Raw genomic sequence first — 49,458 nt, forward strand, 5'->3', positions numbered from 1 at the left:
AAGATAGATCAGCCCTTCGGTCAGGTTGTTGAACTCGATGAGATCGCGATGAACCTTGCCCCAGGCTTCAGCGCTGAGCGGGTTTGGCAGGGCAATTCCGCCCAATGTGCGGTCTAGACGCGACATATGGCCCTCGAAATCGACCAGACGGCCGCCATAAACGGCCGTTAACTCATAGGCGGCATGGGCAAAAAGGAACCCCCGGTCAAAGGGCGAAACCATAGCGTCTGCTGCAGAACAGAAGGCGCCGTTGAGGTAGGCAGTCTGGCATATTGTCATTTTTGTCACGCTGTTGGGATTGCGATATTGTGCGGCGCAACAAAATCCTTGCATCCTTGCTGGCCAAAAGCCAAGGTGCCGCGACCCGGGGGCTTTGTGAAGACACGCAATAATCGTGCGCACGCTGCTCCCTGACGTGATTCTGGAGGATTGGTATTTCAATTATGGGCAGACAACAGAAAGACATTTACGAACTGGGCGAGATTCCGCCCGAGTTCCACGTGCCGAAACTCATGCATGCATGGGCCATCCGGCGTGAGCGCCATGGGCGCCCGTCATCCGCGATGCAGCTTGAGCAGGTTCCGGTACCGGAAATCGATTCCGACGAAGTGCTCGTCCTCGTGATGGCTGCCGGCGTGAACTATAACGGCATCTGGGCCGGTCTCGGCGAACCGATTTCGCCCTTCGACATCCACAAGCAGCCCTACCACATTGCCGGCTCCGATGCCGCAGGCATCGTCTGGGCCGTGGGCCGCAAGGTGACCCGTGTGAAGCCCGGCGACGAAGTCGTCATCCACTGCAACCAGGATGATGGTGATGACGAAGAGTGCAATGGCGGCGACCCGATGTTCTCGCCCAGCCAGCGCATCTGGGGCTATGAAACGCCAGATGGCTCGTTCGCGCAGTTCTGCCGCGTTCAGGCGCGCCAGTGCATGCCGCGTCCGAAACACCTGACCTGGGAAGAGAGCGCCTGCTATATGCTGACGCTCGCCACGGCCTATCGCATGCTGTTCGGCCACCGCCCGCACATCGTGAAGCCGGCTGACAACGTGCTCGTCTGGGGCGCCTCGGGCGGCCTCGGCAGCTTCGGCGTACAGCTTTGTGCCGTCACCGGCGCGAACGCCATCGGCGTCGTTTCCAGCGACGACAAGAAAGAGCACGTGCTCAGCCTCGGCGCCAAGGGCGTATTGAACCGCAAGGACTTCAATTGCTGGGGCCAGCTGCCGACCGTCAACGGCCCGGAATTTGCCGACTATATGAAAGAGTCGCGCAAGTTCGGTAAAGCGATCTGGCAGTTTACGGACAAGAAGGATGTCGACATCGTGTTCGAACATCCGGGCGAGAGCACCTTCCCTGTCTCCGTCTTCTGCGTGAAACGCGGCGGCATGGTGGTCATCTGTGCCGGCACGACCGGCTTCAACCTGACCATGGATGCCCGATTCCTCTGGATGCGCCAGAAGCGCGTCCAAGGCAGCCACTTTGCCCACCTGAAGCAGGCGAGCGCGGCAAATGACCTGGTCATCAACCGGCGCATTGATCCCGGCATGTCGGAAGTCTTCTCCTGGGCCGACATTCCGGCCGCCCACGACAAGATGCTCGACAACAAGCACCTGCCCGGCAACATGGCCGTCCTCGTGACATCGCCAAAGCCGGGCCTGCGCACAGTCGAAGACGTGCTGGAAGTCTCAGGACAGATTTAGCGTGGCAATCGCCCCCTTGGCTCTGACCAAGGGGGCTTATCACTCTCTACCCAGCGCCGCCTTGCTGCGCAGACCCTGTTCCTTTCACTTTGTATGTGCGCTTTCCTTTGACTTCCTGTTTCCGCGCGGTTTCGGTACGCAAGTAATCGAGACAGGGGCAAGGCAATGGACATGACAAGACGGCTGGCCATGAAGGGCGCGCTTACAGCGGCATCCGCCCTTCCCCTATCTGCCTGCGCGACAGCCACGCCTCCGCCTGCCGCGTCTGGCGGCATCGCCCCGGATGACGAGGCCTATTGGTCGCGCATCGCAGCGCATTATGATGTCACCGATGAAGTCACCAATCTCGAGAATGCCTATTGGGGCCTGATGTCCCGCCCCGTGCTCGACGCCTACATCCGCAACACCGAGCGCGTGAACCGCGAGAACTCCTTCTATGCCCGTCGCAAGTACAATGCTGACATGGTGCCCATCCATGCCCGTGTCGCAGGCCTACTTGGCACCAGCACCGACGAGATCGTCCTCACGCGGGGCGCGACGGAGGCACTACAGGGCCTGATCGGGGGCTATCGCGGGCTGAAGCCGGGAGATGCGGTCATGTATGCCGATCTCGACTATGATTCCATGTTGACCGCGATGGATACGCTGGCTGAGCGCAATGGCTGTTCCGTCGTGCGCCTCGCCATTCCGGAACCCGTCTCGCACGACGAACTTCTCACCTTCTATGCCGATGCGCTCAAAGCCAATCCGAAGGTGCGCCTGCTCCTGCTGACCCATGTCAGTCACCGCACGGGCCTCGTCATGCCCATACGCGAGATTGTCGCCATGGCCCGCGAACGGGGCGTCGATTGTATCGTTGATGCCGCCCATTCCTGGGGCCAGCTGGACTTTACGGTAGACGATCTCGGCGCGGATTTCGTCGGCTTCAATATGCACAAATGGATCGGCGCGCCGCTCGGCGTCGGCATCATGTGCATTCGCAAGGACCGTCTTGAATCGATCGCCCCCAACATATCCGAACGGCCCGACGGCACTGGCACGATCTATAACCGCGTCCATACGGGAACGACCAATTTCGCCGCTTCCCTCTCCGTTCCAGACGCGCTCGACTTCCACGAAATGGTCGGCCCCGCCAACAAGGCCGCGCGCTTTGCCTATTTGCGCAATCTCTGGGTATCCGAGATGCGCAGCGACCCTCGCCTTGAAATCCTCACGCCCGACGATCCGCGCCTGCATGCCGGCATCACCTCGATCCGCATCAAGGGCCGTACCAGCCTTGAGGATAATCTCGCGCTCGTCAAAACCCTGCTCGACGAGCATGGCATCTTCACCGTGCATCGCACTGGCGTGGCGAAGGGCTGCTGCGTGCGCATCACGCCCAGCCTCTACAACACACCGCAGGACAGCCTTAAGCTTGTTGCCGCCCTCAAGACGCTGCTGCAGACCGCCTGACGCGTCACCGGGCGGAACTCTCCTCATGACAATTCGTTGATTGGCGAAGAGGAGATAATTCATGACCCGCAAGACACTCGACGCCGAAGCGCGCCCACGCACGTCGCCTGAAGAAGCAGAACAGATCGAAACCGCGGCACGTCACCGCCGCATCCAAATGCTGCCGGGCGAAGGCCCGCACGCGCCGGAGCGCGACGAGCCAACAGATCACTTCAGAGGCAAGGATGATATTATTCTGGGAGGAGAGCCCATTGTGGCCTCCTACACCGATCCGACGTCTGATGCAGAAGGCATCGACCCTGACGAGACGGATGATGACAGCGAGAACTAAGCGGCCCTTTCGATCAGGCCGCTTCTGTTTCCGCAGCAATGCTGACGAAATCCTCAACCGCCTCTCTCAGTTCGGCAGGCTCGGAGCTTCCTTCCAGAATGGCCTTTGCCGTTGTCTCCAGCCGGAACGCAGCATCTGAAACCTGGCTGAAGCCGAGACTGCCCGATGTGCCAGCAACCGAATGCGCCAGAGCCGCGACGGCTTTCGCCCGCTCGACAGGAGAGGTAATTTTCAGAAGCGCGCCCAGTTGACCTGGCAGCTCCAGAATGTCTTTCCGGCATTCGTCTTTCAGCTTGGCGATCTTCATTTCCGCATCCGCAGCCTGACAGGCGGCTTCCTGCCGCTTCTTACGCAACAGGCGCTCAATCAGGCCGTTCAGGCGCACCATATCGACAGGTTTCGGGAAGTGCGCGTCCATGCCGGCTGCGCGGCACTCTTCAGCCTGCCCCGCCATTACGTTGGCCGTCAGCGCCACAATCGGCGTACGGCTTACAGGGCCGGGCAGTTCGCGAATGCGACGTGTCGCTGTCAGACCATCCATGTCGGGCATTTGCACATCCATGAGGATGATGTCGAACATGCGGCCCTCCATCAGCGCAAGTATGGCATCCGGCGCCGAAGCAAACGTCATGACCTCATGGCCGGACTGCTGGAGACCAATTTCGAGCAGGGCCCGGTTCATCTCCACATCGTCGACCACCATGATACGCGAGGCCTGAGGCGCGCGCCTGTCTTCTTTCACCGCGCCGGCTTCGGTGCGACCAGTCCGGCGGTCCGGAATATAGGGCAAGGTCAGTATGGCATTCGTGCCCTCACCAACCGTGCTCGTCAGATGAAGGTTGCCGTCCATCAATTGCGCCAGCGAGCGGCTGATCGAAAGGCCGAGCCCGCTACCGCCGAAACGGCGGCTGATCGAGGAATCGGCTTGTGAGAATCCCGTGAAAACGTGGTCCAGCTTGTCGGCCGGAATGCCTGCCCCGGTATCGGCCACGATCATGCAGATCTTGCCCCCCTTCAGACGCACATCCACCATCACATGGCCAGCCTCCGTGAACTTGGCGGCGTTGCCGACAAGATTCGTGAGAATCTGACGTGTACGTGTCTCATCGCCGACCACGTTAGCCGCAATATCGGGCGCGATCTGGTGGGTGATTGTTACATTCGGGTTTGGCCGCGCTGCAGAGATCAGGTTGACGACGTCGTTTACCACCGTGCGCAGATCATAGGGACGCTTTTCAACATCCAGGCGGCCTGCATCAATCTTGGAAAAGTCGAGAATGTCATTCACAATCTCAAGCAAAGTCCGCCCGGCCGACGAGATGCGCTGGACATGCGAGAGCTGCTCATCGCTTAGCGGAGTCGACTTGAGGATATCCGTAAAGCCGAGCACACCATTCAGAGGTGTACGGATTTCATGGCTCATGTTCGACAGGAATTCGGTGCGCGCGATGGTTGCGGTTTCAGCTTCCCGCCTCGCTTCGGCGAGCATTTTTTCGCGCTCGTGCCGCTCGGTCACATCGCGGTAGGTTGATACGATCGCCACCGGGATTCCGTCCTTGTCACGGATCAGCTGGGGGCTGCCTTCCAGCCAAACAATACTGCCATCGGCGAGCGGCGCCCTGTGCTCGCGCACGACAGAACGGTCTGGTTCGCCGTCGGTGAGAAGCGCTCGCGTGGCGTTACGCACAAATTCCTGGTCTTCCGGTACGATGAAGTCCATCGCCGACCTGCCAACCGCCTCGTCTGGAGGCACGATTTTGGCGGCGGACGGAGAGGCATAACTGATGATACCATCGAGGCCGAATTTCAGGACGATGTCGGTCGAGTGCTCGGCGAGCAGCCTGTATTGCTCTTCCTGCTGCGCGATCTGTTCATAGAGTTCGTATTCGCGCGTAATGTCCTTGAATACGCCGAAGATGCTTTCAACGTTTCCATCCGGGCCTTTATGACACTTGGCGATGGATCTGACGCGACGGATTGCGCCATCGGAACGGCGTTCAAGCGACGCTTCGAAATCCCAGTCTTCGCCAGAGGCCATGTGACGCGCCAGCATCTCCGATACGCGCGCCTCGTCTTCGCCATGATAGAAGCCCATGGCTGCATCCAGCATCGGATCGAAGGTTTCAGGATCGACGCCATGAATGCGGTAGACCTCTGGTGACCAGTAGATCTCGCCCGTCGACGGCGTCAGCGTCCAGTGACCGACCTGCGAAATCTGCTCCGCCAGTTCCGCCTTCGCCAGCAGCACTTTCTCCTGACCGGAGCGCTGCATGATCCGCCGCTTGGAGTTGCGTAATTGTTCGTTCAGCCGCCGCCGTTCAGCCACGGCTGCACCGAGTGCGAGGGCCATGAAGGAATTTGCTGCCATGAAAGACTGAAGGATCAACATATGGATGACGATATCGCCCTGCGTCAGCGTCGTCGGTCCGCTCCCCATATAGGTGAACGGTATCGCGATCAGCGAAACGACGATAAGCGCAACCGCCGCCCCGCGCACACCGTGGCGCAATGTGATCGGGACAAGAATCGGTGGCACAAAGAACAGGAACGGATAGTTCGACTGCGCGAACACCCCAAACGTGACGGCTATGACGAGACCCATCTGGAAGAATGACTTCCAGTCGATTTGCTCTCCCTTTGAGGTTTGCCGGGAAGCAAGCGCAGACACCAGCGGCGCGAAAAGAAGCAAGCCAAGAAAATCGGCGAAAAACCACAAGGCGCCGTCGAGAAGCAGCGCCGGCGTGCCCAGTGTGCTCCAACCCGCCATCATGATGGCCGTTGACGCAAGGCACCCCAATAGACCGCCCACAAACAGCCTTGTAACGCGTGCAGTGGAGATCAGTCCGGATGCGGGATGGCGCCCGACAATGAGCGCCGCAATGAGAACTTCAATACTGTGCCCAAGCAGCACGAGAAGCGCTTCGGCGCCCATGTGCCCAAACAGGAGATGCGCCGAGAATTCGCCGAGACCGAACCACAGGAAAAGGGATGGCCAATGCGCGCGCCGGGACTTGAGCAGCGTGATCAACAGCACCGCATTCACGGGCCAGACCGCCGCGATGTCTCCTGCGCCGCGGGTAAAGATGATCGCTCCGGCTGTCAGCATAAAAGCCAATGCGGCCAGTGCGGGATGAAGCACAAAAAGCTTCGACATAAGATCGGGCAAATGCCGCGAGCCCCGGTCAGGTTCGGTATCAAGGCTGGCGGCCAGGGCCGGCATGGTGTGCAGTTGTTGGCGTGTCATGATAAGGATAACATATTCCGTATATAATTTAGAATATCTTACGTCACTTCGAGCACTTTCAGATCATATTCCCCTGCCCCGAAACAAAAAACCGGCCCTGAAAGGACCGGTTTTTCGCATTTTCGAAGGCCGATATCCCTTATGAGGTCAGGCTGTCAGCGAACGCTTCGCCCGAACGGGCACTTGAATAGGCCTCCTGGAGCAGGTCCCGCGAGGGAGACTGCAGCTCAGGTTTGTCCAGACGGTCCTTGATCGCGTTTGCGAGGTGCTCTTCACCATCGTCAATTGCCTCAAGGGCTGCCTTCTTGTCGTCCTTGAACACCGATGCGAACTGCGTGAACCCGCGATGGAGTGCGCCAAGCGCGCCGCCATCGGTCTGTGGTTCGCCGCCGAATGTGCGCACCTGGGCCTGGAAACGGCTGATCAGCATCTCCCGGTCCTTTGCACGTTGCTGGAATTGCGAGCGAAGGCCGAAGCTCTCATCGGCGATCTCTGCGCATTTCTCATAGCCTTTACGGCTATCGATCAGCACTTTCGTGATGTCGTTCAGGGCATCAATATCGGTCTTGTTGGTTGTATCTGTCATATCGGAAGTCCTCTGCTTGAATATGAAGATCAACCGCTCAAGCTTCGTAGCTGTTCCGACAGGACTTCCTAAAATGATGGACAGGAATCAGGCCGACGCGTCCTCGTCCTTGAGCATGGCGTAGATTTCATCCTTCAGGACAAGCCGCCGTTTGCGCAATTCGGTCTCATGCGTATCGCTGGCTGGCTGCACTCCGCTTTCGTGCCGGTGAATATGGCGGTTAACCTCGTGATATTCCTCGGCAAGGCGCGCGAAATGCGGGTTGGACATTTTCAGTGCGTGGATCTTCTCCCCGGCGTCAGGGAATTCTTCGGCGAGCTCGTGGGGTGTGTGGGACATGGTGATCTCCTTCGCATGACGGGGCTTTGATTGGCCTCATACATTCAGATGGGAAGACCCGCGTCACTCAGGGAGTCTGCGTATGCCGCTCTATCGCAGCTGATAATAGGTCGTGTAGGTGGCAGCGGCCTCGGTCTCGGCGAAGACGCGCTTGAGACTGTCATAGCTGGGAAGGGCACACTCAGCGTCCAGCCCGAGCGCATTCATGGTATCGATGGGAAGGTCATCGCAATCGGGGAATTTCACGAAGAGGCGATCTCCGACCAGCTTGCCCAGCGCGTAATTGTAGACATATCCACCCTCAACGCTGTCTTCAGGAGTCGCTATCTGCATCAGGTATTCCCCTGCCCTGCCGTCCATCTGACCGAAGACAAGCCAGACGTCTTCGTCCAGCCAATAGCCATAGCCTTCCTGCCGAATGTCATATTCCTCGGGAACGCCATTCTCTGCCGACGGGTCCCAGCGTGACGGATCATCATCACTCTGGACATAGGCGCGGACGACCGTGGCCGTGCCCAGCGGCATGACCACATCTTCTGGAGGGATAAGCGGCGTGTAGGAGCCAAAGGCGCAGGCCGCTGCGACAGCGCACAGCACACCTGCCAGAAGGACTCTCAATCGCATCATTCAACTCGTCCCCGAACATGCTCCACAACCGAAGCTACCCCCCGTCCGGGCGCCAAGGCAATACGGGACAATTTCAGGATCAACCCTCGAACGGATCTCGCATCAGGATGACGTCTTCACGCTCGGGCGATGTCGAAACGAGCGCGCAAGGCTTGCCGACAAGCTCCTCAAGACGGCGAACATATTTCACCGCTTCTGCCGGCAGGTCCGCCCAGGAGCGCGCCCCTGCGGTCGAACCTTTCCAACCTTCCATCGTCTCATAGACAGGCTCAACGGCGGCCTGATCGGTGAGACCCGCTGGATAATGGTCGATTTCCTGGCCGTTGAGCTTATAGGCGACGCAGACCTTGATCTCGTCAAAGCCGTCCAGCACGTCGAGCTTTGTCAGGGCGAGGCCCGTCACGCCGCTTGTTGCACAGGCCTGACGCACCATGACGCTGTCAAACCAGCCGCAACGCCGCGCCCGGCCCGTGTTCACGCCGACTTCCTTGCCAATACGTCCGAGGCGCTCGCCAATCTCATCATTCAGTTCCGTCGGGAACGGGCCAGAGCCGACCCGCGTCGTGTAAGCCTTGGCCAGGCCGAGCACATAGGAAATCGCGCCCGGACCCACGCCAGAACCCGCCGAAGCATTACCGGCAACCACATTGGACGAGGTCACAAAAGGGTATGTCCCGTGATCGACATCAAGCATCACGCCCTGCGCACCTTCGAACAGGATGCGGCGGCCGCGCCGAACCTGCTCGTCCAGCACTTTCCAGACGGGCTGCGCATAAGCGAGGATTTGCGGCGCAATCGCCAGCAGATCCGCTTTAAGCTGCGCGCCATCAGGCTCTGGAAGGTCGAGACCAATGCGCAGTGGGCGATGGTGCGCCAGAAGGCGCTCAATCTTCATGTCGAGGGCAGCCGGATCAGCGAGGTCTGCGACGCGGATGGCACGGCGGCCAACGCGGTCTTCATAGGCCGGGCCAATGCCGCGCTTGGTGGTGCCGATCTGGGCGGCGCCAAGGGCCCCTTCCCGCGCCGCGTCGATATCCTTGTGCCAGGGCAGGATCAGCGAGGCATTGTCAGCGAGGATCAGGTTCTCAGGCGTCACTTCAACGCCCTGCGCGCGAATGCCGTCGATCTCGTTAAGCATGTGCCACGGATCAACCACGACGCCATTGCCGATGACCGACAGCTTTCCGCCGCGCACAAGGCCCGAGGGCAGAAGCGCCAGCTTGAAGACCTTGCCGTCAATAACGAGCGTATGACCGGCATTGTGCCCGCCCTGAAACCGCACGACCACATCGGCCCGGCTCGATAGCCAGTCGACGATCTTGCCTTTGCCTTCATCGCCCCATTGGGCGCCTACGACGACGACACCTGACATATACTGCTCCCGTGTTCAGCCGCCGCGACAAGGGCAGGAATCTGCCCCGAAAAGCAAGGGGGCAGATGCCGCTTTCGGGCCATTTGCCGCTACTTCACGAGTTCATAGTCCTTCAGGTCCACTTCCGCGACGGCATCGGCATAAGCGCGGGTATGGTCGGCCCAGTTCTGGGTGATGCGGCCGTCATCGGTCTTGTACCAGCTGTTGCAGGCCGGATCGGCCCAGACTGTGGTGCCAAGACGCGCCTGAATGTCCTTGTTGAACCGGTCCTGCGCGGCGCGTTTCGGCGCCATGGCGGTCGCGCCGCTCTCGTCCATCTTGGCCAGGGCCTTGATCGTGTACTCGACCTGACGTTCCAGCATGAACGTAATCGAATTATGCCCCAGGTTTGTGTTCGGGCCATAGAGCACGAAGAAATTGGGGAAATCGGCCACGGTGATACCGAGATACGCTTCCGGGCCGTCCTCCCAGGCCTCTTCGATCGTGATGCCGTCCTGCCCGACCACATCGACCGACCAGTGCCAGCCCGTCGTCTCGAAGCCTGTCGCGAAGACCAGAATGTCGTATTCGTGCAGCGTGCCGTCCTTGGTGCGTATGCCTTCCGGTACAATCTCGGCAATCCCGTCGGTGATAAGGTCGACATTATCGCGCATCAGGGCCGGGTAGAAATCGTCGGCGATCAGGATGCGGCGGCAACCCACCGGATAATCCGGCGTCAGCTTCTTGCGCAGCGCTTCATCAGGAACCTGCGCATTCAGATGGTCCGTCGCCTGGCGCGTGAAGAAGGCGCGGCCCTCGGGCGTCCACTGGAAAGCCTGCCAGAAGAAATAGTCGGCATTCTCGTAGATGATCTTGCGGTTGATCTCGGCAAATTCCATCGCCTTTTCGGGCACGGTGAACATCAGCGCCAGTTCTTCCGGCGGGATTTCGCGGTCATTGCGCGGCACGACCCAGTTGGCCGAGCGCTGGAACACGCCGACATTGGCTGCTTCCATTGCGACCTGCGGGATAAGCTGCACAGCGCTCGCCGCCGACCCGATCACGCCGACGCGCTTGCCCTTGAAATCCACCGAATGATCCCAGCCCGCCGAGTGCATCTTCGCCCCGGCAAATGTGTCTAAGCCCGGAATGTCAGGCCAGAACGGCCGGTTCAGCTGGCCCAGCGCACCGATCACGGCATCCGCCTCGATCGTGCGGCCCTTGACCGTCGTCACCGTCCATTTTTTCGTGTCGCTGTTCCACACCGCCGATTTGGCGCCCTCGTTGAGGTGCAGGTGCGGGCGCAGCTGGAACCGGTCGGTCACTTCCTCGGCATAGGCCTGGATCTCGGCCTGCTGCGGGTAGAGGCGCGTCCAGTGCATCGATTGCGCAAAAGAGAGCTGGTAGAGTGCGACCTGCACATCGCAGGCGCAGCCCGGATAGGTGTTCGCCGCCCAGGTGCCGCCCACACGGTCCCCCTGCTCCAGCAGCGTGAAACCATAACCCGCTTCCTGCAGCTTGATGGCCGCCGTCAGGCCACCGAGCCCGGCACCTATCACCACAACATGCTTGTCCGGCATCACTTCCTCCTGATTGTATTTTCAGGAGAGAGTGGCAGGAACAGGTTTGAGCGCAAGGGGTATCGCTACGCCAAGCGGCGCGCGAACCTAGTTCCCCAACGCGTAACTCACGCGGACGCCCACATTGTCGAGGCCCTGGTTACGTCCATTTCCGAGGATCTGGCCGTGACTGAGATGTTCGTACAGAACTTCCACGCCCCAAGTCTCGTCCACTTTATATTTCAGGCCGAACGTGGTGCGGAAAAGGTCACGCGATCCAAGCAGGACATGATCCTCGGTAAAGGCGTCGCCGCGCGGGTCACCCTGCGGGAACGGGCTTTCCAGTTCGCCATCGTGGATGACATAGCCGACGCTCGGCTCGAACGCCCAGCGCTCGGAGAACGGGAAAGACCAGTGCAGGCCGAAGCCGCCGAAACTCGTGTCGCCGTTCAGGTTGAGGCTACCCATCACATAGGGCCTTGGGCTCCAGATGAGATCAAGCACATCAGGTGACGTGAACAGAAGCTCGCCGGTCAGGCTCTGGCCCGGTTCCTTGTTGGCATTGTCGCAGTCGAGCACACAGATGTTCTCCTGCATGACGCCGAAACGAACCTCATCCAGAACATCGGCGGACGCCGTGCCTGCAAACGCAAGCACGGCTGTTAGGCTGAGAACAGCGCGGTGCATTAATGATAACCCCATTACAGTTTTATGACCTGACCAAGAGCCTAAACACCGCCCCGTCAAGACGGTTCCCTCAGGCTTTGCCGCGCACCCAGCGAAGTGTGGTTTCTGCGACGCGCTGACCGAACTGCTCAGCTGTTTCGAGGTCGAAACGGTCTGGCGTCTCTTCGGCCGATTTGTCCGTCAGGGACTGCGTGCCGAGGCCTATCGTAAAGCTGACGCGGTTGTGCACGGCGTTGATATCCTTGGTGGAAGCATTGTAGCCGGGCATCATGCCGGTGCCGACCCAGATCATTCCGTGCTGCGCTGCCAGTGTCGCCATTTGCAGCAGCGTGGTGCTCTTGTCGCCGTATAGCGAGCCGGAATTGGTAAAACCGGCAGCAATCTTGTCTTTCCAGGCATGGCTGAACCACGGCTTGGACGTCGCATCCTGAAATTGCTTAAACACAGCCGAGGCTGAGCCCATATAAGTCGGCGCGCCGAAGATAATGGCGTCGGCAGCGGCCAGCTCTTCCCATGGGCCAGCCTCAGGGCTTGTCAGGGCATCGGCCTTGTAGAAGGTCACTTCGGCCCCTTCTGCACGGGCGGCGCCGATACGGACATGTTCAGCGACCTTGGCCGTGTGGCCATAGCCGGAATGATAAACGATAGCGATTTTTGCCATGAGAGGCTCCTGTCTTGTCTGGAGCCGGATACGTAAGGGCGGGCCACCTCATCAGCAGCCCGCCCTGTTTGCATAAGAATTATTCAGGCCGTGACGCCCTAGAAGGTCAGCACTTTCGCATAGCGGACCTGCGGCAGCTTCTCCAGCTTGTCCATCAGGGCATCGGCGGGAACCGAGTCGATCCCGATCAGGGCAATCGCCTCCCCGCCCGCTTCGGTCCGGCCGAGGTGGAAGGTCGCGATATTCACCTTCGCTTCGCCCAGCATCTGGCCAAGCGCGCCGATAAAGCCCGGCTTGTCGAGATTGTTCACATAGAGTGTGACCGGCGAGAAATCGCCTTCGAGCGCCATGCCCTTGATCTCGACGATGCGCGGCTGGCCAGCGATGACCGTGCCAGCCAGCGTGCGCCAGCCGCCTTCAGTCGCGTTCTTGGTCGCCTTGGTCTTCACCTTGACGCGGATCAGGCTGTCATAGACCGGGCTTGCCTCGGTCTTGGTCTCGGTCAGCTTGACGCCGCTATCGGCGAGGATGGCCGGGGCAGACACCATGTTCACATCACCACGCGAAGCCCGCAGCAGGCCGGCCAGCAACGCCGCTGTCAGCGGCTTGCGGTTAAGGTCAGCGACCTCGCCTTCATACTCGATGACAACTTCATCATAGCCGAAGTCCGAGATCTGGCCGGCAAACGAGCCGAGCTTCTCGGCAAGGCCTGCGAACGGTTTGATGCGCGGGGCTTCTTCCGCCGTGATCGACGGCATGTTCAGCGCGTTGGTCACAGCACCGGAGAGCAGGTAGTCCGACATCTGTTCAGCAACCTGAAGCGCCACATTCTCCTGCGCTTCGTTCGTCGCAGCGCCAAGGTGCGGCGTTGCGATGAAGTTCTTCTTGCCGAAGAGCACGTTCTCCTTGGCAGGCTCGACCGCAAACACGTCGAATGCCGCGCCAGCCAGATGGCCGCTTTCCAGCATGTCGGCAACGGCCTCCTCGTCGACCAGGCCGCCACGGGCACAGTTGACGATGATGAGGCCTTTCTTGGTCTTGGCGAGGTTCTCGCGCGACAGCACATTGCGGGTCTGGTCCGTCAGCGGAACGTGCAGCGTGATCACGTCAGCGCGCTTCAGCAGTTCTTCCAGTTCCACCTTCTCGACGCCGAGTTCAATGGCGCGCTCGTCCGTCAGGAACGGGTCATAGGCGACCACTTTCATCTTCAGGCCGATGGCGCGTTCAGCGACACGGCTACCAATATTGCCGCAACCGATCAGGCCGAGCGTCTTGTAGCTGACCTCGATGCCCATATAGCCGGACTTCGGCCATTTGCCTTCTTGCGTCTCGGCATTGGCGGCCGGGATTTGGCGCGCTGCCGCAAACATCATGGCGATGGCATGTTCGGCCGTCGTGATGGCGTTGCCGAACGGCGTGTTCATGACCACGACGCCCTTGGCGGTCGCCGCCTTGATATCGATATTGTCGACGCCGATACCGGCCCGGCCAATGACTTTCAGGTTCGTTGCGGCAGCCATGACATCCGCGTTCGGCTTGCAGGCCGAGCGGACGACGAGGCCATCATATTCAGGGATTTCAGCGATCAGCTGTTCCGTATTCAGGCCGGTCTTGGTGACCGTTTCGATGCCGCGCGCATGAAAGATTTCAACGGCGGCGGGGGAGAGCGTATCTCCGATAAGGACTTTTGGCATCTTGGTTCTCTTTGCGAATTCGGGGCGCGTGGCCCGGCTCTCCTTGGACGTTTCTGAGGATGAGCCTGCTTGTGGGGAGTTTCCGCGCGCCCTCATCCTCAGCGAAACCGAAGGACGAGGGCGCGGGAGAAAGCGGCTAAAGGCTCGCGGCTTCTTCCGCGAAGGCCCAATCGAGCCAGGGCGTCAGCGCAGCCACATTCGACGGCTCAACAGAGCCACCGCACCAGATGCGCAGTCCCGGAGGGGCCTTTGCGTAACCGGCAGCGTCGAAGCAGGCGTTTTCCTTTTCGAGGCGCTTCATCATGCGCTTCACGAAATCGCGCTGGCCGTCCTCGTCGAGGCCCGCAACGCGCGGATCGACGATCTTGAATGTCACCCCGGTGTTCGAACGCACGGACGCATCCGGGCAAAGGAAGTCGACCCAGTCGGTCTTCGCAACCCAATCCGTGAGGTAGCCAAGGCTCTCGTTCGAGCGCGCTTCAAGGGCCTTCCAGCCACCAAGGCTTTCACACCAGTCGAGCGCCTGCAGGAAGTCTTCAACGCACAGCATCGAAGGCGTGTTGATCGTCGCGCCTTCAAACAGCGCTTCGTCCAGCTTGCCACCCTTGGTCATGCGGAAGAGTTTCGGCAGCGCGCGGTCAGGCGTGTAGCTTTCAAGGCGGGCAACAGCGCGCGGGCTCAGCACCAGCATGCCATGCGCGGCTTCGCCGCCGAGGCATTTCTGCCAGCTATAGGTAACGACATCGAGCTTGGCCCATTCAATGTCCTGCGCGAAGGCAGCCGAGGTCGCATCGCAGATCACGACGCGGTCAGGGTTCGGCTTGATCCAGTCAGCGTTTGGCACGCGCACACCGGAGGTCGTGCCGTTCCATGTGAAGATGATGTCGGCATCGTCGCGCGCCTGTGTGAAGTCAGGCAGCGCGCCATAGTCTGCGCCATATGTCTTGCAGTCAGGCAGCTTCAGCTGCTTGGTCGCATCCGTCACCCAGTCCTGGCCAAAGCTTTCCCAGGCAAACACGTCAACAGGCTTGGCGCCGAGCATCGACCACATGCACATCTCGACAGCGCCCGTATCGGACGCTGGCACGATGGCCACGCGGTAATCATCAGGAATGCCAAGCAGCGCCTTGGAACGGTCGATAGCGGCCTTCAGCTTCTTCTTCGCATCACCGGAGCGGTGCGAGCGGCCAAGGACGGCAGTTTCGAGTTTTTCGAGGGAAAATCCGGGACGCTTGGCGGTCGGGCCGGAAGAAAAATGCGGGCATGCTGGAAGCACGCCGGGTTTGGCGGTCGTCGTCATCTGTTTTACTCCTATCCTCACAGATAGGCTGCATGCCGTTGGGGGCATGTGGCCCGCCGCGTCAGTCGCATATTTGATGGAGGCTTGCAAATGACATTCTTGCATACGTCCCGTGACGGTGGTTCATTTCCCGCATGACCCTCACGATCCAGCCTCTCACCGGCACACTCGGCGCAGTCATCCACGGCGCAGATCTGACATCTGACCTGTCAAACGCAGAATTCGACGCCATCCATCAGGCCTTTCTTGACCATAAGGTCATCGTCCTGCGCGGCCAGAACGGCCTGACGCCGGACCGCCAAAAGGCCTTTGCCCGCCGGTTCGGCACGCTGAACATCCACCCCTATGTGAAGGGCATGGACGGCCATCCGGAACTGCTGGAGATCATCAAGGAGCCGGACGAGAAGACCAATTTCGGCGGCGGCTGGCATTCCGACATGAGCTTTCTGGAAGAACCCGCCCTCGGCTCCATCCTCCATGCAATCGAAGTCCCGCCCTATGGCGGCGACACATTGTTCGCTGACCAGCAGGCGGCCTATGACCGTCTCTCCCCCGGCCTGCAGAAGACGCTTGGCACCATGACGGCCATCCATACTGCCAGCAAGGAATACGGCGCCGATGGCTATTCCGCTGCCGTACGCCAGTCGATGGACGCCAAAGCGGCCCCGGAAGCCCCCGAATACGAACACCCCGTCATCCGCACCCACCCCGAAACCGGCCGCAAGGGCCTCTTCGTCAACCCGGCCTTCACGCTGCGCTTTGCCGGATGGAGCCGCAAGGAAAGCCGTCCCCTGCTGAACTACCTGTTCGACGTGTCAAAGGAAGAGCGCAACACCTGCCGCGTCCAATGGCAGGCAGGCGACGTCACGATGTGGGACAATCGCTGCGTCTGGCACTATGCCCTCAACGACTATCACGGCCACCGCCGCCACATGCGCCGCGCCACGGTCGATGGCGACAGGCCCCGCTAGGCCAGCGCCGCCAGCAGGCCCCAGCCAATCAGCGCCTGCCCACCGAAATAGAGAATCCAGACGGCGAGGGACGAAACGGTGCCCGCTGGCACATCGGCCGGTTTCTTGAACAGCTGCAGCGACAGGATCACATCCGACGCAATGAACATCAGCGCGCCCAGCGTCACCGGCCATAGCACCGGCGGCAGGTTCAGCGCCGCCGCGCCCATCATCAGGATCACAGCCGTATAGGCAAAGACGGGAATGCGCATCTCGCCCAGCCAAGGCGCCAGCCAGCGCAGGAACACCGCCCCGCCAAACACGAGCACAATCTGCGCAACCAGCACGAGCAATGTCCGGTCATCCGCCCCAAGTCCCCAGAACAGGACCACATAGGCCACATGGGCCAGGAAGAAGGCCGCCATGCCGGACTTTAGCCAGGCCTCGCCCTTCAGCGCGAGAAACAGGTCGCCCAGCGAACTCAAGGCCAGCGCAGCCACCAGCAGCAATGGCCCGCCCGCAAGACAGGCCCACAGCGCCAGCAGCGCCGTAGAGCCTGTCTTGATCACAAGCCCGGCAACGCTCTTCTCACGATAGCAGAAGCCCGCACCATACAGCGCGCCGAGCGCCAAGGCGCCATAAAGTGAAATGTCGCCCCCTGTCATACGGGCTTAGTCGGCGTGCTTGATCGGCTCCGGCAGGCGCAGCACGCGTCGGGCCGCCTTCCGGTGGCTTTCCGTCACATACATGCCCACCACGCTCAGCGCTGTCGCTAGCACGGTCGCATCATCGGTAAAGCCAAGGCCCACGATCACATCGGGCAGCGCGTCGGCGGGCATAACGAAATAGGCCACAGCCGCAAAGAGGATAGCTTTCGCTTTCATCGGTGTGAGTGGGTCGCGCGCGGCATAATAGGCCGCTACGAGGTCGTCAGCGAATGGCACACGGCTGATAACGCGCATGACCTTGGGCAGGACGCCGCGCGCGAGGCGCTCATTCCGCTCTATGGTCTTCGGCAGATAAGTGCCGTTACGGCCCCTTACGGTATTTATAATTTCCGCTGCGTCAGTCATTGCGTACTCCTCAGACCATTATAGACACATCCGCGTCCGACGAAAACCAGGGAGGGCAGTGCCCCATGAAACTCGACTCATCCATTTCCGCCGTCATTACCGGCGGTGCCTCCGGCCTCGGTGCCGCAACCGCTACGAAACTCGCCTCCTATGGCGTCAAGGTCGCCCTGTTCGACCTGAACGCTGAAAAAGGCGAAGCCCTTGCAAAAGAGCTTGGCGGTGTCTTCTGCAATGTCAACGTCACCGACGATGCTTCGGTTGATGCCGGCTTCGAAAAATCGCGCGCCGCCATCGGCCAGGAACGCATCCTCATCAACTGCGCCGGCACCGGCAACGCCATCAAGACAGCCAGCCGCGACAAGAACACGGGCGAAGTCAGCCACTTCCCGCTCGACAAGTTCAACATGATTATCCAGATCAACCTGGTCGGCACGTTCCGCTGCATCGCGAAATCCGCCGCTGGCATGATGACGCTCGACCCGATCGACGGCGAGCGCGGCGCGATCGTCAACACCGCTTCGGTTGCAGCTGAAGATGGCCAGATCGGCCAGGCTGCCTATTCCGCTTCCAAGGGCGGCGTTGTCGGCATGACCCTGCCAATCGCCCGCGACCTCAGCCGTGAATTCATTCGCGTCAACACGATCCTGCCGGGCATCTTCAACACGCCGCTTCTGGCCGCTGCGCCAGAGCCTGTGAAACAAGCCCTCGGCGCACAGGTTCCGCACCCTGCCCGTCTCGGCAATCCGGAAGAATATGCATCGCTGGCCACCGAAATGTGCCGCAACGCCTATTTCAACGGCGAAGACGTCCGCCTCGACGGCGCCATCCGCATGGCCCCGCGCTGAGCCACTCGGCACGGCAATGAACAAGGCCCGTCCGGAGCGATCCGGGCGGGCTTTTCTTTTACACCAATATCAAAAAGCCCGCTCGGGCATGAGCGGGCTTTCCTCATCAGGGCAGCTGAACGGGAAGCTATAACCGCCCCGAACCTTTCGCTTACTGGCCCTTGCGCTGTTTTACGCCTTCTTCGTCGGCGGCGGCGCGGTCAGCGTCGTCAAATGTGATCTCGGCTTCTTCGCCCTTGCCATAGGCGCGGGACTTCTTGGCCAGCGCAGACATCGAGTCCTGCATGCGGCCCTGGCCGACAGCCATGGTCTTGGAGGCGCTCATGCCCACGGCATCCGCGTCGCCAAAGCTCGCAAACTCCGCACCGAGGAAGACGACTTCCCAGCCATTGGCCTTGGCCCGGTCAAGCGCCGCCTTGGCACCGTCGCGGGTGATTTCCTTCGATGAGTTCTCATAGCCATCAGTCATGATCACGATCACGGCCTTTTCCGGCTTGTCGGCTTCGGCCAGCGAGACGACGCGGCCGATGGCATCGAACAGCGGGGTCATGCCGCGCGGATTGGCTTCGTCATTGGTGACGTTCGTCCATTTCTCGGCGGGCACTTGCTTGCGCAGCACGTCGAACTGGAGCGATTCCTGATAGTCGAACACGGCGAGCGTAACAGCGGTCTTGATATCCTTGCCCTCGATCTCGCCTTCATCGGCCTCGCCGACGCTCTTGGCATAGGCGTTCACCGAGCCAAGCGCTTCGTCCCAGATACCGCTCATCGAGCCCGTCCGGTCAAGGAGGATATAGGAGTGAACCGACTCGCCCGAGGTGGCGGGTTTCGGTGCCGGCGCCTTGGCGGCGGCGGGCAGGACCATGGCGAGGCTGATACCGGTCATGGCAAGTGTAATGAGCGTGGATTTCATAGGGGCGTCCCTTCCCTGTTGCATCGGCTCCCCAGCCTTGTTGAGAGACAACATTAACAAAGATTAGGGCGCGCCTGTGGCCAAGCTGCGTTCATGCCAAGAAAAAGCCCGCCTTTTAAGGGGCGGGCTTGTTCATCTGCCGTTCACGGAAGGGCTCAGGCGAATTGCGGCGCGATCTTCAGGTTCTTGACCCAGCCGATCTTCTCGAAGGCCAGCAGAATCGTTCCATTATAATCGACAATCCGGTTCCACACGCCTTTGCGGGGGCGGTGCAGCGCGCTGATTGGGGCATCATGGTGATGGTCGTGGAAGGCTTCGCCGCCCGTCAGCAGCGCCATCAAATGGTCTGCCCAGATCGGCGTTTTGAGGTGGCCCAGCACGTTGATGCCATAGACCGTGGCATGGAACTGGATGGCGCGGCCGATCACGACGCTGGCGTGGATCAGCGCGGTCAGCACCAGCGATCCGCCCGTCGCCCAGACGATCAGGTAGATCGCCGCCGGAATGAACAGGTGCACTACAAGGCTGATCTCATTGTAGAAACGGTCCATCCACACGATGACCGGCTGGCCTTTCAGCCACATGGCAATCGGACGGTCGGTGTCTTTCTTGTCGCGCCACAGGATCCAGCCAACCCAGGCCCAGCGCTTGGACTCAAACGGGTTGTGCGGGTCGCCCGGGCCATCGGCAAAGCGGTGGTGCTGCGAGTGATAATTCACCCAGTCCTTCACATTGCCCTGCATGGCGATGATCAGGTTCAGCATGGTCAGGAACTGCGCGGGTGCCTTCAGCTCGCCTGCGCGGTGCTGGAGAATGCGGTGCAACGGGCCAATGCCCGCATTGCATACGAACACAGAGAACGCGATCACACCAAAGGCCAGCGGCAGGTACCACCAGTGAAAAGTCAGCTCGCTTACTGCAAAGCCAAGCACCACCATCGTGATGAACAGGCCAAGGCCGAGGGCCGGATAACCGAAAGCCGAGAAGAAACTTGGAATATCGAACGTCTTCCAACTCTTCGGAATGGCCAGCGAGCGAGGTATCATGGGCGTGGTCTCCAATCGGCCAGCAGGCCGTATTTGCTTTCTGCAAGCCATTCTCAGGCAGGTCCAATTAACACATACTTAAGACCCCGCGCCAGCGTCTACAGGCTTAAATTGTCAGCCCTGACGGACCTGTGATCAAAGGGGTGACGCCGCGCGCCGGATTCGGATAAATGCATGGCAGCGGGAACGTGCGGGGAAGTGAGCGACATGCAGGAAGAACGCCGCCTGAAGGCGATCGAGCGCCTCGTCTCGCTCGGCATCGACCCGGAAGCGAGTCAGGACGAGACCACGCTTGCAATCCCTTGCTCCTTGTCAGGCGATTGCAAGGATGCCGGCGACCCGACACTCCGCATCAATTTCCAGGAAGGTTCGTTCAAGTGCACGAGCTGCCTTGAGCACGGGGACCTCGACGATCTGGTCATCGCCTTCGAGTCCAGCGGCGTGCCGTCAACGGCCGTCGTCCGCAACGCCGAATTCCATGAAGTGACCAGGGCCGAGCCGCACGCAACGAAGACCGCCCTCACACCGCGCCTCAAACCGCTCCCGGAACCACCCTTGAAGCCCCAGCGAACGGTCACGGAAGTCCCTCCCCGGCCCCACCGGAACCTCGGCGAACGCATCATCATCACCCTGCTCGCCCTTGTCTTCCTCGGCGCAGGCCTCAGCGCAGCGGCGCTCTCGGGCTTTGCCAATTACCAGGCCTTTTCCAGTTCGGTGACAGATCCTCTACAAGCCGGAATCTGGGGCTGGACGGGCGTTATCGCCGCCGTGATCTCATTCGGCGGGTTCACCTTCTTTTACTGGCACACGGCCAATAAGCGCATGAAGGAAGGCGTCCGCGCGCTCCTCTTCGCCATTGCCGGCGCCGGCACCAGCATCCTCGGCACGCAAATGTACATCGCGGCCAACAATCAGGCCTCTGAGGCCGAGGTGACCACCGCAGGATCGAACCGCGCCCTTCTGGAACAGCAGCTTGCCGACTGGCGGGTACAACTCTCAGGCATTCCCCCGGAAACACGCTCAGTCGAAGGCCTCGAAGCCTATATTTCGGAAGTCGAACGCGTCGGCCGCACCGAGCAGAAACCTTATCGCGACGCCCAGAACGAACTCGGCCTTGCCCGCCGCCGGGACGACCTCCAGTCAAAGATCGAAGCGGCCAATGCAGAACTGCTCGGCCAGGGCAGCGGCGATATCCTGATCGAGACACAGGCCCGCGCGTCCATACCGAGCTGGTTCTTCGCGGCAATGCTGGAACTCTTCTCAAGCCAGGGTACAAGTATCGGCCTGGTTGCCCTGCTCATACTCTATACGCGCCGCCATGATGCGCCTGCAGTCGACTAGGCCAGAAACGCCATACCCACAACGCCGAACGCTGCGAGGCTGAGGCCCAACGCTACCAGCATCAGCAATCCATCGCGGGCAAAGATGGCGAGGCCGATCATTGTGATCGCCAGTCCGGGCACAGCAACCGCAAACGGCACCATTTCCAGCGGGATCAATGTCAGGCCCAGCATCATCACCACGCCTGCAGCAATCTGGCGCGCCGGCTGGCTGATGGCCCATGACAGCCGGTGAGTTACCCAGGAATCGATTTCCTGCAAAACACCCTTCGCCTTCTCGTCAGCCTTGCGGACCTTCTTCTTGGAAACTGACAGCTTCTCGACCGTCTCAGGCACCCAGACATGCGTGCTGCCGACCATCATCTGGAAGGCAAACAGCACGAGAACCATGCCGATGACCAAGGGCAGGCCCGGTATCGCGCCAAGAGGGGGCAGAACGATCAGGAGGCCGAGAATCGTGAAGATCGGCCCGAACGTGCGATCTTCCCAGAGGTCGAGGAGGTCTCCGAAAGAGACTTTGTCACCCGGGGCTTCGTCGGCGGCTGTCTTCAGGACATTTTGGAGCGGATGATTATTGGCCATGCTCCTCCTACGCCTTCATGACACAGACCGTTCCTTTTTTATTTCTCGCCTTTAGAGAGAATTTCTCTATCGCACCCAGCATACTTAATTTGCCGATTGCAACTGGCCAAGCCGGTCCTCGCGCAGGGCCTTTCGGCGCACCTTTCCGGCATCATCGCGCAGTGGCTCGCGCACCCATTCGACCGAGCGCGGAATCTTGTAGCGCACAAGGCGATCCGCCAGATGCGCCATCAGCGCGGCCTCGTCCGGTTCACCTTCCGGAAAATCGACAATTGCATGCAGCAGCGCGCCAAGGTCTTCGTCCGGCAGGCCGATCACGGCAGACGAGCGAACACCCGGAAAGGCGTCCAGCGCGGCTTCCACTTCAGCGGGGTAAATATTGGCCCCGCCCGAGAGGACCATGTCCGACAGGCGATCCGACAGGTAGAGAAAGCCGTCAGCATCCATCCAGCCGAGATCACCAAGGCTTTCCCAGCCGCCTTCGATGATCTTGGCTTCCGCGCCGAGATATTCATAGGTCGTTCCCGGCCCGGCCAGTGGCCGCATATAGACCTCGCCCACCTCACCGGCGGGCAGCGTCTCTCCGTCTTCGCCGACAATCTTCATTTCGCACGTCTCTACCGGCCGGCCAACCGAACCGCGATGGTTCAGCCAGTCCGTGCCCTGTATCGTGGTGGACCCCTGCCCTTCCGTGCCGCCATAGAGTTCCCAGATCACTTCGGCGCCCAGCCACTCGATAAAAGCTTCCTTCAGCCAGGCCGGGCATGGCGCCGCGAGGTGCCAGATCGTTTTCAGGCTGGAAAGGTCATAACTGTTGCGCACCTCCTCCGGCAGCGCCCAGATGCGGCGCATCATGGTCGGCACGAAATAGGCGATGTCGACGCCCGTCGTCTGGATGCGCTCCAGCACCTGTTCGGCGTCAAAACGGGTGGTGATGACCACGGTGCAGCCCTTGAACAGGGCAATGAACGCCCAGAGGAAGGGCCCATTGTGATAGAGCGGTCCCGGGATCAGCATCGTGCCCTGTTGCTGGATTTCGAGATAGTCCATCTCCGGGTCCCAGGCCGCCGGCAGCTTGGACACGATCAGCTTGGGCCGCCCTGTCGAGCCACCGGACGTCATCGCCTTGATCGAACTCGCCGTCCGCTCTGGCAGCGGCGCGTCCGACAGGGACGCATCCGGCTCAAAGCCCTTGGTGAGGCATGGCACGGGCGCATATTCGCCCGCCTCAACGCCGACTACCAGCGTCGGCTGGCCCAGCTCGATGATCTGGTCGCGCTCGAATTTCGGCAGCTTGGCCGAGATCGGCTGCGGCGTGGCGCCCGCCTTCCAGACGGCAAGACAGGCTTCCATGAACTCGCAGCCATTGGGCAGTGCAATCGTCACGAAATCATCCGGTTTGACACCCATCGCCTCATAGGCCCGCGCGAGCCGGTTGGTGCGGGCGTCAAGCTCGGCCCATGTGCGCGTATCGCCGAGGTGATCGAGCGCAACCCGGTCCGGCTGGATAGCGGCCCAGTGCGCCACGATGCGTGAAAGGGAGATGATTGCCATGGGTTTCCTGCCTTGAAGTCTGTTGTTCACGGGGGCGCATACAGTGTGCGCCGCCTCGCTTCGGCCATACGTGCCACATCTGTTCCGGGCCGTCATCAGGAACATCTGACGCCACAGGATTCCCGGCAAAAGCAACAGCGCCCACTATCCAAGGCGCGCGCATTTGCTATCAGGCGGCATGATCACCCAAGACGCCGACTTCACCGCCGCCCTGCAGCACGCCATCGACAGCAAGACCAAACCGGTCGGTTCGCTCGGCCGCATGGAAGCACTCGCCGCCCGGATTGCCCGCATTCAGGGAACGCTGAAACCCTCCGCCGAAACCTGCCAGCTGACCATTTTTGCCGCCGATCATGGCATGGCGACGGCCGGCGTCTCTTCCTATCCGCAGGATGTGACGCGCCAGATGGTGGCGAACTTCCTGAGTGGCGGCGCGGCAGCGAACGTGTTCGCCCGCAGCCTTGGCGCCGACATCCGCATCGTTGACAGCGGCGTGGCAGGCGAAGCGATTACCCACCCGAATCTGGTCTCACGCCGCATCGCTACCGGCACAGCCAATGCGCTGGATGGCCCCGCCATGACCGAAGCAGAGATGGGCGCAGCGATCGCCACAGGCCGCGCGCTCGGCTCGGAAAAAACACATGACGTCGCCTGTTTCGGCGAGATGGGCATCGGCAACACGTCCGCCTCCAGCCTTGTCGCCGCCAAACTGCTTAGCCTGCCGGTTGAAGAGATCACCGGGCGCGGCACAGGCCTTGATGATGCAGGCCTTGCCCGCAAGCGACAGCTGCTCAGCGCCGCAGCGGCCCGCACCGAAGCACGCCTCTCCGCCCGCACAGCGCTGATGGAATATGGCGGCTTCGAGATCGCCATGATGGCCGGCGCCATGATGGGCGCCGCACAGGCCGGGACAATCGTCATCGTCGACGGCTTCATCGCCAGCGTCGCCGCTCTCTGCGCCCGCGACCTGATGCCTGAGGCAGCGGGCGCCTTCGTCTATGCGCACCGCTCTGCCGAGGCCGGCCATGCCCGCGTCCTCGACGCGCTGGACGCCGAGCCACTGCTCGACCTTGGCATGCGCCTTGGCGAAGGCACCGGCGCCCTGCTCGCCTGGCCTCTGGTGAAAGCCGCCGCCGCCATGCTGCGCGAGATGGCGAGCTTTGACAGCGCAGGCGTCAGCGGCCCTGCATGAAGAACCAGATCGCGTCATTCCTGCTGGCGATCCAGTTCCTGACGCGCCTGCCCGTGCCGGGCTGGTTCACCTATAGCGAGGCGCGCATGTCCGCGTCTGCCGCCTATTACCCGCTCGTCGGTGTGATGGTCGGCGCCCTCTGCAGCGCCGTGTTCTGGAGCGTCTCCCTGCTCTTCCCGCCGCTTGTCAGCGTGATCATCGCCATCGCCGCTGGCCTGCTCGTCACTGGTGCCTTCCATGAGGATGGCCTCGCCGACACGTTCGATGGCATCGGCGGTGGGCACACATGCGACGCCGCGCTGGAGATCATGCGCGACAGCCGCCTCGGCACCTATGGCACGGCGGCCCTTGTCGCCGCCCTCGCGCTGAAGACTGCGACCCTTACCGCCCTGCCCGCGCACATGCTGCTCTTTGCCTTCCCCGCAGCGCATGGCCTGTCACGCCTCTCCAGCGTCATCACGCTTGCCACCAGCCGCTATGTGCGCGCTGAGGGCACAGGCAAGCCCGTCGCCAAGGGCCTCTCCCTGCCAAGCCTGCTGATCGCTTCTGTCACCGGCGCAGCCATCTGCCTCGCATGGATCTATCTGCTGCCCGAAGCGCCCTTGCTGTTTGGCCTCATCGGCCTCGCCATCGGCCATGTCGCCATGCGCGCCTTCTTCGAATTCAAGCTGAAAGGCTATACCGGCGACACGCTGGGCGCGGTGCAGCAGGCAAGCGAGATCGGCTTCTATCTCGGACTGCTCGCATGGCTCTGACCCTTCTGCGCCACACCACGCCCGCCATCGCGTCCGGCATCTGCTACGGCATGACCGACCTCGATGTGGCGGAGACGTTTGCGGCGGAAGCGCGCGACGTGGTGGCCGCACTCCCACCACCGGACCGTATCGCCACAAGCCCGCTGACACGCTGCCGCCTGCTGGCCAAGCATATTGGCGAGGCGATGAACCTGCCGGTCACCATAGACGAACGCCTGCGTGAAATGGATTTCGGCACATGGGAAGGCCTCCCTTGGTCCGACATCCCGCGCGCCGAACTCGACCAATGGGCGGCCGACTTCCTGCATGCCCGCCCCCATGGTGGCGAGAGCGTCGCCACGCTGACCGCGCGCGTTCAGGCAGCACTGGCCGAATGGGACGATAACCAAAGCCATGGCTTGATTGTCACCCATGCGGGCGTCATCAAGGCCGCGCTGGCCAGTGAGGCAACCGCCCAAGGCTACAATACAAGCATCGGCTTTGGCCGGTTCATCACCCTTCGCGAGGACTTCCTGCATGACCACTGACCCGACGCACACGGAAAAGATGAAGGCCCTGCAGACCGAGCAGAAGAAGAAAACATCCGAAGCCCGCGATCCGGGCCGCGGCCTCATCCTCGTCCACACCGGCAATGGCAAGGGCAAGTCCAGCTCGGCCTTCGGCGTCATCATCCGGGCCCTTGGCTGGGGCCAGAAAGTGGGCGTCGTCCAGTTCATCAAGGGCAAGTGGATCACCGGCGAGCGCCAGTTCTTCGCGAAGTTCGCGGATCAGGTGACCTGGCACACAATGGGCGAAGGCTTCACCTGGGATACGCAGGACAAGGACCGCGACATTGCCGCCGCCGAAGCCGCCTTTTCCCGCGCTTGCGAGATGATGAGCAGCGGTGACTATGACCTGATCGTCCTCGACGAGATCAATATCGCGCTGCGCTATGATTATCTCGACGTGCAGGCCGTGATTGATGGCCTCAAGGCCCGATCCGACCGCACCAGCGTCATCCTGACGGGCCGCGATGCCAAGCCGGAACTCATGGATTACGCCGATCTGGTCAGCGAAATGACCGAAGTGAAGCACCCGTTCAAGGCGGGCATCAAGGCCCAGCGCGGCCTGGATTTCTGATCCGGCCTGCGCGTCCTGCAGCGCGCATTTCTGTTGACAGCGTTTCGCGCTTGCAGCAACAGACGCAACAGATGGTGCTCCCCTAACCGGGGGCTAAGAGGGAAGCCGGTTTAAATCCGGCGCTGTACCCGCAACTGTCAGCCAGGAGCTGATGGCCAAACTTGCCACTGGGGCTTTTGCCCTGGGAAGGCCGGCCTGAAGTGATGATCGGTGAGCCAGGAGACCTGCCATCGCGTCGTTCGTCCGAGAACCGGGGAAAGTTCTCAGTGGGCGGGAAGGCTAAACGCCAGTCCTTTGTGACGACAATCGTAAAATTTGGTCTGGCCGCCCGGCTGCGTTTCGCAGTGGGCCAGCATGTCGTTGTGAAATGTACCCTCCTCGCGGGCGGCAAGGGTGCAGAGGAATGCTAATATGTCTTTCAAGACTGCCCTTCTGGGCATGACCATCCTTGCTATGGCTGCGCCAGCCCTGGCCCAGACAATTGATACCGAAGAAACCAAGCTCGACACCGTGATCGTCTCTGGCTCACGTCTCGACCAGACGGCGACGGAAGTCGGCTCCAGCGTGTCGATCATCAGCGCCGAGACCATCGATAAGCTCGGCTTTGATTTTGCCCTTGATGCCATTGCCTCCGCGCCCGGCGTCACCATCAACCAGAGCGGCAGCTTTGGCGGCAACGCAACTGTCCGCATCCGCGGCGCTTCCAGCGACCAGACGCTTGTCCTGATGGACGGCGTGCCGATCAATGATCCATCCGGTACAGGCGGCGGCTACAATTTCGCCTATCTCGACACAGAGAACATCGAACGCATTGAAGTACTCAAGGGCCCGCAATCCACGCTCTGGGGCAGCGACGCGATTGGCGGCGTGGTCGCCATTACCACCAAGCGTCCGGAAGACGGCCTCGGCGGCAGCGCGTTCGGCGAATACGGCTCGTTCAATACATTCCGCGGCGGCGCATCCATTGGCGGTGCCAATGACACCGGCGACTTCCGCATCGCCGCCACCGGCATCACTACGGACGGCATCTCCAAGGCCGACGAAGCCAATGGCAATACCGAGGATGACGGCTACGACTCCACCACACTGTCGGCGCGCGGCGGCCTGAACCTGCCCAGCAAGATGCGCCTCGATGGCACGCTGCTCTACAGCGAGGCCACCAGCGAGTATGACAGCTATTCCGGCGGCGCGCAGGGCAGCACAGCCGATGGCGACGAGTCGACGGAGTCAGATTCGCTCTCAGGCAATTTCTCCCTGAAAGTGCCGCTATTCGATGACAGGCTCGAAAACCTGTTCGTGGTCGGCTATTCCGACATCACCCGCAAGAACTTCACCGACGGCGCACAAAGCTATTTGGCCGAAGGCGACCGGGCGGTCTATCGCTACCAGGGAACGTTCACCGTCAACCCGGCCAACAAGCTGGCCTTTGGCGCTGAACGCGAAGAAACGACGGCCAATGATTCCGATTCGACGATTGATGGCCTGTTTGCCCTCTATGAGTACAAACCGGTTGAAAAGCTGACCCTCACGGGCGGCGTGCGCGTCGATGATACCGACACGTTCGGATCCAAAACCACAGGCCGGGTCGCTGCGGCCTACAGCGCAACCGACCAGGTCCTGCTGCGCGCAAGCTGGGGACAGGGCTTCAAGGCGCCCTCAATCTTCCAGTCGACCTATGTCTGCTCGTTCTGCGGCCTGACAGAACCCAATGCCAACCTGAAACCGGAAACCTCCGAAGCCTATGATCTGGGCGTCGAATGGAATTCTCTGGATGGCCGCGCACAGGCCGGCGCCACCGTCTTCCATCAGGAGACGGAGAACATGATCGACTTCTCCTACACCGCCGGATACGACAATATCGCCTTCGTCACATCCGAAGGCATCGAACTGACCGGCGGCTACCAGTTCACCAACTGGCTCGGCGTCTCGGCCAATTATGCCTATATCGACGCCGAGGATGGCAACGGTAACCCGCTTGTCCGCATGCCGGAACATAGCGGTGACGTCACGGTCTCGCTCGACCCTGAAGGCCCGCTCTCCGGCGCCGTCCTCGTCCGCTACAATGGCGAAGAGCCCAACTCCTCCGGCGGCATGCTGGACAGCTGGACCCGCGTTGACCTGACAGGCCGCTATGACCTGACAGACAGTATCGAGCTCTTCGCACGCATCGAGAACCTTTTCGACGAGCAGTATCAGGAAGTCCTCGGCTACGGCACACCCGGCCTTTCCGGTAGTGTCGGCCTGAGACTGCGTTACTAGAGGAAGCAGCGTGTCGAGACTGACGATCCTTTTCCTGGCCGGGCTGCTGGCCGCCTGCGGTGGTCCTCCCACACCGCCTGCGGCCGATACGGCACGCCCGGTCCGGATCGTCAGTCTCGACTATTGCGCCGACCAGTACGTCCTTGAATTCGCAGACCGCGACCGCATCCTCGCCATCTCGCCCAATGCGGACAAAGACTTTTCCTACATGCGCGATGCCGCCCAAGGCATTCGCACCGTCCGTCCGATTGCAGAAGACGTGATCCTGCTGAAGCCGGATCTCGTCGTACGCTCGTATGGCGGCGGACCTGACGCGACCCAATTCTTCGAGCGCGCCGGCATCCCGGTGCTTGACGTCGGCTGGGCCGGCGACCTGCCGGGCGTCCTCGCCAATGTCCAGCGCATCGCCGACGGCCTCGGCGAACATGATCGCGGCGCCGCCCTGGTCACCGAAACGCAGGCCCGGCTTGATCACCTCGCCCAGCGCAGCAGCGGCAAGTCCGCGCTCTACATGACGCCCGCCGGCGTCACCAGCGGCCCCGGCTCGCTCGTGCATGAAATGATCCTTGCCGCAGGCCTCGAGAATTTCCAGCAACAGCCCGGCTGGCGCTCCCTCCCCCTCGAGCGCCTCGCCTATGAAGCGCCGGACGTGATCGCCGCCGCCTTCTTCGGCGCCCGCACCAATCATCCCGATGCCTGGAGCCCGATGAACCATCCCGTTGCCCGTGCCCAGCTGGCCGACCACCCAGTCGTTTCGCTTGAAGGTGCGTGGACCTCCTGCAATGGCTGGTTCCTGATTGATGCCATCGAAGCACTGGCCGAAGGGAGCGAGAAATGAAACAGAATGTCTGGCTCCTCCCCGCGCTGGTCGCCGCATCCGCGCTGGCCCTCTTTGCCGCCTGCCTGCTCGGTTCAACACCCATGTCGCCCGAGCGCGTGCTGGCCGCTTTCTTCGGCGGCGGCGACGCAGGCGACCGGCTCGTGATCTGGCAGATCCGCCTGCCCCGTGCCCTTGCCGCCTATATGGTCGGCGCCTCGCTCGGCATCAGCGGCGCCGCGCTGCAGGGCCTGCTTCGTAACCCGCTGGCCGAGCCCGGCGTGCTCGGTGTCTCCGCCTCGGCCTCCCTCGCCGCCACCTTCTCCCTCTATTACGGCCTCGTCGCGCTCTCGCCGTGGATCCTGCCGCTCTCGGCCATCCTCGGCGCCCTCGCCGCCACGGGCCTGATCACGCTCGCCGCCATCCGTACACGCTCGGTCGTCACGCTCATCCTCATCGGCGTCGGCCTCTCCAGCTTTGCCGGCGCGGCCATGAGCCTCCTGATGAACCTTGCGCCCAATCCCTTCTCCCTTGCCGACATGATCAACTGGATGCTCGGCTCGGTCGCCAATCGCAGCTTCCGCGAAATCGGCCTCGCCGCGCCCTTCATCCTTGTCGGCGCAGTCATCCTGCTCGCCTCCCGGCGCGGCCTCTCGGCCCTCACGCTCGGCGAGGAAGCCGCCAGCGGCGTTGGCCTGAACCTGCGCGCCCAGCGCATCCTCACCGTGCTCGGCGCCGGGCTGGCGACCGGCGGCTCGGTGGCGCTCGCAGGTGCCATCGGCTTTGTCGGCATTGTCGCGCCGCACGTGATCCGTCCCTTCGTGGGTCATGATCCGGCACGCTCCCTCGTGCCCTCCGCCATGTTCGCCGGCCTCATCCTCGTGCTGGCCGACATTGGCGTACGCATCATCCCGACCTCCAACGAGCTCAAGCTCGGCGTCGTCGCCGCCCTCATCGGCGCGCCCGCCTTCGTCTGGATCGCCATACGGAGACGCAGCAGCAATGACTGACCTCACTGTACAGAACCTCACCGTTAAGGCCGGCCGCACCACGCTCGTGGAGGGCGCCGGTTTCGCGCTGGTCCCCGGCGAGTTGATCTGCCTGCTCGGTCCCAATGGCGCTGGCAAGACCAGCCTGCTGCGCGCCTCCCTCGGCCTTGAGAAACGTGCATCCGGCATGGCCTCCCTCAATGGCGACGATTGCGCCAGCCTCTCGCCGATGGAACGCGCCCGCCGCGTCGCCTACCTGCCCCAGCAGCGCCCCCTCGCCTGGCCTAATGCCGTGCGCGATGTCGTCGCCCTCGGCCGCTATGCCTATGGCGCCGCGCCCGGTCGCCTCAGCCAGCCGGACGCCGACGCCGTTGATCGCGCGATGGAGACCTGCGACCTGGCCGCCCTCGCGCACCGTTCCGCCGACACATTGTCCGGCGGCGAGCTTGCCCGCGTCCACTGCGCCCGCGCCTTCGCGGCAGAAGCGCCGCTGCTTGTCGCAGACGAGCCTGTCGCTGCGCTCGACCCCCGCCACCAGTTCCGCATCATGGACATTATCCAGTCCTATGTCGCGCGCGGCGGCGGCGCCCTTGTCGTGCTGCATGACATATCGCTTGCCGCCCGCTATGCCAGCCGCCTCATCTGGATGAAGGACGGCCGCATCGTCGCCGACGGCCCGCCCGCCGAAACCCTCACCGCAGAACGCCTCGCCGAAATCTATGGCGTCCGCGCCCGCGTCCATGGCACGCTGGTCCATATCGAGGGCGCCGCATGACGGCACGCGCGCTCATGCTGCAGGGCACGGGATCGGATGTCGGCAAGTCCGTGCTCACCGCCGCGCTTTGCCGCATCGCCCGGCGACGCGGCCTCAGCGTTGCGCCCTTCAAGCCGCAGAACATGTCCAACAATGCCGCCGCCTGCCCCGGCGGTGGCGAGATCGGCCGAGCGCAGGCCCTGCAGGCCCTCGCCGCAGGCATTGCACCGCATACGGATTTCAACCCAGTCCTGCTGAAGCCGGAAACAGACCGCAAGTCGCAGATCGTGGTCCATGGCAAGGCCGTGCAGACCGTCGACGCGGCCTATTACATGTCCAATCGCGACCGATTGATGGGCGCAGTGATGGAAAGCTTCGACCGGCTCACCAACCAGTATGACCTCGTTCTCGTCGAAGGCGCGGGCAGCCCCGCCGAGATCAATCTGCGCGAGCGCGACATTGCCAATATGGGCTTCGCCCGCCGCGCCGGTGTGCCCGTCTGCCTGATCGGAGATATCGAACGTGGCGGCGTCATCGCCAGCCTTGTCGGCACGAAGACCGTCATCGATCCGGCCGATGCAGACATGATCCGGGGCTTCCTCGTCAACAAATTTCGCGGTGACATCCGCCTTTTCGATGACGGCGTCACCGGCATCGAGCAGCGCACCGGCTGGCCCTGTTTCGGCGTCATTCCCTGGCTGACGGCCATCACGCAATTGCCCGCAGAAGATGCCGTCATCCTCGACGAACTCGTGCCCCGCTCCGGCAAGGGCCTGCGCATTGCCGCGCCCATGCTGTCGCGCATCGCCAATTTCGATGATGCCGACCCGCTGCGCATCGAACCGGATGTCGATTTCCACTGGGTCACGCCCGGCCGCCCCATTCCCCGCGACACCGACGTGGTCATCCTGTTCGGCACCAAGTCCACGCTCGGCGACCTTGCCTTCCTGCGTGCGCAGGGCTGGGATCATGACATTCACGCCCACGTCCGCAATGGCGGCCGCCTGCTCGGCATTTGCGGCGGCTACCAGATGCTCGGCAAACGGATCATTGATCCGCAAGGCGTCGACGGTCTGCCCGGCGAAGCCGAAGGCCTCGGCCTGCTTGATGTCGAGACACACATGATTGCCGACAAACAGGTCAATGAGGCGCGCGGCCAGTGCGCCCTGAGCGGCGCGCCCGTCGCCGGTTACGAAATCCATGCAGGCATCACGCAAGGCCCGGCCACAGACCGGCCCATGTTCACCCTCGACAACAAGCCCGAAGGCGCCCGCAGCCCGAACGGGCGCATCGAAGGCACCTATCTTCACGGCGCCTTCGCGCAGGACAATTTCCGTCGCAGCTGGATCACCCGCTCCGGCGGACGGGGCGATTTCGCGCTAAATTATGATGGCGAAGTGGATCGCGCGCTGGACGCGCTGGCAGACGGCGTCGAAGCCGCCGTGGACGTGGACAGCCTGTTCGCCGAGGCGCGCGCACCCGGCTGGCATCCCGGCACGGCATGAGCCCGGCGGCCCTGATGCTGGCGGCCTGGGCCATCGAGGCCGTCTTCGGCTGGCCCACCTGGCTCTATCGCCTGATCCACCATCCCGTCGTCTGGCTCGGCACCGGCATCAGCTGGCTCGAACGCGCCTTCAATCAGCCTTCATGGCCCCACCCCGCACGCTATGTGGCGGGCGCCCTGGCATCCCTGCTCGTCATCGCCGCCGCAACCACCCTCGCCGTTGCCATCTCGCGCGCCCTCCCCGACACGCTCCCCGGCTGGACAATCGAGGCCCTCATCGCTTCCAGCCTGATCGCCTCGCGCAGCCTCTACACACATGTCGCCGCCGTCGCCCGCCCACTCTCCGCGGATGACATCGCAGGCGCCCGCACGGCCGTCTCGCAAATCGTCGGCCGCGACCCCGCCCAGCTGGACGAGCCCGGTGTCGCCCGCGCCGCCCTCGAAAGCCTCGCCGAGAACGCATCGGACGGCGTCACCGCGCCCCTCTTCTGGGGCGCCCTGTTCGGCCTGCCGGGCCTCGCCGCCTACAAGGCCGTCAACACGCTCGACTCCATGATCGGCCACCGCAATACCCGCTACGCCGCCTTTGGCGGTTTTGCCGCCCGGCTCGACGACGTGGCCAACCTCATTCCCGCCCGCCTGACGGGCCTCGCCTTTGCGGCCGTCTCCGGCGGCACGTCTGCCCTTCGCACAATGCAACGCGACGCACGCCGCCACCGCTCACCCAATGCCGGCTGGCCCGAAGCCGCCATGGCCGGCGCCCTCGGCGTGCGCCTCTCCGGCCCGCGCCTCTATGGCGACCGGGTGAGCGACGAGCCCTGGCTCAACCCCGCCGCGCCCGATCCCACGCCGCAGGCCCTGAAGCGCGGCCTCCGCCTCTATGTCCGCGCCATGGTCCTGCTTGGGCTTCTGCTCGCGGCAACCGCATGGATCGGGAGCCTGACATGAAAGACGACTTCCTCCACGGCGGCGCGCTCGACCGCATGCAGATCGCCTACCCGAACGCGCCGGCACCGTGGGTCGATCTCTCGACCGGTATCAATCCCTGGCCCTACCCCGTCGGCGACATCCCCGCCTCTAGCTGGCAGCACCTCCCCACCGAAGCCGCCCTACAGACCTGCCGCGCCGCCATGGCCCGCGCCATCGGTGCGCCGGAGGCCTCCCTCCTGCTCGCCCCCGGCAGCGAACTGCTCATCCGCCTCCTGCCCACCGTGATCGCACCGCGCAGCGTTGCCCTCCTCTCGCCGACCTATGGCGACCATGCGCGCGCATGGCGGGCAAGCGGCGCCGAGGTGATCGAGACGGCCGATCCACTCGCCTTGGCTGGCCATGTCGACGCTCTGGTCCTCTGTAACCCCAACAATCCCACGGGAATGGTCCTCGAACGGTCACACCTGGGTCAGGCACTGGCCCGCCAGGCCGCCCGCAATGGCTGGCTAATCGTCGACGAAGCCTACGCAGACCTTGTCCCCGCCCTCAGCCTCGCGCCCATGGCGGGCGCCGGAAACCTCATCATCCTGCGCTCCTTCGGGAAGTTTTACGGCCTCGCCGGCCTGCGCCTCGGCGCCCTGCTCGGCCCACCCGCCTTGCTGGAAGCCATGTCCCAAAGGCTCGGCGTCTGGCCCGTGTCCGGCCCGGCGCTCGCGATCGGCGCACAGGCCTATGCCGACGGTCTCTGGCAGGCTGAAACACGCGACCACCTCGCCGCCGCCCGCCGCCGTCTCGATAAAATTCTTCTGGATTCAGGCCTCTGGATCGTCGGCGGGACGGACCTTTTCCGCCTTGTAAAGACAGAGAAAGCCCCGCAACTCTGGCACCGCCTGGCGGAGGCCGGCCTCTATGTCCGCCGCTTCGACTATGCGCCCGATCTCCTCCGCATCGGCCTGCCTGCCAATGCCGAAGCCGAACACCGCCTCGCCGCCGCGCTCAGCCCTTGAGGCGCAGCGGCAGGCCCGCCGCGACGAATTCCACCACATCACACGCCGCCGCCACGCGCTGGTTCAACCGCCCCTGCGCATCCCTGAACGCCCGCCCCAACGGCGTCTCCGGCACGAGGCCAAGCCCCACCTCGTTCGATACAAGGATCACCTCGCCCTCAAAGCGCCCGAGGCAGGCGCACAGCGCTTGGGTCTCCGGCTCCACGTCTCGCTCATGGTGCATGAGATTGGACAGCCAAAGTGTCAGGCAATCGACCAGCACGACGGGCGCATCTGCAGCGTCCATTGCAGCCACAAGCTCCAGCGGTGCCTCCACCGTGCGCCAGCCCGCGCCGCGATCAGCCTTGTGGCGCGCGATCCGCGCTTCCATTTCCACGTCCAGCGCTTCCGCCGTGGCAATATAGACGCGGGTCTCCCCCGCCGCCTCCGCCAGCGCCTGCGCCCGCGCACTCTTGCCCGAACGCGCCCCTCCCAGAATGAATGTCGCTGTCATGAGAGCGCTCTAGCCCAGAGAGGGCTGCAGCTCCAGTGTGCAGATTGGAAAGCGGAACCCGCAATTATTTCGACGTCACGTCAGGCACGTTATCCCGAACGCGGACGACAGCGCCAACGGCGCTCAAAACAAATGACGCCAAAAAAGGATGTCCGAAAACATTCCCATCGAACTGCCACGGTTCCCCCTCATGGGAATAACCAAACGCCATGAAAAAGACATTTGGGAGAAAGATGCTCACAAACATTGTTGAGGCCTGAAAAGGTGTAACGACAATAACACCGATGCAGACAAGTGTGAGTCGACGCAGGTTTTGATCCACATTTATGCGTCGAAGGCCCCACATCGCCAGACCGCCAAATATCGCCATGCTGATTGCCCAGACCGCCGTCCACCACCCAGCTGCGGCCAGCATGTTGATGATCTTCACGCGACCGTTCTCCTTCTCGTCGGTGGGCGGCGGAGGAGATATGACAATGACCTGGTAGCCATGCTGACGGAGAACGGCGAGAGTATCATCATAGACCTGGAGGGCTTGCGGGCTGAACCCGCCCGCCCTGAAATCGGTGATATTGATCTCGATATAGGGAATTTGGACGCCATCGACCGGCCATGAATCCGCGTCCGATGATGTCGGAACAGCGATAATTTCGCCGTGGACGTCTGACTCCACCGGTTCGGATTGATGCCGCCAGAAACTGATCGTGTGGGACATGCGCAAGCGAAACTCGCTGGACAGGCTATCTAGCATGTCACTCGTCCAGCCTTCCGTCGCTGGCTGCGTTTCAAATCCCAGCCGGTTCAGCTCGTGCTGGATTTCAACCGAAGCCGTGTCCAGATCGGATACTGACTGAAACTCCACGCCCAGCTTGGCAGTCGGTGCGACATAGCTCACACCGCAGCCCGAAATCGCCAATACCACAAGGAACGCAAGCCATTTCATGGCCTCCCCCTCCCTTGGTCATCCATGACAGTTCGAAAGTCCGAAAATAGATGCCGTTGTGAGCGTCACCTTCGCACCCGCTTGGGTCAACTGCGCAAATTGTCCGAATGACTGCGGGACCAGGCAGTCAGGTCAGTCGAACCCGATAGCAATGATGAGCCCGAAGATGTGAAAGGACATTAAATGCCTATCACCCTATAGGAGAAAATGGTGCACCCGGAGCGATTCGAACGCCCGACCCCCAGATTCGTAGTCACTAATACCCTGTTTTATTGTGACTATTCAGGTCTAATCGTGGCATACGCCGCCAGTGTTTCCTGACAATATCGACCTCTCGGCACCTGCCAGGCCCTATCAGGTACTGCGCGGTTACGGTGCTCGAGACGGTATTTTTTAAACAGGAGGCGCCAATGGCCGTCATCAATCTAACGGACGCCCGGATCAGGGCGTTGGAACTCGGGAGCGGCATCCACAGGGACGAGAAGGTCAAAGGCCTGATGGTCATATGCCATGCCACAACCAAGACCTATGCGGTTCAGGGTGATGTTCGCCGCAATGGCCGGCACATCCGGACAGTGAGAACCAAGATCGACAGGGTGGATCGGATCAGCCTGAGCGATGCCAGGCGCAAGGCGATGGCTCTGATGAGCCAGATCCAGTCTGGCATCGACCCGACCGACGGGCCTGATGAAACCGGCATTACGTTGAGCAAGGTTCTTGAGGCCCACCTGAAAGAGCGGGAACTGCGGCCATCGACAATTCAAAGCTACCAAGATCACGTCGACAAGTACCTTAAGCGCTTTCGGTCGCGTGCCGTCGCCGATATAACGAGACAGGACTGCCGAGAACTCCTAGAGACCCTGACGGCGCGCCACGGGCGCACCACGGCGGCAGGTGTGCTTCGAACTCTTCGGGCACTCATCAACACAGCCATGCGCCTGGATGAAACGATCCTGCGAAGCCCTATGGATGCCGTAAGGGTGCCAGTGCCGCCTAAGCGGCAAGTCGATGCCCTGGACATTGCCGACTTCTGGAAACGCTCAGAAGCCCTGTCCCCCATGATGAGGGACATTCACAGGACCATGCTGCTGACCGGAGCAAGGCGTTCATCGGTGCTGACCCTTCGGCGGGAAGACATTGACCTGGAAAAGCGGGTGATGACGTTCAGCCACATGAAAACCGGGGGCCAGCTATTGTTCCCGATGGGTCCAGTACTCACAGGCATCATTGCCAAGCGAATGGAAGATGACACGCCACTCAACAGCACATGGCTGTGGCCCTCCCCTCTCAGCACCAAAGGACATATTGTTGAGCCCAAGCGCGCAAACGTCGCCAGTCCACATGCACTCAGGCACCATGCCAGAACGCTGATGATCGCTGCCGGGGTTCCATATGCCGAGAGCGCCCTGCTGCTTGGCCACAAGTTGCCAGGAGCCACAGGTGGCTATGTTCATGCCGAACACCTCGTGGAAGCATTGCGGCCTCATGCCGAGGCATACGAACAGCTTGTAACTGGGCTTTCAGGACTGCCTGGAACGGCTAAACAATGTTATCAAATGAAAGCGTGTAGCTGCTGTCCAGCCTAAACTGAAGAGTGTATTGATTTTCAGGAACCAGATCACGAAACGTAACCTTAAATTGGTGATCACCGGCAGCTAAATTTGGCCGGACCGAGTCTTTAATCACCTCACTTAGAACTGACTCTCCAGCCACGGAGTAGTCCGATGGCAACCAAGTTTGATCATTTTGATCTCTCAAGACACACTTATCAAATCGAACGGACCGCTTTGGCCCGCTGTATTTGATCGTTCCAAAACACTCTAAAGTGCTTCCCCGAATAGTGCAGCGATCAAGAGCAACTGCAAACTGCCCGAATGTTTGCGTGTTTGATCCTGACGGTGAATTTTCCTGAGGCGATTTTGCAGAGACTTGGGTAAGCGAATTCACGCTTGGCTTAGGGCCATCTTTCTTTGGGATTGCCGCCGATCGTTGTGACATTGCCGCAACGGACGATTCCAGCTTCGCGAGTCGCTGCCCAAGTTCTCCCGTCGCTCCGCCGGTCGTTGCGTCTATCCTGTCTACTCTGGATTCTACAGCAGCAGTGTCCGCCGACAACGAAGACACTCGAGACTCCAGCTTATTCAGACGGCGAGCAATTTCCGACGCACCTTCTGGCTCGCTCAGAGCGTCGTAATCGCCAAGTCTACTTTCCAAAGCTCCAACCCGATCTTGGATTGCGTCATACTCAACGGCGCCAATCCATAAGCCACTGGCTAAGAGCCCAAGAGCACTGATACCCCCGAATAGTGTTGCTGCATTCATGTCGCCCAGCCCCCCAAGTCACTCAAAATACGAACTCTGAACTTTCGCGTTTAGGTCGCGCAAGTCAAGGAGGGAAGGAACACACGAAGTCGCCGATGTGAAAAACACGGTCATGGCCGTGTTTTGAGCCCATGCTTCAACACGACAAAAAATCTAACAGTGCATTGATTTTGCTGCTTTTTTAATGTCACCTATGAGCTCAAGTAAGGGTAGATTTTTTCGAGCTCAATGATCTATGCCTAGTTCAGTCCCAAGAGGACCCGACTAATCAAAAGGGCATACAAATGAATGTTTCAACTTCCCAAGCTTCTCCCTGGATGACGACGGATCAGGCCGCCGTCTACCTTGGCATGTCGCCCAAGACGCTCGCCGTCTGGCGCTGCAAGGGCAAAGGCCCACGCTATCACGTACTCCAGGACAGACTGGTCCGCTATCACCGCAAAGACCTGGACGGCCACGTACTGGCAAGCCCCGGCGGCGGTACGCCGAATGTTGGCATCTGAAAATGCTTCAGTTCGACATCATCGAATAAAGAGCGGCCCGCCAGCGCAACCAACGCGGACGGGCCAGAAGTATCGACGGCGAGTAATTGGAGAGATCACTCATGAACATATCTAGCATGCCGGGCATCGGCATTACGCCATCAAATGGCGACCTGCTGACAGCCAAGGAGGCTGCGGCAATTACAGGGCACACAGAGCACACGCTCGCCCAGTATCGCTCCAGGCGGGACCGCGGCCTCGATGTTGGTCCGCACTTCATCAAAATCGGCAAGGCTATCTTCTATACGAGAGCCGACCTTGAAGCCTATGCTGCCCGGAGGGCGGCACGATGAGCTTCGACAAGATCACGTATGATGGCGCCGACCTGCACGAATGGTTGCAACTGGCGGATCCATCAGTCGTCGATATGCAGACCGTAATTTCCTGCATCAAGCATGCCGGAGCGGGATGCGACGGGGCCAAGCAAATGGCGTTCAGGTTCTGCGCAGAAATCGGCTACAGATACTTCGGCAACGAAGCCTATTTTTATGATGATTTCGACCACATGTGGGAATGCTCGGTCGAGCCTGACGATCCGCGCGAACTGGCGCAAGAGCAGATATCTGCAATGAAAGCAGATATTCTCGATATGGAGCTATCGGATAATCACGCGCTCAAGATCGAAGAGTTTGTTCGCGAGCGGCAACTTGTGATCACAGCGTTGCAGTCCTGGCTCGACAAGCCTCGCACCGATGAAATGAATCGTCTGGCAGATAAACGGCCTTGGCCAGTCAACATCGCGTACACTGTGAAGCATGGCGCTGCGAATGCGGCGCTGTTTCTCCACAAGCGGCCGTTCCCGGTCATTTCGTCCGACAACATTCTCTACTCATTCGAGGGTGGTAGATATGTCGCGAAGGACGATGCCATAATGGCTGCGGAAGTCAGAAGGACGGACCCCACCAATGCCCTCGATGTCGATCACGTTCGAAAGCTCGTGACGGGTATTCATCACAAGACAAGTGTCTCCGCCCGCCCCTTCCAGTGGATTGGCAATACTGCTGATCAGCCCCAAGATGTTGTGATCTTCAAAAACGGGCTGCTTGACCTGGATACCGGAAAACTGCTGCTTCACGATGGCCAATACTTCGCGACAGGACTCCCAAGCCACGACTTCGATCCATTGGCTGAATGCCCTCAGTTCATGAAGCTGTTGGATCAACTTGATCCGTCGTTTCATCAGACGCTCCAGGAATGGTTCGGCTACTGCCTTGCCGGCGATACCTCAGCCCACAAGTTCGCGGTGTTTGTCGGGATCAGGCGAAGCGGCAAGTCCACGCTTCTCCGGGTCCTGCAAAATCTCGTCGGCGCGGAGCTTTCACATTCCGGAATGCTCGCCGATCTCGGCAACGACTTCGGGCTTGAGGGATGTGTCGGCAAACGCCTTCTCGCCATTCCCGATGCTCACGACGTCTCTGGCCAAGGGGGTGCGCGTGGCAAAGCCCTGGAGCGCCTGAAAAGTATCGTCGGCGAGGACGACGTTTCGATAAACCGGAAAGGCGTTGCTATCTATGCGGCCCGGCTTCCGATCAAGATCACAATGGTCTGTAACAAGATGCCATCTTTCATCGACGAAAGCGGAGCGTTGTCATCGAGAATGCTGATCTTCAATTTCGAGAAGAGCGTCGAAGGCAACGAAGACCGGGCCTTGGCCAATAAACTCGAAGCCGAAATGTCGGGTATCGCTAACTGGGCATTGATCGGACTTGGAAGGCTGATGGAAAACGGGATGCAGTTCACACAAGGCATCGCAGGCCGCCAGGCAGCGCTCGATGCAGCTATGTCTCAATCCCCGGCGGCACGGTTCGCGGAAGAGCACCTGGAGGTCACCAAGGCCGATGAGGACTTCGTCACTATGAACGAAGTCTATCGTGCATACCGGGAGTTTGCGGTCGATCAGGGACTGTCGGGCGGCGAGCGCCGATCGCAGTCAAAACTCAAGGACGACCTGATCGCTGCCCTTCCAGGGATCCGCTACGCCCAGCGCCGTGTGGACAAGAAGCAGACATACGGGTTGATCGGCATCAAGTCAGTAAGTCTGGCAGATCCGTTCAACCTTTAGGATTGCCTTACAGCACTGCAAGGCAATCCGCCATTTTGCGGCGGAAGCGTCACATGCGTCACTTGGGCGTCACATGACGCTAAATGCCTTGCGGTTGCTGACCTTTTCGGCGTTCCAGGGCGTCACACAGAATTCGCTTTAAGTCAGTACACATAATGATCCGTTCCCGGATTTATCTAAAGTACATATATTTTTATAGATATAATAAAAGTATGTGACACCTGATAAATTGGTCAAAAAGCCAATAACCGCAAGGCTTCTGGCGTCACGTGACAGCGTCACATAGAGCATGTGACGCATGTGACGCTTTCGGGCCAGGTTCATTGGAAATCCTTACAACCCTGTCAGGAATTGCCCGATCCGGCATCCTGGGCAAACTGCCCCTCAAAGCGGTGAGCGTCCCAGGGGCTTTCGAAATAATACCGGGCGATGTGCCTTCCCTGCTCCGTATGTCCATGGGTCGCCCACTCGCACTTGGCATTCTTCATAAGCCAGTCCGCCATGCCGTCCAGGCGCCTTCCCAGGCCCTGTCCAGGCACCGGGATGTCGACCGTGTGGTGGAAGCGCCGCGCATCGCCGTCGGCCTTCAGGATCGATTTGTACCTGCCCATTGCAAATCCCATTTGTTCTTGTTTTGTTCTTTTAATCCTTCGGGCTCCGAGCGCAAGTCGGGATTGCCTTACAGGCGTGCAAGAACAACGGCATCCGGGAAACCTGATCCTGTCGCATCCTGATTGCTGACCCTGCCCCACAGATTGGAAATCCTTGCACCAGTGCATGGAAATCCCTTCGGCAGCAGGGCTTTGGATACGATAAGCCCTACCAGGCACCGGTTCGGGCACAGGAAAGGACAACGAACCTTGTTGCCAGGTACCTACCAGGAAGAATTCATCTCGCAGCTTGCGGAGACCGGCAACGTGTCTCTGGCCTGCAAGAGCCTCGGCATCTCCCGGATGACCCCCTACGAATGGCGGGACACCCGCCCCGGCTTCGCCGAAAGATGGGATGCCGCGATTGAAGTCAGCCGGGACCATCTCCGCCAACGTGTCCTGGAGACAGCCTTGATCATGGGCCTCGCCAAGCACATGCCTCTGGTCGATCCTGATACCGGCGATGTAATTCTCAACGATAACTTCGAGCCAGTGATGGTGCTGGATACTTCGCATGTCGACACCAGGGTGCTCACGAAGCTGATGGACAAGGTGATGCGCGACGAGGTGCGCCAGGTCGAGCAGCGGTCTCACGTCATCTACGAAGGCCCTGTGCAAATGCGGGTCTATAGCCCGGACGGCGAATTGATCGAAGGCGATTACGAGGTTGTCACCGATGACGAATGAATTCGCCATACAGCTTGTCGGCAATGATGGATGCTATGTGCTCCACGGCCTCAGGGTTCGCGCCGCTCCCGGTTGCCCAGACCTTCCTGGATCCCTGGAAGCAGAAGCCGAGAGAGGCATCAGAACACCTTTGGACGGCCAGCACGGCCTCAAGGCGGTACTGTCTTGCTGTGGCGCCTGGCTTCATCCGTTCGTCCGCAGCCTGCCTATAGCCGAGGTAGACCCTGTATGATGGACGTTCTCACCCATCCGAGGCTTTCCGGTCCAGGGAGGTTCCAGGCTGAAATCAATGCCATGATGCGCGAGGCGGCCGAAGACTATCCGCCCTCCCCTGACAGGGCACAGCGCCACAACGTCGTTTTGCTCATCCAGGGGCTCTACTTCATCACCGGCTCAATGTTGTGGCACAGGGGATGGATCCGCGCACTTCAATGCGAACTGGGGTACGCTGGCTGCAGTATTCCCACGGCGGCAGTATGCCGATGGATCCGCAGCCAGTGCACTTATGCCAGTCCCTGGATTGAACTGGCGGAAGGCGTGTCACCCGATTTCCTGAATGACATGGCCTTGCTGGGCCGCATCGCCGACGAGGAGCCTACCGCCCCGAAAGCGCGTTCCTGACCTGACCGCCCAGCTGCACATTGTTCCGCCAGTGCAGAGGCCTCTTGTTTATCAGCATGTTCGGTCCGCCTAGCGCACTGGGAATACGATGATCGATTTCCCAGCCGTAGTCTGAGTTCCGGTCGCCGTAGTCGGCGAACCTCATGGCGTATCCGAAGTCGTCCCTGCGCCATGCGTGAGGTGGGTATCCCGCTATTTCGTGGCCCTTGAGCCAGACAGCCACGAGATGGGGTTTTCCAAGAGCATTCACTGCCGATTCCTTTCAGGACCAAATGCCACCGACCCGCCCCCCCAGCCCCTATCGAATCGGCAAGCTCTGTATACCACACTCTCAGTTAATCTCGAAAGCACGTTTTCCCCATTTGTTCTCCATGGGCGAACAATGGCATCGGCCACGTCCGTACGCGCGTATTGATGAGCCCAACAAACAAGAGGGCAACTCATGGACATCAAACTCAGGGAACGTGCCGACGCCGCCGAAGCAAGACTGCAGGTGATAGAAGACGAAATCGCCAGCGCGATCCTGGACGGCAACGACCAGCTGGTCGCCACACTTCGCATCGAACGCAACAAGCTGTTCGACGATGTTTCCGATCTAGCCTGTGCCGGAGCTGTTGCAGCCGAACGCCAGCGCCGCGACGAAGAAGACCGTGAGGCCCGTAAGCGCAAGGAAACGATTACCGAAGCAGTCAGACTGGAAACGCGGCGCCGCAAGGCTGCAGCCAATCTCGACAACGCCCTTAAAGATCTGGAAGCCGCCTGGCTTGAGCACGAACAGCTTTGTGTTGCCCTGGAGCGCACTTCCACTTCCCTGCGCTCCGGGCGTCTTCTGGACCTGAACGTGCGCAAGCGGATGATGTTCACTGCCTTCTGGCTTGCGGCGCCCAAGACAGCCAGCTCCCTGGGGCTGGGATTTTCACCAGGACACAAGCGCAAGCCGATGGCTGAGCGCACATTCGATTTCAATGAGGAACAGTAAGATGGACAATCGACTACAACTGATCAGGAAGTCCGCAGAGGATGACCTGGACGAACTGGCACGGATGCGTGCCGAAGAAGCTGGTGAGTCGTTTCTGGACGCATATGTGGCTATCCTGGAGACACCGCTCGGCAAGTCAGTCCGCAAGACCCTGGACGATGCAACTGCCATGATGACCGGGGCGCCCTGCAGTGCCACCTTGGAAGACCTGGCCAAGGCCTAGCTCTTGCAGGTCAACTGGTGGTTTGTATATGCGGTTGGAGATGCGCACTGAGCACCGCATGGCGAGCCCTTCGACGGGGGCTTACATACTGATATGTCTAGTGCCGCTACCTACGAGCTCGCATCTCGGCCAATGACAATCCGGCCCTTACAGATGATTCTGCCAAAGAAGAGACTTGCGCGAATGTTGGGGGGTCTTGCATCGCTTCGTATATAACGTCCCAGCGTTCCTGAGTGCGCGGTCCATCAAAATACAAGTTGCACACTGTCCGCCAGAATCTGTTAACAACAATTGTCTGCTGCTCATCGTAGGGCCGCAATCTTTCCCCCGTTGGCGCCCTTGGCGCATTGCAGACGCTGCGACTAGTTGGCGGAATTCTGACTTCATCTCCAAATGGGTCGAAGGAACTCGGGCTGATGCCACCAGAACTAGTTTCGGCAAGCTCACTAACATTAATTGGTTTCCTAGTTAGCAAGGACGTTTCCAAGGCGGTTCCTGGGTCAACCAGTCCCATTTCTCCAGAGGCGATCATGGACGAATACGATACTAGAATGGGGTCAACACTCATCATCCTGAGGTATGCCACCAGTTGGCCCGTCTGTGTCTGACCTAATGACAATGGATCGTCAGCAGGCTCATCAGCAGCCAAGCGGAAGCGATGAACCCCTATGCGGCTATCCGCGACGGAAAGTCGTTCGATTCCACCTGCCAACAAGTACACGCAGGCCGATAGACAATCACCTTTGGTCACGCTTGCAAGACCATCTCGCCCTGCCTCAAGTTCTGGCTTGGCTCCCGCCACCACGGTGCGAATTTTGAGTTCGCGAAACAGCACACCTAATCGAAGTGCGGCCTGAAGATCACCACCTCCACTGTCGAGGTGGACTTCATTGACAAAGCCAAACTGGAACAGCGCGTCTCGCAAAGCCTCTTCAGTCTGCTCATCAACTGGCCCCGTTAGTTGTAGCCAGATGCAGTCTGCACAATTCGATCCCGAGGCCAGAAGCCGGACTTCGCCTGCGGGACTTTGGGCCGACGCAGCTAATTGAGTCATCAGCCCAGCGACGACGAGTACCAGCAATGCGAAAGATCTGACCATTGAATCACTTTAGCAGTTGGATCGCGGCGCTGAAAGAGAGTCGGAGGCCATCTAAATCGATAGACCCACAGATCGGCAATCTGTCAGGCGCAGGTTTCCGGTGCTGCCAATTCCGTCTGGTTTTAGACCCAGGCACCGGATCAGGCACCGGTGCTCAGGCTTTCCGGCCTCAGATCAGATAGCCAATCGCCTCAACCAGACCAACAATATCGGTGTGCCTGAAGGGCGCGTACCTGTCGGCCGATGCCGGCGACCTGCTCGGAGACAGTGCGAACTTGCTGGCCTGTTCGACTGCAAGCTCAGGCACCCGGTCCATGGGGATCACCCAGCCCAACTCCATCGCAAGGTTATCCGGCGACAGGACCATGCCAACCAGCGCTACCCGTGGCGATGACAGGAACGTCGCCTTCCTGACGTCGAACTGAACTGTTGGCCGCTCCGTGCCCTTGCTGGTGCGCCACGACTTGACCTGGACCGCAACGCTTGCGGCTGTCGCCTTTTCCATAACGATCAGGTCAACGCCATGATCGTCCGATGCTGGCAGGAATGGCGACAACCGTCCCGTCGACACACTCATGACCGCACAGGCCAGGAAGTATTCGGCGATCTTGCCGGACTGAGAGGTGCTGAGCGCTTCCATCCAAATATCCTGAAATGGGATTATCCTGTTTCGGGATTAGGCGGGTTCTCGTTGATGCGCAACAGGACCCCGAACTTGGCCAGCTCCCTACAGGACCCAGGATACAGGAAGATCATCGCCCGGCTTCGCGCCGCTCGCGATGAAAAGGGCATCACGCAGGCTGAATTGGCAGAGATGCTAAAGAAGCCACAGTCATTCGTCGCAAAGGTTGAAGGCTATGAGCGCCGTCTCGATGTGTACGAGTTCTGCTTGATGGCCCGCGCCCTTGGTGTTGATGCAGGTGAAGTTATTGAAGGCGAACCGCACCGGAAGCCCAAGCGCTAGTCGGCTTCGGATACTCGCCGCGCTTGGGCATCAGTCAGAACTTTCGAATCCTGGTTCCTCAAATTGGACCGGTACCAGGCAATTGAGGCAGGCGATGTCTTGGCCTGCGGAAACTTTGCCCTCACCTTGGCCAGTGCTTCGTCGTTCGTTGCCCCCTTGCGAATAGCGTCTTCGGCAATCTGCCCGATATTCTGCCACCGTTCGCCGGCGAGCATTTGAGTCACCGCGTCCCTGACCAGGTCACTCAGTTTGCGTCGCTCCAGTTCTGCCTCTTCCACCAGCGCATCGTAGACGTCATCCGGCAAAGTGACCGTAATTCTTGTTCCGCTCATACTCGTCTCCAACATATGAAATTCGCATCACATCGATCGCTATGGCACCTAGGTTGCAATGTCGACCTTGTCCCGAATGGATGAGCCATATCGGGACAAAGTTTTGAAGACCTTAATCAAGGAATATAGACATGGTCCTACAACACGACTCTACAAACGAACCGGGCATGACAGAGGAAGACCTCCGCGTTGTGCTCGACCAAGACGTAAAAAACCACATGGTCCACAGAGCATGTGAACAGGTACGGGCGGCAGCAGAAAATCTGGCGATCCTGACCGGGGACAAGTACGCATTTCTCTACTGTATCGAGAATTGCCTGGTTCCGGCACACTGGGCACAGCACATCCCGAAAACCGACGGTCACATGCCGTTGGTTGAACGGGAAATCTTGAAGCAGACGCTCCAGGCCATCTGGAACAATGAAGTGCACTGCGCTTGTTGCGATCATGACGGCGCGCTTAGCTTCGAGTTGGAGGACGCGGCATGAGCTTCCTCGATCTCGACAACATCGACACCTCATCGACATGGCGTCCCAACTTTCTTGTTGGAACGGACAAACCGGTCTGGCTGAAAGTGTCCGTTCAGAATGGCGGACAACTCATGCCTACGAAAACCGGCACCGGGAAAAACCTGGTTCTTCGATTGACGGTCAAAGATGCCCCAAAAGACGTAACCTACTTTTCCATGCACATGCTTATGGAGGGCAACGGATCAGATGGTCATGCGGCAGCGATCAAAGGCAACATGGCGATACTTCGTGCGATCGTCGACTCGGCCTACGGGAACATGCCTTCGGACCAAAGCGCCGAGGCGGCCTCTACCCGGAAATTGGCGGACTTTTCCGATCTGGACCGCCTCAGCTTCCTGGCGTTCATTCGCAACGAACAGGCACCTGACGGAAAGTGGTACAATCGTCTCGGCAAGATCGTCACGGCTGACATGCCCGGCTACCCGCCAAGGACTTCGGCTTTCTAGGCCAAGGCCAGGAAGCTCAACAGCTCTAAATCCAGATCGAGCTCGATGGTAACCCCGTCGAGCTCGATTTTCTTTTTCAGTCCCATCGCCCGAACCCCGCCCTCAATCGCTTCCAGCGTCGCCCAGGAGCGACCAGGCGGAAAGTGATAGTCGTTCCCTCCCCCGCCACCGTGATTGCTTACATGGGCTTCAAGCACGCCGTCGACGAATAGGTCGGCCGTGAAACAAGGCGTCTCACGACTGAGGGCTTGGAACACCTGGATGTTGTGGAATTCGATCTTCATGATGCGCGCACGATGTCGCGCAGAAGCTACCGAAACGCTGACCGAAACCAGGCATCTCTGCACACCAGGCGATACCGAGAATGGCATCATAATAGATGAGGTAGCTGCTAGCACGCATTATGGAACTGGAAGATGTCAATTGAATCCTGAACTTATACCGTGACTCTGCTCTGTTCTCCGGGTCAAATTGAGTCGGACCGAATCAGTAAGGAATCCGAGCATTATGTGGCGTTGGGACCAAGGCAGGATGGACTACTTTCAGTTCGACGAGCTTCGCAAGATAGCGAAGTTCGCCGTTGCTCACGACCTTTATCAAACTCTCCGCGATCCTTTGGAAGCTGCGACGGGCCTACCCTACTCTCCGGTGAAGGTCGGATATGAGCGCCCTTGGAGAAATTACGGTCGTACGTTCATGCTCGCCATGATTGCCGTTCCGAATGGAGCGGGGGGTGCGTCGATTACTGAAGTAGGCAGGCTGCTGGCGGACGACGGGCAGATAACTGCTGACGAGTACTTCCACTTCTTGGCCCAAGCCATGACGGACCCATCGCCAGCTGTTGAAGGATGGGACCACACCGCGGACGTTAGGTATCCTCTTCTATTCGTTCTCCGTTTTCTTTTAGCCAGAGCAAGCCAGGGGCATTTCACAACAGAGATCGCCGAAGTCGTGAGAACGTACGCCTCAAGCGGATTTAGAGGCGACGAAGACCAGACGGCTTTCTTGGGCATAATTGGCCCAAGTGGATCAAACGCTGCAGTTGAAAGGCAGGCGTCGGAGAGCGTTAAAATTCTCGCGCAAATCTCCTATCTCGCTGCGACTAGGACTGAAATCGACGTCTCGCTGGCGGCAGAAGATGCAGAGAACTTGTTTCAAGATCTTGCGCCTGTCGGTGGCGACCGCCTTGCTGACAGGTCAGCCGAGATTTTGAGGATCGCAGCGCTCTTTCCTAGCGCCATCCCTGAGTTGAGACTTGAGTACTCGTCAAGCGTGGTTAGTGATGTAGAGGAGGCAGGGTTCACAGAGGGCGCGAGAGTCAAACGCACACACCTGACTATCGAAAGAAACGCGAAGATCAGGTCAGCATTCTTTGGTAGCGTCCCATCACGTGGTGTAATTCGTG

54 protein-coding genes and 1 riboswitch (1 of these 55 running past the window's edge) are annotated in these 49,458 nt (G+C 60.5%); of the genes, 29 read left to right on the forward strand and 25 right to left on the reverse strand.

Translation table 11 applies throughout. The annotated features are described in order from the left end of the window. A protein-coding gene (locus HOC_RS09925; protein WP_241766969.1) for an aminotransferase class IV crosses the window boundary here: on the reverse strand, positions 1-222 show its 5' end (the start). 606 nt of this gene lie to the left of the window's left edge; only the first 222 of its 828 coding nucleotides appear in the window; it begins with the start codon at positions 220-222; its stop codon lies off the left edge, out of view. 221 nt (positions 223-443) lie between these two features. On the opposite strand from HOC_RS09925, the gene ccrA reads away from it, so the two are divergent. From ccrA to HOC_RS09940, 3 genes are all read left to right on the forward strand, one after another. Then, complete coding sequence (gene ccrA, locus HOC_RS09930) at positions 444-1,700, forward strand: crotonyl-CoA carboxylase/reductase (RefSeq protein WP_035538041.1); 1,257 nt, start codon at positions 444-446, stop codon at positions 1,698-1,700. 165 nt (positions 1,701-1,865) lie between these two features. Then, on the forward strand, positions 1,866-3,152 hold the full coding sequence (locus tag HOC_RS09935; protein ID WP_035538044.1) for an aminotransferase class V-fold PLP-dependent enzyme: 1,287 nt from the start codon (positions 1,866-1,868) through the stop codon (positions 3,150-3,152). A gap of 61 nt (positions 3,153-3,213) precedes the next feature. Beyond that, positions 3,214-3,483, forward strand: coding sequence for a hypothetical protein (locus HOC_RS09940; protein ID WP_035538047.1), 270 nt, complete (start codon positions 3,214-3,216; stop codon positions 3,481-3,483). A gap of 13 nt (positions 3,484-3,496) precedes the next feature. Here the strand turns inward: HOC_RS09940 and HOC_RS21195 are convergent, their stop codons facing one another. The 10 genes from HOC_RS21195 to HOC_RS09990 form a co-directional block, all read right to left on the reverse strand. Continuing rightward, entirely contained in the window at positions 3,497-6,727 is a 3,231-nt protein-coding gene (locus tag HOC_RS21195) for an ATP-binding protein (protein WP_051624721.1), read from the reverse strand. 139 nt (positions 6,728-6,866) lie between these two features. Then, positions 6,867-7,313 carry a PA2169 family four-helix-bundle protein gene (locus HOC_RS09950; protein WP_035538151.1) on the reverse strand — a complete coding sequence of 149 codons (447 nt, stop codon included), beginning with the start codon at positions 7,311-7,313 and terminating at the stop codon, positions 6,867-6,869. An 87-nt stretch (positions 7,314-7,400) separates the two neighbouring features. After that, entirely contained in the window at positions 7,401-7,652 is a 252-nt protein-coding gene (locus HOC_RS09955) for an HP1242/YdcH family protein (RefSeq protein WP_035538050.1), read from the reverse strand. A 90-nt stretch (positions 7,653-7,742) separates the two neighbouring features. Then, entirely contained in the window at positions 7,743-8,279 is a 537-nt protein-coding gene (locus HOC_RS09960) for a hypothetical protein (RefSeq protein ID WP_035538053.1), read from the reverse strand. 79 nt (positions 8,280-8,358) lie between these two features. Then, a complete protein-coding gene (locus HOC_RS09965; RefSeq protein WP_035538056.1) occupies positions 8,359-9,651 on the reverse strand; it encodes an adenylosuccinate synthase in 1,293 nt (430 codons plus the stop codon). Between the two features lie 89 nt (positions 9,652-9,740). Next, positions 9,741-11,210 carry a flavin-containing monooxygenase gene (locus tag HOC_RS09970; protein WP_035538058.1) on the reverse strand — a complete coding sequence of 490 codons (1,470 nt, stop codon included), beginning with the start codon at positions 11,208-11,210 and terminating at the stop codon, positions 9,741-9,743. An 87-nt stretch (positions 11,211-11,297) separates the two neighbouring features. Then, a complete protein-coding gene (locus HOC_RS09975; protein ID WP_035538060.1) occupies positions 11,298-11,876 on the reverse strand; it encodes an acyloxyacyl hydrolase in 579 nt (192 codons plus the stop codon). Positions 11,877-11,946: 70 nt separating this feature from the next. Continuing rightward, positions 11,947-12,537 carry a flavodoxin family protein gene (locus HOC_RS09980; protein WP_035538062.1) on the reverse strand — a complete coding sequence of 197 codons (591 nt, stop codon included), beginning with the start codon at positions 12,535-12,537 and terminating at the stop codon, positions 11,947-11,949. Between the two features lie 98 nt (positions 12,538-12,635). Continuing rightward, positions 12,636-14,231, reverse strand: coding sequence for a phosphoglycerate dehydrogenase (gene serA / locus HOC_RS09985; protein WP_035538063.1), 1,596 nt, complete (start codon positions 14,229-14,231; stop codon positions 12,636-12,638). A gap of 136 nt (positions 14,232-14,367) precedes the next feature. After that, positions 14,368-15,531: a phosphoserine transaminase gene (locus tag HOC_RS09990; RefSeq protein ID WP_035538064.1), complete on the reverse strand. Its 1,164-nt coding sequence runs from the start codon at positions 15,529-15,531 to the stop codon at positions 14,368-14,370. A gap of 134 nt (positions 15,532-15,665) precedes the next feature. Here HOC_RS09990 and HOC_RS09995 point away from each other — a divergent pair, with 134 nt between their 5' ends. Beyond that, positions 15,666-16,502, forward strand: coding sequence for a TauD/TfdA dioxygenase family protein (locus HOC_RS09995; protein WP_035538065.1), 837 nt, complete (start codon positions 15,666-15,668; stop codon positions 16,500-16,502). Here the strand turns inward: HOC_RS09995 and HOC_RS10000 are convergent. Both HOC_RS10000 and HOC_RS10005 read right to left on the reverse strand, forming a co-directional pair. Continuing rightward, complete coding sequence (locus tag HOC_RS10000) at positions 16,499-17,146, reverse strand: lysoplasmalogenase family protein (protein ID WP_035538066.1); 648 nt, start codon at positions 17,144-17,146, stop codon at positions 16,499-16,501. The genes HOC_RS09995 and HOC_RS10000 overlap by 4 nt on opposite strands. Positions 17,147-17,152: 6 nt before the next feature. After that, positions 17,153-17,554 carry a YkvA family protein gene (locus HOC_RS10005; protein WP_051624723.1) on the reverse strand — a complete coding sequence of 134 codons (402 nt, stop codon included), beginning with the start codon at positions 17,552-17,554 and terminating at the stop codon, positions 17,153-17,155. Positions 17,555-17,619: 65 nt separating this feature from the next. Between HOC_RS10005 and HOC_RS10010 the strand changes: the two genes are divergently transcribed. After that, positions 17,620-18,399, forward strand: coding sequence for an SDR family NAD(P)-dependent oxidoreductase (locus tag HOC_RS10010; RefSeq protein WP_035538067.1), 780 nt, complete (start codon positions 17,620-17,622; stop codon positions 18,397-18,399). A 151-nt stretch (positions 18,400-18,550) separates the two neighbouring features. Here HOC_RS10010 and HOC_RS10015 read toward each other — a convergent pair whose 3' ends face one another. Both HOC_RS10015 and HOC_RS10020 read right to left on the reverse strand, forming a co-directional pair. Beyond that, a complete protein-coding gene (locus HOC_RS10015; protein ID WP_035538068.1) occupies positions 18,551-19,312 on the reverse strand; it encodes a VWA domain-containing protein in 762 nt (253 codons plus the stop codon). A 155-nt stretch (positions 19,313-19,467) separates the two neighbouring features. Continuing rightward, the gene (locus HOC_RS10020) at positions 19,468-20,358 is read right to left on the reverse strand and encodes a stearoyl-CoA 9-desaturase (RefSeq protein ID WP_035538069.1); all 891 of its coding nucleotides are present in this window, start codon (positions 20,356-20,358) and stop codon (positions 19,468-19,470) included. A gap of 174 nt (positions 20,359-20,532) precedes the next feature. Between HOC_RS10020 and HOC_RS10025 the strand changes: the two genes are divergently transcribed. Further along, positions 20,533-21,699, forward strand: coding sequence for a hypothetical protein (locus HOC_RS10025; protein WP_156950446.1), 1,167 nt, complete (start codon positions 20,533-20,535; stop codon positions 21,697-21,699). Here HOC_RS10025 and HOC_RS10030 read toward each other — a convergent pair. Together HOC_RS10030 and HOC_RS10035 are read right to left on the reverse strand one after the other, a co-directional pair. Next, positions 21,696-22,280: an exopolysaccharide biosynthesis protein gene (locus tag HOC_RS10030; protein ID WP_051624725.1), complete on the reverse strand. Its 585-nt coding sequence runs from the start codon at positions 22,278-22,280 to the stop codon at positions 21,696-21,698. The two genes, HOC_RS10025 and HOC_RS10030, sit on opposite strands and share 4 nt — an antisense overlap. Positions 22,281-22,364: 84 nt before the next feature. Beyond that, positions 22,365-23,834: an AMP-binding protein gene (locus tag HOC_RS10035; protein WP_035538071.1), complete on the reverse strand. Its 1,470-nt coding sequence runs from the start codon at positions 23,832-23,834 to the stop codon at positions 22,365-22,367. A gap of 178 nt (positions 23,835-24,012) precedes the next feature. On the opposite strand from HOC_RS10035, the gene cobT reads away from it, so the two are divergent. The 11 genes from cobT to cobD all read left to right on the forward strand — a co-directional run bounded on the left by cobT (position 24,013) and on the right by cobD (position 35,160). Then, the gene (cobT, locus tag HOC_RS10040; RefSeq protein WP_035538072.1) at positions 24,013-25,026 is read left to right on the forward strand and encodes a nicotinate-nucleotide--dimethylbenzimidazole phosphoribosyltransferase; all 1,014 of its coding nucleotides are present in this window, start codon (positions 24,013-24,015) and stop codon (positions 25,024-25,026) included. Then, positions 25,023-25,781, forward strand: a complete 759-nt coding sequence (gene cobS, locus HOC_RS10045) for an adenosylcobinamide-GDP ribazoletransferase (protein ID WP_035538073.1) — start codon at positions 25,023-25,025, stop codon at positions 25,779-25,781. The genes cobT and cobS overlap by 4 nt, the downstream gene beginning before the upstream one ends. Further along, on the forward strand, positions 25,772-26,308 hold the full coding sequence (gene cobC / locus HOC_RS10050; protein ID WP_051624727.1) for an alpha-ribazole phosphatase: 537 nt from the start codon (positions 25,772-25,774) through the stop codon (positions 26,306-26,308). Before cobS ends, cobC begins: the two co-directional genes overlap by 10 nt. Beyond that, positions 26,298-26,900: a cob(I)yrinic acid a,c-diamide adenosyltransferase gene (gene cobO, locus HOC_RS10055; protein WP_035538074.1), complete on the forward strand. Its 603-nt coding sequence runs from the start codon at positions 26,298-26,300 to the stop codon at positions 26,898-26,900. Before cobC ends, cobO begins: the two co-directional genes overlap by 11 nt. A gap of 55 nt (positions 26,901-26,955) precedes the next feature. After that, positions 26,956-27,145: riboswitch (cobalamin riboswitch) on the forward strand. A 166-nt stretch (positions 27,146-27,311) separates the two neighbouring features. Next, the gene (locus HOC_RS10065; RefSeq protein WP_035538077.1) at positions 27,312-29,159 is read left to right on the forward strand and encodes a TonB-dependent receptor plug domain-containing protein; all 1,848 of its coding nucleotides are present in this window, start codon (positions 27,312-27,314) and stop codon (positions 29,157-29,159) included. Between the two features lie 10 nt (positions 29,160-29,169). Further along, entirely contained in the window at positions 29,170-29,997 is an 828-nt protein-coding gene (locus HOC_RS10070) for an ABC transporter substrate-binding protein (RefSeq protein ID WP_035538079.1), read from the forward strand. Continuing rightward, positions 29,994-30,986 carry a FecCD family ABC transporter permease gene (locus tag HOC_RS10075; protein ID WP_035538081.1) on the forward strand — a complete coding sequence of 331 codons (993 nt, stop codon included), beginning with the start codon at positions 29,994-29,996 and terminating at the stop codon, positions 30,984-30,986. Before HOC_RS10070 ends, HOC_RS10075 begins: the two co-directional genes overlap by 4 nt. After that, complete coding sequence (locus HOC_RS10080; protein WP_035538083.1) at positions 30,979-31,740, forward strand: ABC transporter ATP-binding protein; 762 nt, start codon at positions 30,979-30,981, stop codon at positions 31,738-31,740. Before HOC_RS10075 ends, HOC_RS10080 begins: the two co-directional genes overlap by 8 nt. Beyond that, entirely contained in the window at positions 31,737-33,224 is a 1,488-nt protein-coding gene (locus HOC_RS10085) for a cobyric acid synthase (RefSeq protein WP_035538085.1), read from the forward strand. Before HOC_RS10080 ends, HOC_RS10085 begins: the two co-directional genes overlap by 4 nt. Further along, complete coding sequence (cbiB, locus tag HOC_RS10090; RefSeq protein WP_035538087.1) at positions 33,221-34,171, forward strand: adenosylcobinamide-phosphate synthase CbiB; 951 nt, start codon at positions 33,221-33,223, stop codon at positions 34,169-34,171. Before HOC_RS10085 ends, cbiB begins: the two co-directional genes overlap by 4 nt. After that, entirely contained in the window at positions 34,168-35,160 is a 993-nt protein-coding gene (cobD, locus tag HOC_RS10095; RefSeq protein WP_035538088.1) for a threonine-phosphate decarboxylase CobD, read from the forward strand. The genes cbiB and cobD overlap by 4 nt, the downstream gene beginning before the upstream one ends. On the opposite strand, the gene cobU is transcribed toward cobD, so the two are convergent. Continuing rightward, on the reverse strand, positions 35,150-35,653 hold the full coding sequence (gene cobU / locus HOC_RS10100) for a bifunctional adenosylcobinamide kinase/adenosylcobinamide-phosphate guanylyltransferase (protein ID WP_035538090.1): 504 nt from the start codon (positions 35,651-35,653) through the stop codon (positions 35,150-35,152). The genes cobD and cobU overlap by 11 nt on opposite strands. A gap of 64 nt (positions 35,654-35,717) precedes the next feature. Then, complete coding sequence (locus HOC_RS10105) at positions 35,718-36,569, reverse strand: hypothetical protein (protein ID WP_156950447.1); 852 nt, start codon at positions 36,567-36,569, stop codon at positions 35,718-35,720. A gap of 437 nt (positions 36,570-37,006) precedes the next feature. Between HOC_RS10105 and HOC_RS10110 the strand changes: the two genes are divergently transcribed. Next, complete coding sequence (locus HOC_RS10110) at positions 37,007-38,182, forward strand: tyrosine-type recombinase/integrase (RefSeq protein ID WP_084146246.1); 1,176 nt, start codon at positions 37,007-37,009, stop codon at positions 38,180-38,182. On the opposite strand, the gene HOC_RS22150 is transcribed toward HOC_RS10110, so the two are convergent. Next, positions 38,136-38,918, reverse strand: coding sequence for a hypothetical protein (locus HOC_RS22150; protein ID WP_156950448.1), 783 nt, complete (start codon positions 38,916-38,918; stop codon positions 38,136-38,138). The two genes, HOC_RS10110 and HOC_RS22150, sit on opposite strands and share 47 nt — an antisense overlap. A 284-nt stretch (positions 38,919-39,202) precedes the next feature. On the opposite strand from HOC_RS22150, the gene HOC_RS10115 reads away from it, so the two are divergent. The 3 genes from HOC_RS10115 to HOC_RS21200 all read left to right on the forward strand — a co-directional run bounded on the left by HOC_RS10115 (position 39,203) and on the right by HOC_RS21200 (position 41,522). Continuing rightward, positions 39,203-39,421 (forward strand): helix-turn-helix domain-containing protein, encoded by a 219-nt coding sequence (locus tag HOC_RS10115; RefSeq protein ID WP_035538093.1) that lies wholly within the window; start codon positions 39,203-39,205, stop codon positions 39,419-39,421. Positions 39,422-39,522: 101 nt separating this feature from the next. Beyond that, complete coding sequence (locus HOC_RS10120; RefSeq protein ID WP_156950449.1) at positions 39,523-39,753, forward strand: helix-turn-helix domain-containing protein; 231 nt, start codon at positions 39,523-39,525, stop codon at positions 39,751-39,753. Continuing rightward, positions 39,750-41,522: a DNA primase family protein gene (locus HOC_RS21200; RefSeq protein ID WP_051624731.1), complete on the forward strand. Its 1,773-nt coding sequence runs from the start codon at positions 39,750-39,752 to the stop codon at positions 41,520-41,522. Before HOC_RS10120 ends, HOC_RS21200 begins: the two co-directional genes overlap by 4 nt. Before the next feature lie 344 nt (positions 41,523-41,866). Here the strand turns inward: HOC_RS21200 and HOC_RS10130 are convergent, their stop codons facing one another. Then, positions 41,867-42,133 (reverse strand): hypothetical protein, encoded by a 267-nt coding sequence (locus tag HOC_RS10130; protein WP_156950450.1) that lies wholly within the window; start codon positions 42,131-42,133, stop codon positions 41,867-41,869. 252 nt (positions 42,134-42,385) lie between these two features. Between HOC_RS10130 and HOC_RS10135 the strand changes: the two genes are divergently transcribed. The 4 genes from HOC_RS10135 to HOC_RS10155 all read left to right on the forward strand — a co-directional run bounded on the left by HOC_RS10135 (position 42,386) and on the right by HOC_RS10155 (position 44,682). Beyond that, positions 42,386-42,859 (forward strand): hypothetical protein, encoded by a 474-nt coding sequence (locus tag HOC_RS10135; protein WP_156950451.1) that lies wholly within the window; start codon positions 42,386-42,388, stop codon positions 42,857-42,859. Positions 42,860-43,087: 228 nt separating this feature from the next. Further along, positions 43,088-43,480 (forward strand): hypothetical protein, encoded by a 393-nt coding sequence (locus HOC_RS10145; RefSeq protein ID WP_156950452.1) that lies wholly within the window; start codon positions 43,088-43,090, stop codon positions 43,478-43,480. A 442-nt stretch (positions 43,481-43,922) separates the two neighbouring features. After that, complete coding sequence (locus tag HOC_RS10150) at positions 43,923-44,459, forward strand: hypothetical protein (protein ID WP_035538103.1); 537 nt, start codon at positions 43,923-43,925, stop codon at positions 44,457-44,459. Position 44,460: 1 nt separating this feature from the next. Next, positions 44,461-44,682, forward strand: coding sequence for a hypothetical protein (locus HOC_RS10155; protein ID WP_035538105.1), 222 nt, complete (start codon positions 44,461-44,463; stop codon positions 44,680-44,682). A gap of 106 nt (positions 44,683-44,788) precedes the next feature. On the opposite strand, the gene HOC_RS22155 is transcribed toward HOC_RS10155, so the two are convergent. Both HOC_RS22155 and HOC_RS10160 read right to left on the reverse strand, forming a co-directional pair. Beyond that, entirely contained in the window at positions 44,789-45,781 is a 993-nt protein-coding gene (locus tag HOC_RS22155; protein ID WP_156950453.1) for a COG3904 family protein, read from the reverse strand. A 169-nt stretch (positions 45,782-45,950) separates the two neighbouring features. Continuing rightward, entirely contained in the window at positions 45,951-46,421 is a 471-nt protein-coding gene (locus tag HOC_RS10160) for a hypothetical protein (protein WP_035538106.1), read from the reverse strand. Positions 46,422-46,475: 54 nt separating this feature from the next. Between HOC_RS10160 and HOC_RS10165 the strand changes: the two genes are divergently transcribed. Next, positions 46,476-46,745, forward strand: a complete 270-nt coding sequence (locus HOC_RS10165) for a helix-turn-helix domain-containing protein (protein WP_035538108.1) — start codon at positions 46,476-46,478, stop codon at positions 46,743-46,745. Here HOC_RS10165 and HOC_RS21205 read toward each other — a convergent pair. Next, positions 46,742-47,077 carry a CopG family ribbon-helix-helix protein gene (locus HOC_RS21205; RefSeq protein WP_162174824.1) on the reverse strand — a complete coding sequence of 112 codons (336 nt, stop codon included), beginning with the start codon at positions 47,075-47,077 and terminating at the stop codon, positions 46,742-46,744. The two genes, HOC_RS10165 and HOC_RS21205, sit on opposite strands and share 4 nt — an antisense overlap. A gap of 167 nt (positions 47,078-47,244) precedes the next feature. Here HOC_RS21205 and HOC_RS10175 point away from each other — a divergent pair, with 167 nt between their 5' ends. Both HOC_RS10175 and HOC_RS10180 read left to right on the forward strand, forming a co-directional pair. After that, a complete protein-coding gene (locus HOC_RS10175; RefSeq protein WP_162174825.1) occupies positions 47,245-47,565 on the forward strand; it encodes a hypothetical protein in 321 nt (106 codons plus the stop codon). Then, positions 47,562-48,053, forward strand: a complete 492-nt coding sequence (locus HOC_RS10180; RefSeq protein WP_035538111.1) for a hypothetical protein — start codon at positions 47,562-47,564, stop codon at positions 48,051-48,053. The genes HOC_RS10175 and HOC_RS10180 overlap by 4 nt, the downstream gene beginning before the upstream one ends. On the opposite strand, the gene HOC_RS10185 is transcribed toward HOC_RS10180, so the two are convergent. After that, complete coding sequence (locus tag HOC_RS10185; protein ID WP_035538113.1) at positions 48,050-48,337, reverse strand: hypothetical protein; 288 nt, start codon at positions 48,335-48,337, stop codon at positions 48,050-48,052. The genes HOC_RS10180 and HOC_RS10185 overlap by 4 nt on opposite strands. 247 nt (positions 48,338-48,584) lie before the next feature. Between HOC_RS10185 and HOC_RS10190 the strand changes: the two genes are divergently transcribed. Then, positions 48,585-49,458: HNH endonuclease (locus tag HOC_RS10190; protein WP_156950454.1), on the forward strand; the 874-nt coding region annotated here is incomplete at its 3' end.

This window comes from Hyphomonas oceanitis SCH89, assembly GCF_000685295.1.
Lineage (GTDB): Bacteria > Pseudomonadota > Alphaproteobacteria > Caulobacterales > Hyphomonadaceae > Hyphomonas > Hyphomonas oceanitis.

What these genes read in the sequence shown, in the direction of transcription:
- HOC_RS09995 (WP_035538065.1), top strand. Translation starts at nt 15,666, where the DNA reads ATGACCCTCACGATCCAGCCTCTCACCGGCACACTCGGCGCAGTCATC.
- HOC_RS10185 (WP_035538113.1), bottom strand. Translation starts at nt 48,337, where the DNA reads ATGAAGATCGAATTCCACAACATCCAGGTGTTCCAAGCCCTCAGTCGT.
- HOC_RS10160 (WP_035538106.1), bottom strand. Translation starts at nt 46,421, where the DNA reads ATGGAAGCGCTCAGCACCTCTCAGTCCGGCAAGATCGCCGAATACTTC.
- HOC_RS09940 (WP_035538047.1), top strand. Translation starts at nt 3,214, where the DNA reads ATGACCCGCAAGACACTCGACGCCGAAGCGCGCCCACGCACGTCGCCT.
- HOC_RS10175 (WP_162174825.1), top strand. Translation starts at nt 47,245, where the DNA reads ATGACAGAGGAAGACCTCCGCGTTGTGCTCGACCAAGACGTAAAAAAC.
- serA (WP_035538063.1), bottom strand. Translation starts at nt 14,231, where the DNA reads ATGCCAAAAGTCCTTATCGGAGATACGCTCTCCCCCGCCGCCGTTGAA.
- HOC_RS10180 (WP_035538111.1), top strand. Translation starts at nt 47,562, where the DNA reads ATGAGCTTCCTCGATCTCGACAACATCGACACCTCATCGACATGGCGT.
- HOC_RS09955 (WP_035538050.1), bottom strand. Translation starts at nt 7,652, where the DNA reads ATGTCCCACACACCCCACGAGCTCGCCGAAGAATTCCCTGACGCCGGG.
- HOC_RS10165 (WP_035538108.1), top strand. Translation starts at nt 46,476, where the DNA reads ATGCGCAACAGGACCCCGAACTTGGCCAGCTCCCTACAGGACCCAGGA.
- cobD (WP_035538088.1), top strand. Translation starts at nt 34,168, where the DNA reads ATGAAAGACGACTTCCTCCACGGCGGCGCGCTCGACCGCATGCAGATC.
- HOC_RS10145 (WP_156950452.1), top strand. Translation starts at nt 43,088, where the DNA reads ATGATGGACGTTCTCACCCATCCGAGGCTTTCCGGTCCAGGGAGGTTC.
- HOC_RS10025 (WP_156950446.1), top strand. Translation starts at nt 20,533, where the DNA reads ATGGCAGCGGGAACGTGCGGGGAAGTGAGCGACATGCAGGAAGAACGC.
- HOC_RS10035 (WP_035538071.1), bottom strand. Translation starts at nt 23,834, where the DNA reads ATGGCAATCATCTCCCTTTCACGCATCGTGGCGCACTGGGCCGCTATC.
- HOC_RS10030 (WP_051624725.1), bottom strand. Translation starts at nt 22,280, where the DNA reads ATGGCCAATAATCATCCGCTCCAAAATGTCCTGAAGACAGCCGCCGAC.
- HOC_RS22150 (WP_156950448.1), bottom strand. Translation starts at nt 38,918, where the DNA reads ATGAATGCAGCAACACTATTCGGGGGTATCAGTGCTCTTGGGCTCTTA.
- HOC_RS10150 (WP_035538103.1), top strand. Translation starts at nt 43,923, where the DNA reads ATGGACATCAAACTCAGGGAACGTGCCGACGCCGCCGAAGCAAGACTG.
- cobU (WP_035538090.1), bottom strand. Translation starts at nt 35,653, where the DNA reads ATGACAGCGACATTCATTCTGGGAGGGGCGCGTTCGGGCAAGAGTGCG.
- cbiB (WP_035538087.1), top strand. Translation starts at nt 33,221, where the DNA reads ATGAGCCCGGCGGCCCTGATGCTGGCGGCCTGGGCCATCGAGGCCGTC.
- HOC_RS09965 (WP_035538056.1), bottom strand. Translation starts at nt 9,651, where the DNA reads ATGTCAGGTGTCGTCGTCGTAGGCGCCCAATGGGGCGATGAAGGCAAA.
- HOC_RS10085 (WP_035538085.1), top strand. Translation starts at nt 31,737, where the DNA reads ATGACGGCACGCGCGCTCATGCTGCAGGGCACGGGATCGGATGTCGGC.
- cobC (WP_051624727.1), top strand. Translation starts at nt 25,772, where the DNA reads ATGGCTCTGACCCTTCTGCGCCACACCACGCCCGCCATCGCGTCCGGC.
- cobS (WP_035538073.1), top strand. Translation starts at nt 25,023, where the DNA reads ATGAAGAACCAGATCGCGTCATTCCTGCTGGCGATCCAGTTCCTGACG.
- HOC_RS09990 (WP_035538064.1), bottom strand. Translation starts at nt 15,531, where the DNA reads ATGACGACGACCGCCAAACCCGGCGTGCTTCCAGCATGCCCGCATTTT.
- HOC_RS10015 (WP_035538068.1), bottom strand. Translation starts at nt 19,312, where the DNA reads ATGAAATCCACGCTCATTACACTTGCCATGACCGGTATCAGCCTCGCC.
- HOC_RS10110 (WP_084146246.1), top strand. Translation starts at nt 37,007, where the DNA reads ATGGCCGTCATCAATCTAACGGACGCCCGGATCAGGGCGTTGGAACTC.
- HOC_RS21200 (WP_051624731.1), top strand. Translation starts at nt 39,750, where the DNA reads ATGAGCTTCGACAAGATCACGTATGATGGCGCCGACCTGCACGAATGG.
- cobO (WP_035538074.1), top strand. Translation starts at nt 26,298, where the DNA reads ATGACCACTGACCCGACGCACACGGAAAAGATGAAGGCCCTGCAGACC.
- HOC_RS22155 (WP_156950453.1), bottom strand. Translation starts at nt 45,781, where the DNA reads ATGGTCAGATCTTTCGCATTGCTGGTACTCGTCGTCGCTGGGCTGATG.
- HOC_RS10000 (WP_035538066.1), bottom strand. Translation starts at nt 17,146, where the DNA reads ATGACAGGGGGCGACATTTCACTTTATGGCGCCTTGGCGCTCGGCGCG.
- HOC_RS09960 (WP_035538053.1), bottom strand. Translation starts at nt 8,279, where the DNA reads ATGATGCGATTGAGAGTCCTTCTGGCAGGTGTGCTGTGCGCTGTCGCA.
- cobT (WP_035538072.1), top strand. Translation starts at nt 24,013, where the DNA reads ATGATCACCCAAGACGCCGACTTCACCGCCGCCCTGCAGCACGCCATC.
- HOC_RS10065 (WP_035538077.1), top strand. Translation starts at nt 27,312, where the DNA reads ATGTCTTTCAAGACTGCCCTTCTGGGCATGACCATCCTTGCTATGGCT.
- HOC_RS10075 (WP_035538081.1), top strand. Translation starts at nt 29,994, where the DNA reads ATGAAACAGAATGTCTGGCTCCTCCCCGCGCTGGTCGCCGCATCCGCG.
- HOC_RS09935 (WP_035538044.1), top strand. Translation starts at nt 1,866, where the DNA reads ATGGACATGACAAGACGGCTGGCCATGAAGGGCGCGCTTACAGCGGCA.
- HOC_RS10080 (WP_035538083.1), top strand. Translation starts at nt 30,979, where the DNA reads ATGACTGACCTCACTGTACAGAACCTCACCGTTAAGGCCGGCCGCACC.
- HOC_RS10115 (WP_035538093.1), top strand. Translation starts at nt 39,203, where the DNA reads ATGAATGTTTCAACTTCCCAAGCTTCTCCCTGGATGACGACGGATCAG.
- HOC_RS21195 (WP_051624721.1), bottom strand. Translation starts at nt 6,727, where the DNA reads ATGACACGCCAACAACTGCACACCATGCCGGCCCTGGCCGCCAGCCTT.
- HOC_RS10005 (WP_051624723.1), bottom strand. Translation starts at nt 17,554, where the DNA reads ATGACTGACGCAGCGGAAATTATAAATACCGTAAGGGGCCGTAACGGC.
- HOC_RS10130 (WP_156950450.1), bottom strand. Translation starts at nt 42,133, where the DNA reads ATGGGCAGGTACAAATCGATCCTGAAGGCCGACGGCGATGCGCGGCGC.
- ccrA (WP_035538041.1), top strand. Translation starts at nt 444, where the DNA reads ATGGGCAGACAACAGAAAGACATTTACGAACTGGGCGAGATTCCGCCC.
- HOC_RS10020 (WP_035538069.1), bottom strand. Translation starts at nt 20,358, where the DNA reads ATGATACCTCGCTCGCTGGCCATTCCGAAGAGTTGGAAGACGTTCGAT.
- HOC_RS21205 (WP_162174824.1), bottom strand. Translation starts at nt 47,077, where the DNA reads ATGAGCGGAACAAGAATTACGGTCACTTTGCCGGATGACGTCTACGAT.
- HOC_RS09980 (WP_035538062.1), bottom strand. Translation starts at nt 12,537, where the DNA reads ATGGCAAAAATCGCTATCGTTTATCATTCCGGCTATGGCCACACGGCC.
- HOC_RS10120 (WP_156950449.1), top strand. Translation starts at nt 39,523, where the DNA reads ATGAACATATCTAGCATGCCGGGCATCGGCATTACGCCATCAAATGGC.
- HOC_RS09970 (WP_035538058.1), bottom strand. Translation starts at nt 11,210, where the DNA reads ATGCCGGACAAGCATGTTGTGGTGATAGGTGCCGGGCTCGGTGGCCTG.
- HOC_RS10010 (WP_035538067.1), top strand. Translation starts at nt 17,620, where the DNA reads ATGAAACTCGACTCATCCATTTCCGCCGTCATTACCGGCGGTGCCTCC.
- HOC_RS10155 (WP_035538105.1), top strand. Translation starts at nt 44,461, where the DNA reads ATGGACAATCGACTACAACTGATCAGGAAGTCCGCAGAGGATGACCTG.
- HOC_RS09975 (WP_035538060.1), bottom strand. Translation starts at nt 11,876, where the DNA reads ATGCACCGCGCTGTTCTCAGCCTAACAGCCGTGCTTGCGTTTGCAGGC.
- HOC_RS09950 (WP_035538151.1), bottom strand. Translation starts at nt 7,313, where the DNA reads ATGACAGATACAACCAACAAGACCGATATTGATGCCCTGAACGACATC.